This window comes from Streptomyces sp. O3 (genome assembly GCF_054788135.1).
On the sequence record NZ_JBTVYK010000058.1, the window covers coordinates 1 to 45,140 of the forward strand.

34 protein-coding genes, 2 tRNA genes and 1 pseudogene are annotated in these 45,140 nt (G+C 69.5%); 7 read left to right on the forward strand and 30 right to left on the reverse strand.

What is annotated here, in order from left to right; translation table 11 throughout:
* Window positions 1-91 precede the first annotated feature (91 nt).
* The 9 genes and pseudogenes from ACX6XY_RS24835 to ACX6XY_RS24875 all read right to left on the reverse strand — a co-directional run bounded on the left by ACX6XY_RS24835 (window position 92) and on the right by ACX6XY_RS24875 (window position 5,094).
* A tRNA-Ala gene (locus ACX6XY_RS24835) sits at window positions 92-164 on the reverse strand.
* Between the two features lie 106 nt (window positions 165-270).
* The gene (locus ACX6XY_RS24840; protein WP_460334934.1) at window positions 271-504 is read right to left on the reverse strand and encodes a hypothetical protein; all 234 of its coding nucleotides are present in this window, start codon (window positions 502-504) and stop codon (window positions 271-273) included.
* 3 nt (window positions 505-507) lie between these two features.
* The gene (locus ACX6XY_RS24845) at window positions 508-702 is read right to left on the reverse strand and encodes a hypothetical protein (RefSeq protein WP_460334936.1); all 195 of its coding nucleotides are present in this window, start codon (window positions 700-702) and stop codon (window positions 508-510) included.
* A 252-nt stretch (window positions 703-954) separates the two neighbouring features.
* A tRNA-Ala gene (locus ACX6XY_RS24850) sits at window positions 955-1,027 on the reverse strand.
* 117 nt (window positions 1,028-1,144) lie between these two features.
* Complete coding sequence (locus ACX6XY_RS24855) at window positions 1,145-1,834, reverse strand: histidine phosphatase family protein (RefSeq protein ID WP_460335024.1); 690 nt, start codon at window positions 1,832-1,834, stop codon at window positions 1,145-1,147.
* Window positions 1,828-2,265: a ribosome silencing factor gene (gene rsfS / locus ACX6XY_RS24860; RefSeq protein ID WP_460334939.1), complete on the reverse strand. Its 438-nt coding sequence runs from the start codon at window positions 2,263-2,265 to the stop codon at window positions 1,828-1,830. The genes ACX6XY_RS24855 and rsfS overlap by 7 nt, the downstream gene beginning before the upstream one ends.
* Before the next feature lie 209 nt (window positions 2,266-2,474).
* Window positions 2,475-4,260 (reverse strand): annotated as a pseudogene (locus ACX6XY_RS24865) (LCP family protein).
* A 16-nt stretch (window positions 4,261-4,276) separates the two neighbouring features.
* The gene (gene nadD, locus ACX6XY_RS24870; protein ID WP_460334942.1) at window positions 4,277-4,912 is read right to left on the reverse strand and encodes a nicotinate-nucleotide adenylyltransferase; all 636 of its coding nucleotides are present in this window, start codon (window positions 4,910-4,912) and stop codon (window positions 4,277-4,279) included.
* Window positions 4,913-4,944: 32 nt separating this feature from the next.
* Window positions 4,945-5,094: a hypothetical protein gene (locus tag ACX6XY_RS24875; RefSeq protein ID WP_460334945.1), complete on the reverse strand. Its 150-nt coding sequence runs from the start codon at window positions 5,092-5,094 to the stop codon at window positions 4,945-4,947.
* Window positions 5,095-5,319: 225 nt separating this feature from the next.
* Between ACX6XY_RS24875 and ACX6XY_RS24880 the strand changes: the two genes are divergently transcribed.
* Window positions 5,320-6,417: a M48 family metallopeptidase gene (locus tag ACX6XY_RS24880; protein WP_460334947.1), complete on the forward strand. Its 1,098-nt coding sequence runs from the start codon at window positions 5,320-5,322 to the stop codon at window positions 6,415-6,417.
* 27 nt (window positions 6,418-6,444) lie between these two features.
* On the opposite strand, the gene ACX6XY_RS24885 is transcribed toward ACX6XY_RS24880, so the two are convergent.
* The 5 genes from ACX6XY_RS24885 to proB form a co-directional block, all read right to left on the reverse strand.
* Window positions 6,445-7,572 (reverse strand): SCO2583 family membrane protein, encoded by a 1,128-nt coding sequence (locus ACX6XY_RS24885; RefSeq protein WP_460334950.1) that lies wholly within the window; start codon window positions 7,570-7,572, stop codon window positions 6,445-6,447.
* 66 nt (window positions 7,573-7,638) lie between these two features.
* Window positions 7,639-8,229: an SCO2584 family spore wall biosynthesis protein gene (locus ACX6XY_RS24890; RefSeq protein WP_460334953.1), complete on the reverse strand. Its 591-nt coding sequence runs from the start codon at window positions 8,227-8,229 to the stop codon at window positions 7,639-7,641.
* A gap of 79 nt (window positions 8,230-8,308) precedes the next feature.
* The gene (locus ACX6XY_RS24895) at window positions 8,309-9,601 is read right to left on the reverse strand and encodes a glutamate-5-semialdehyde dehydrogenase (protein ID WP_460334956.1); all 1,293 of its coding nucleotides are present in this window, start codon (window positions 9,599-9,601) and stop codon (window positions 8,309-8,311) included.
* 157 nt (window positions 9,602-9,758) lie between these two features.
* Window positions 9,759-10,304 (reverse strand): hypothetical protein, encoded by a 546-nt coding sequence (locus ACX6XY_RS24900; RefSeq protein WP_460334959.1) that lies wholly within the window; start codon window positions 10,302-10,304, stop codon window positions 9,759-9,761.
* Window positions 10,305-10,437: 133 nt separating this feature from the next.
* Window positions 10,438-11,544 carry a glutamate 5-kinase gene (gene proB / locus ACX6XY_RS24905; protein WP_460334962.1) on the reverse strand — a complete coding sequence of 369 codons (1,107 nt, stop codon included), beginning with the start codon at window positions 11,542-11,544 and terminating at the stop codon, window positions 10,438-10,440.
* 475 nt (window positions 11,545-12,019) lie between these two features.
* On the opposite strand from proB, the gene ACX6XY_RS24910 reads away from it, so the two are divergent.
* Window positions 12,020-14,161, forward strand: a complete 2,142-nt coding sequence (locus ACX6XY_RS24910) for a hypothetical protein (RefSeq protein WP_460335027.1) — start codon at window positions 12,020-12,022, stop codon at window positions 14,159-14,161.
* 88 nt (window positions 14,162-14,249) lie between these two features.
* Here ACX6XY_RS24910 and galE read toward each other — a convergent pair whose 3' ends face one another.
* Window positions 14,250-15,221, reverse strand: a complete 972-nt coding sequence (galE, locus tag ACX6XY_RS24915; protein ID WP_460334964.1) for a UDP-glucose 4-epimerase GalE — start codon at window positions 15,219-15,221, stop codon at window positions 14,250-14,252.
* 295 nt (window positions 15,222-15,516) lie between these two features.
* Between galE and ACX6XY_RS24920 the strand changes: the two genes are divergently transcribed.
* Both ACX6XY_RS24920 and ACX6XY_RS24925 read left to right on the forward strand, forming a co-directional pair.
* Complete coding sequence (locus ACX6XY_RS24920) at window positions 15,517-17,748, forward strand: bifunctional glycosyltransferase/CDP-glycerol:glycerophosphate glycerophosphotransferase (protein ID WP_460334967.1); 2,232 nt, start codon at window positions 15,517-15,519, stop codon at window positions 17,746-17,748.
* 22 nt (window positions 17,749-17,770) lie between these two features.
* Entirely contained in the window at window positions 17,771-21,373 is a 3,603-nt protein-coding gene (locus ACX6XY_RS24925) for a bifunctional glycosyltransferase/CDP-glycerol:glycerophosphate glycerophosphotransferase (protein ID WP_460334970.1), read from the forward strand.
* Between the two features lie 149 nt (window positions 21,374-21,522).
* Here the strand turns inward: ACX6XY_RS24925 and ACX6XY_RS24930 are convergent, their stop codons facing one another.
* Window positions 21,523-22,086, reverse strand: a complete 564-nt coding sequence (locus ACX6XY_RS24930; RefSeq protein WP_460334973.1) for a hypothetical protein — start codon at window positions 22,084-22,086, stop codon at window positions 21,523-21,525.
* A gap of 176 nt (window positions 22,087-22,262) precedes the next feature.
* On the opposite strand from ACX6XY_RS24930, the gene ACX6XY_RS24935 reads away from it, so the two are divergent.
* Together ACX6XY_RS24935 and ACX6XY_RS24940 are read left to right on the forward strand one after the other, a co-directional pair.
* Complete coding sequence (locus ACX6XY_RS24935) at window positions 22,263-23,618, forward strand: glycosyltransferase family protein (protein WP_460334976.1); 1,356 nt, start codon at window positions 22,263-22,265, stop codon at window positions 23,616-23,618.
* A gap of 259 nt (window positions 23,619-23,877) precedes the next feature.
* Window positions 23,878-24,846, forward strand: a complete 969-nt coding sequence (locus tag ACX6XY_RS24940; RefSeq protein ID WP_460335030.1) for a transposase — start codon at window positions 23,878-23,880, stop codon at window positions 24,844-24,846.
* Here ACX6XY_RS24940 and ACX6XY_RS24945 read toward each other — a convergent pair.
* From ACX6XY_RS24945 to ACX6XY_RS24965, 5 genes are all read right to left on the reverse strand, one after another.
* Entirely contained in the window at window positions 24,779-26,119 is a 1,341-nt protein-coding gene (locus tag ACX6XY_RS24945) for a hypothetical protein (RefSeq protein WP_460334979.1), read from the reverse strand. The two genes, ACX6XY_RS24940 and ACX6XY_RS24945, sit on opposite strands and share 68 nt — an antisense overlap.
* A 350-nt stretch (window positions 26,120-26,469) precedes the next feature.
* The gene (locus ACX6XY_RS24950; protein WP_460334981.1) at window positions 26,470-27,999 is read right to left on the reverse strand and encodes an FG-GAP-like repeat-containing protein; all 1,530 of its coding nucleotides are present in this window, start codon (window positions 27,997-27,999) and stop codon (window positions 26,470-26,472) included.
* Window positions 28,000-28,088: 89 nt separating this feature from the next.
* On the reverse strand, window positions 28,089-29,165 hold the full coding sequence (locus ACX6XY_RS24955) for an FG-GAP-like repeat-containing protein (RefSeq protein WP_460334984.1): 1,077 nt from the start codon (window positions 29,163-29,165) through the stop codon (window positions 28,089-28,091).
* Window positions 29,147-30,157, reverse strand: a complete 1,011-nt coding sequence (locus ACX6XY_RS24960; protein ID WP_460334987.1) for a trypsin-like serine protease — start codon at window positions 30,155-30,157, stop codon at window positions 29,147-29,149. Before ACX6XY_RS24960 ends, ACX6XY_RS24955 begins: the two co-directional genes overlap by 19 nt.
* A 160-nt stretch (window positions 30,158-30,317) precedes the next feature.
* The gene (locus ACX6XY_RS24965; protein ID WP_460334990.1) at window positions 30,318-30,854 is read right to left on the reverse strand and encodes a hypothetical protein; all 537 of its coding nucleotides are present in this window, start codon (window positions 30,852-30,854) and stop codon (window positions 30,318-30,320) included.
* A gap of 460 nt (window positions 30,855-31,314) precedes the next feature.
* Here ACX6XY_RS24965 and ACX6XY_RS24970 point away from each other — a divergent pair, with 460 nt between their 5' ends.
* A complete protein-coding gene (locus ACX6XY_RS24970; RefSeq protein WP_460334993.1) occupies window positions 31,315-35,109 on the forward strand; it encodes a polymorphic toxin-type HINT domain-containing protein in 3,795 nt (1,264 codons plus the stop codon).
* A gap of 607 nt (window positions 35,110-35,716) precedes the next feature.
* Here ACX6XY_RS24970 and ACX6XY_RS24975 read toward each other — a convergent pair.
* The 9 genes from ACX6XY_RS24975 to ACX6XY_RS25015 all read right to left on the reverse strand — a co-directional run bounded on the left by ACX6XY_RS24975 (window position 35,717) and on the right by ACX6XY_RS25015 (window position 45,105).
* Window positions 35,717-36,010, reverse strand: a complete 294-nt coding sequence (locus ACX6XY_RS24975) for a hypothetical protein (RefSeq protein WP_460334996.1) — start codon at window positions 36,008-36,010, stop codon at window positions 35,717-35,719.
* Complete coding sequence (locus ACX6XY_RS24980; RefSeq protein ID WP_460334999.1) at window positions 36,010-36,417, reverse strand: hypothetical protein; 408 nt, start codon at window positions 36,415-36,417, stop codon at window positions 36,010-36,012. Before ACX6XY_RS24980 ends, ACX6XY_RS24975 begins: the two co-directional genes overlap by 1 nt.
* Window positions 36,418-36,595: 178 nt before the next feature.
* Window positions 36,596-36,787 (reverse strand): DUF397 domain-containing protein, encoded by a 192-nt coding sequence (locus ACX6XY_RS24985; protein ID WP_460335002.1) that lies wholly within the window; start codon window positions 36,785-36,787, stop codon window positions 36,596-36,598.
* A gap of 11 nt (window positions 36,788-36,798) precedes the next feature.
* Window positions 36,799-37,659, reverse strand: coding sequence for a Scr1 family TA system antitoxin-like transcriptional regulator (locus tag ACX6XY_RS24990; protein ID WP_460335005.1), 861 nt, complete (start codon window positions 37,657-37,659; stop codon window positions 36,799-36,801).
* Window positions 37,660-37,795: 136 nt separating this feature from the next.
* Entirely contained in the window at window positions 37,796-38,284 is a 489-nt protein-coding gene (locus ACX6XY_RS24995) for a hypothetical protein (protein WP_460335008.1), read from the reverse strand.
* Between the two features lie 182 nt (window positions 38,285-38,466).
* Complete coding sequence (gene obgE / locus ACX6XY_RS25000; protein ID WP_460335011.1) at window positions 38,467-39,903, reverse strand: GTPase ObgE; 1,437 nt, start codon at window positions 39,901-39,903, stop codon at window positions 38,467-38,469.
* Window positions 39,904-40,041: 138 nt separating this feature from the next.
* Window positions 40,042-40,299 (reverse strand): 50S ribosomal protein L27, encoded by a 258-nt coding sequence (gene rpmA, locus ACX6XY_RS25005; protein WP_460335015.1) that lies wholly within the window; start codon window positions 40,297-40,299, stop codon window positions 40,042-40,044.
* Between the two features lie 14 nt (window positions 40,300-40,313).
* Window positions 40,314-40,634, reverse strand: a complete 321-nt coding sequence (rplU, locus tag ACX6XY_RS25010) for a 50S ribosomal protein L21 (protein WP_460335018.1) — start codon at window positions 40,632-40,634, stop codon at window positions 40,314-40,316.
* Between the two features lie 331 nt (window positions 40,635-40,965).
* Window positions 40,966-45,105 (reverse strand): Rne/Rng family ribonuclease, encoded by a 4,140-nt coding sequence (locus ACX6XY_RS25015; RefSeq protein ID WP_460335021.1) that lies wholly within the window; start codon window positions 45,103-45,105, stop codon window positions 40,966-40,968.
* Window positions 45,106-45,140: the final 35 nt, after the last annotated feature.

Below are 45,140 nucleotides of genomic sequence, written 5' to 3' on the forward strand. Positions count from 1 at the left end.
GGGGGGGGCGGGCGGGGGGGGGGGGGGGCCGCGGGGGCGGGGGGGGGGGGGGCCCCCGGGGGGGGGCCCCCCGCTCTCCTGTGATCTCTTGTGGAGCTAAGGAGAATTGAACTCCTGACCTCCTGCATGCCATGCAGGCGCTCTACCAACTGAGCTATAGCCCCTTGCGGTGTGTCGCTCCTGGAGGCTTCCCCTCGGCGACGTCGACAACATTAACGGTCCACCCGGCCATCCACCAAATCGGTTTCCCGACCGGGGTCCGCGCGTCCCTCACGCCGTGGCGAAGGAGTAGAAGCGCTTGAGGGTGCAGTGCTCGTCCAGGAGCCGTCCGTAGATCGGCTCACCCTCGAGCTCACGGTAGGTCTCGATCGGGTCGCCTTTTATGATCAGCGCCCGCGCGCATTCCTCGCACCAGTACTGGTACTCGGCGTTCACCGGCTCCATGTCGCGGACGATGGGCGTGCCGCTGCCGCACCAGTCGCAGGTCCTCCTGTGTGCACCCATCGATCAGCTCCAGCTGTGGCCGCAGGCCGTACACACATAGGAGATCCCGCCATTGTCGCCCAGCACTTGGGCGACGTGGGCGGAACCGCAGGACGGGCAGCTCAGGGCGGTCGGACGGTTTCCGGCCGTGGGGTCGTGGCCGTGCGCCTCGGCCGCGTCGAGCAGGTCGCCGACCTTCTCGAGGTTGCTCGCGGGCATCACGCCTCTCCCTCCCAACGGGCCAGTCCGTACAGCCGATTCCCCTCGCGACCGTACGATTCTGTCACGGTCACACGGATGGGTCAGCGGCGAACACGTACCAGTCCGGACACGGCGGCCGCCGGATCGCGGTCGCGAGCACGGCACTTGGCCCCGGCGGGCCCCTCCGCCGCACACACTGCCGCACACGCAGGAATCCCGCCCGATCGAGGTGATCGGACGGGATTCCTGAGGCCGGGTGTACCGGGATTGTGGAGCTAAGGAGAATTGAACTCCTGACCTCCTGCATGCCATGCAGGCGCTCTACCAACTGAGCTATAGCCCCGAGTGTTCTTCCCGCTCGGCGGGCGAACAAGAAGAACTCTAGCCCGTGACCTGCCGGAAAGTGAAATCCGGGGCCATGGGCGGCGCACCGGCCCCGACGACGGCGCGGCGGCGGCGCTCAGTCGTCGTCGCCGAGTACGGGCTCCGGGAGGGTGCCCGCGTTGTGCTCCAGAAGGCGCCAGCCGCGAGCACCCTCGCCGAGCACCGACCAGCAGCAGTTGGAGAGCCCGCCCAGGCTCTCCCAGGAGTGCGGCTCCAGGCCGAGCAGGCGGCCGATGGTGGTACGGATGGTGCCGCCGTGGCTGACGACCACCAGCGTCCCGTCGTCGGGCAGCTTGTCCGCGTGCCGCAGCACGACGGGCGCGGCCCGGTCGGCGACCTCGGTCTCCAGCTCGCCGCCGCCGCGGCGCACCGGCTCGCCGCGCTTCCACGCCGCGTACTGCTCGCCGAACCGCGCCATGATCTCGTCGTGCGTCAGGCCCTGCCACTCACCGGCGTAGGTCTCCCGCAGGTTGTCGTCGTAGGCGACGTCGAGCCCGGTGAGCGCGGCGAGCTCCCGCGCCGTCGCGGAGGCCCGTCGCAGGTCGGAGGCGACGATGGCGTCCGGGCGCAGCGAGGCGAGCAGCCGGGCGGCCCGGCGGGCCTGCCCGACGCCGTCCTCGGTCAGCTCGATGTCCGTGCTGCCCTGGAAGCGGCGCTCCAGGTTCCAGGAGGTCTGGCCGTGCCGCCACAGGATGACGCGGCGGCCGCTGCGGCGCGCGTCGCCGACGTCACCGCTGCCGCTGCCGGTGCCGCTACCGCTCACCAGAAGTCCCCGACCGGTTCGTCGGCGGCGGTCTCCTTGGCGTGCTGTTCGGCCTTGCCGCGGGTGGCCTGGGCGTCGGCCGGCAGCTCCAGCTCGGGGCAGTCCTTCCAGAGGCGCTCAAGGGCGTAGAAGACCCGCTCCTCGCTGTGCTGGACGTGCACCACGATGTCGACGTAGTCGAGCAGCACCCAGCGGGCCTCGCGGTCGCCCTCGCGGCGCACCGGCTTGGCGCCGAGCTCCTTGTTCAGGCGCTCCTCGATCTCGTCGACGATCGACTTGACCTGGCGGTCGTTGGGTGCGGATGCCAGCAGGAAGGCGTCCGTGATCGCCAGGACGTCGCTGACGTCGTAGGCGATGATGTCGTGCGCGAGCTTGTCGGCGGCCGCCTGCGCGGCAACGTTGATGAGCTCGGTGGAGCGGTCCGTCGCGGTCACTACGAGGCTTTCTTTAGACGGTCATTCGGGTGGGCGCGGGGGTGCGCGGCGTGGCCGCGCGTGATGCTGCCCCGCGTCAGCGGTACCTCAAGGGTCTCACGGACCGCCGACAGCACCCCAAACGTTTAAGCGATCCCGCCCGGCGCTTAAGCGATCCCGCCCGGACGCGGGTGCCGCGCCGGGCACCGCGCCCGTGCGCCACACGGCTACTACCCGGCCTCGTAGTCCGTGCCCAGGACCACCGTGATGTCCGCGTTCGCCGCGACCTCGCCCTTCTTGGCCGCGCTCGCCGAGAGCCCCAGCGTCTTGGCGACCTCGACCGCCTCCGCCTTCCGGGCGGCGTCCGCGTACCTGACCTGGGTGCTGCCCGGCGGCGAGGCGTCCGTGCCGCCGGAGACCACCGTGTAGCCGCCGTTGACCAGCGAGACGCGGGCGCTGGCGACCGCCTGCTTGTCGCCGGAGACGTCCACGCGGGGCGGCGTGCCCTGTTCAGGGGCGCTGACCGTGCCGCCCAGGACCTCCTTGACCACGGTTTCGGTGGCCTTGTCGGTCAGCGTGCCGTCGCCTCGGACCGGCAGCACTCGGGTGTCGTAGGCGCCTTCCTTGGCGTGCTCGGCGAGCTTGGCCAGCGATACGCCCAGGTCCTTCTCGTTCAGCGACGGGTCCAGGATCTGGGCGAGCGTCTTGACCGTGACGGTGGCGTCGTCGGGGTCGGTCGGCATCTTGCGCAGCACGCCCCGCAGGACCGCGCCGAACCGCTCCAGCTGCGCGGTCTCGGCCTCGCCCGGCGCGCGGTAGGTGGCGTACGCGACCGCCATCGGGCCGCTGAGTGTCTGCTGCTCGCCCTTGCTGACCAGCGGGGACGCGTCCTTCTCGGCGTCCTTGGCGTCCTTGGCGTCCTTCCCGGTCCCCTTGGGGTCCGGGACGTCGGTGTCCGTGTCGATCTCGATGTCGCCGACCAGCTCGACGAGGTTGTTCAGATACGGGGTGTCCAGTCGCCAGCTGCCCTCGATCCGGGTGCCCAACAGCGTGTCGATCGCCTCACGGGTCCCGGCCGTGCCGTCTTCGTCGACGGATTTGCCCAGCGTGGTCACGGCGGCGCCGTCGCCGCTGGTCACAGCGAGTGAGTTGGGCAGCAGCACGGTGGTGCCCTGCCCGGTGCTGGTGTTGTCGACGAGCAGCGCCGTGGAGGTGCCGCCCTGCTTGGTGTTGTGCAGGTGGACGACGATCACGTCGCGTTTCTGCGGGCCGCTCGTCGCGGCCGGTTCGCCGGAGGCGTCGGCCATGCCCGGCAGCTTGCCCGCGTACCAGAGGTAGCCGACGCCTCCGGTGAGCGCCAGCACGAGCACCACGACCAGCGCGACCGTGCGGTTGCGGCCACGGCGTCTGGCCTCCTCGCGGCGCTCGGTGCGGCTCTCGGTGAACTTCAGCCAGTCGATGACGTCCTCGGAGTCGTCGTCCGGCTCCTCAATGAAGGCGAACATCTCCGTGCGGTAGTCGCGGTCATGGTCACGGTCACCGTCGTGGTCCGGCGTGGGCTCGGGCTCGTAGCCGTGCTCCCGCTCCGGTCCGGGCTGGTGCTGCTGCGGGACCCAGGCCGCCTGCTGCTGGACCTGGGTCTGCTGAGTCTGGGGCTGGGGCTGGGGCTGCTGGGGGGGCGTACGGGTCATAGCCCTGGGCGGGCTGCTGCTGCCCGGTGTCGGTGGCGGCGGCGTAGGGGTCGTAGCCGTACCCCTGCTGCTGCGGGACCTGCTGCGAGCCGTAGTACGCCTGCGTGCCGTACGGGTCGTACTGCTCGGGCGCCTGGGCCTGCGGTGGGTACGAGTGCGGGTGCGAGTACGGGTGCGAGTGCGGCTGCTGCTGCCACGCGGCCTGCTGGTACACCGGTCGGCCGTACTCGTCGTACCCGACGATCTCGTACGGCTGCCCCTCCTGCCCGCCCTCGCGCGCGTCCGCGTACGGGTCGTACTGGGGGTCGTACTGTCGGTCGTTCACCGGTGCCCCTCTCGGCTCAGTCGCCGCGGTACAGCTCGCGCTTGTCGATGTAGCGCACCACACCGTCTGGCACCAAATACCAGACCGGCTCCCCCTTGGCGACCCTCGCACGGCAGTCCGTCGAGGAGATCGCCAGCGCCGGAACCTCCACCAGGGACACTCCGCCCTCCGGAAGTCCGGGGTCGGCGAGGTGGTGACCGGGGCGGGTCACCCCGATGAAGTGGGCGAGCGAGAAGGTCTCCGCCGCGTCCTGCCAGGTCAGGATCTGGCTCAGGGCGTCGGCTCCGGTGATGAAGAACAGGTCCGCGTCCGGATTCAGGGCCCGCAGTTCACGCAGCGTGTCCTTGGTGTAGGTGAGGCCGGGGCGGTCGATGTCGATGCGGCTGACCGAGAACTGGGGGTTCTCGGCGGTGGCGATGACCGTCATCAGATAGCGGTCCTCGGCCGGTGAGACCGTCTTGTGGGTCTTCTGCCACGGCTGCCCGGTCGGCACGAACACCACCTCGTCCAGGTGGAACTGGGCGGCCACCTCACTGGCGGCCACCAGGTGGCCGTGGTGGATCGGATCGAACGTTCCGCCCATGACGCCGAGGCGGCGCTTGTGCGCGCCGCTGTCGTCCACCGGGCCGGTAGGCATGTCCTGCTCTCCCATGCGTGGAGACCCTACCGGCCCGGCCGCACCGCTCAGCGGTCGCGGTTGAAGCGCGTGGTGATCCAGAGCAGCAGGAGCAGCGCGATGAACGCACCGCCTCCGGTCAGCAGGGGGTTGGGGCCTGAACCTCCCTCGGAGGCGAGGGGGGTCAGCTGAGCTGCGGTGCTGTGCAGGATGCTCATCGTCGGCAGGACCTATCCGGGTGGGTACGGGCTTGAGGCTTCCAGCCCATCGTATGCGGGGGCCTCCCGCGTCCTCACTCCGACTCAGGCGTACGGCGTCAGGCGTGCGCGCCGCGTACCGTCGCCCGATCCGGAACCCTGCCCGTAGGCTGGACGTTCCACCGGGGGGCGAGAACACTCGCACAGCGCGCAGACCCACGCGCGGAGACTTTGGGGGCGTCACACATGACCGAGAACACCGAAAGCCAGGACAACCTGCCGGGTCGCCGACGGCGCCGCTTCGAGGGGATCTCCTCGCGGGCGTACGAGCACCCGGCGGACCGCTCGGCCCTGGTGGCCCTGCGCAAGCTCACCGGCTTCGACACCGTCTTCAAGGCGCTCAGCGGGCTGCTGCCCGAGCGCAGCCTGCGACTGCTCTTCTTGTCGGACTCGGTGCGGGTGAGCGACGACCAGTTCGCGCATCTGAACGCGATGCTCAGGGACGCCTGTTACATCCTGGACCTGGAGAAGGTCCCGCCGATGTACGTCAACCAGGACCCGAACCCGAACGCGATGTGCATCGGCCTGGACGAGCCGATCATCGTCGTCACCACGGGCCTGGTCGAGCTTCTCGACGACGAGGAGATGCGCGCGGTCATCGGCCACGAGGTGGGGCACGCCCTCTCCGGCCACTCCGTGTACCGCACGATCCTGCTGTTCCTCACCAACCTCGCGCTCCGGGTCGCCTGGATCCCGCTGGGCAACATCGCGATCATGGCGATCGTGACCGCCCTGCGGGAGTGGTTCCGCAAGTCCGAGTTCTCCGCGGACCGCGCCGGGCTCCTGGTCGGCCAGGACCTCCAGGCGTCGATGCGCGGCCTGATGAAGCTCGCGGGCGGCAACCACCTCCACGAGATGAACGTGGACGCGTTCCTGAAGCAGGCCGAGGAGTACGAGGCCGGGGGCGACCTGCGCGACTCCGTACTCAAGATCCTGAACGTACTGCCGCGTACCCACCCCTTCGCCGCGGTGCGCGCGGCCGAGCTGAAGAAGTGGTCCGAGACTCGCGACTACCAGCGGATCATGGACGGTCACTACCCGCGGCGCGAGGAGGACCAGGAGGCCTCGGTCTCGGACTCCTTCCGGCAGTCCGCGAGCAACTACGCCGACGAGGTCCGCACCAGCAAGGACCCGCTGATGAAGCTGGTGTCGGACATCGCGGGCGGCGCCGGGGACCTGGGCGGCAAGCTCCGCGACAGCTTCCGGGGCGCCGGGAGCCGAGACGGCCAGGACGGCCAGGGCGGCGGCGACAGGCCGGGCAAGGACCGCGACACGGACAGCTGACGGCCGAAGGCCCGGCGGGGCCGGGCGTCAGGCGGATGACGAGGGCTGTGCGGACGCCGCGAGCACCCCGCACAGCACCGGCGTCCCGCCCGTCGCGTACGGATCGACGCCCGCCGGGCCCCCGGTCTCGGCCCGCTGGCCCGCGAGCAGCGGGCGCAGCCGCTCCGCGGCGTCGGCGGGGTCTTCGGGGCAGGCCATCGGCCCGGCTTGGAGGTCCGATGCCAGCAGCTCCGCCCTGCGCAGCCGCAGGTCGTCCTGGTCGAAGCGGAAGCGCAGTTCTCGCCGTACGGTGAACAGCGAGACGCGCGCGTCGCCACCGGCCGCGCCGACCGCACCGGCCGCGCCGGCCGCGCCGACCGGCTTCAGCGCGTAGACGAAGGTGTGCGCGGAGGTCACCTCGAGGGCGTCGGGCCCCGACTCGGCGATCCGCATTCTGCCCCGTACCCGTACCCGCGCGTCGGCCAGCGCGGTCCGCTCGGGGTCGAAGCGCACCAGCCAGCCGGTGGCCGCGTGCAGTCCGTCCGCGGCCGGGTGCCGCACGCTGCGGTCGAACTGGTCGAACTGGTCCGCGTCCAGCAGTATCCGCACCGGCCGCACCGCGCCGCCGGTGAGCACGGCCGGGTCGAGTGAGGACTGCACCAGGTAGTCCTTGGCGGTGGTCAGCGCCGTCATCACCTGCCCCTCGGAGAAGTGCTCGGTGCGCCGCGCCGCGGGCAGCCCGATCCCGGCCGCACCGGCCTTGAACTCCGCGGCGGGCGAGCGCGCGAAGAGCACGTCGGCCCGCGCGGCCCCCGGCACCTGACCCGTCGGGACCAGCGGGACGACCGTCATCCGCAGCGGTCCTACGGGGCGTGCGACCGCCCTCGGCTCCGACTGTCTGAGCCCCATGAAGAACGCGGCGGCGAAGGCGGCGGCGACCAGCACCGCGAGTATCAGGAACTGGACCCTCAGCAGCCCGCCGACGGTCCGGCCGGACCGCCCGGCGAGCCGCCGCACCGCGGGCGCGTGCTCGGTGAGCCGCTCCCGCGCCGAGAACTCCTGTAACCGGGCAGCGCGGACGAACGACTCGTCGAAGACAGTGGATCGGTACTCTTCCTCGCCACCACCGGGGACGCCTTCGGGTGTGCCCTCAGGTGGGTCTCCAGGCCCGGTCATACCTTCAGAGTAGGTCCGTGCGACTCCAGGTAAACTCCCCGGTGCGGGACAACTTCTGACGGACCGTCATGAGGTGCGCGGCTCCGCGGAGACCGGTGGCCGCCGGTAGTCGGAGGACGTCGAGGGCGCGTTCTCCGTCTCCGTGGTCGCGGGCGGCGGGGCCGGGTCCCGGTTCCCCGACGAGGCGCCCCGGTAGACGGCGGTGAACGCCAGCGCGACCATGCCGACACCCATCAGCACGGCGAGCACCCAGGCGACCGTCCGATGCCAGCGTGCCCCGCCCAGACGGCCTCGGCCGCCCTCCTCCAGGGCCTCCTCCGGGTCGGGGGCCTCGTAGAGCTCCGAGCCGTGGCCGTACCCGGTGTAGTGGTCGCCGTAGAAGTCCTCGCCGTACCCGCCGTGGCGGCGGCCGTCCGCGTCGTATCCCTCGTAGCCGTCATAGCTGTCGTGGCCGTCGTGGGACTCGTGTCCGTCGGCGCGCGCCTGGGCGGCGGCTACCAGCCGCTCCACGGCGGTGGGCTCATGCACCCGCGCCGACCGCACGAAGTCCTCGTCGAACACCACGGAGGCGAACTCTTCGTCCGCGCCTCCGCGGTCGTGACTGTCGTCGGGCTCGCCACCGTCGGGAAACGGCGTACCCCCCACGTCCTCCGGCACGTATCCAGAGTAGACCTGGGGGGTCGGTTTGGGCAGTCCGCAGGGGAATTCGCCCATGTTCGCCTCTGCGACGACCGTCTCAGCGGGTGTGCCCGTCGCCGGTGACGATGTACTTCGTCGAGGTCAGCTCGGGCAGCCCCATCGGGCCGCGCGCGTGCAGCTTCTGCGTGGAGATCCCGATCTCGGCGCCGAAGCCGAACTGCCCGCCGTCCGTGAAGCGCGTCGAGGCGTTCACGGCGACGGTCGTGGAGTCCACCAGCTGGGTGAACCGGCGGGCGGCCTGCTGCGAGCCGGTGACGATCGCCTCGGTGTGCCCCGAGGTCCACAGCCGGATGTGCTCGACGGCCGCGTCCAGCGAGTCGACGACGGCGGCCGCGATGTCGTACGAGAGGTACTCGGTCTCCCAGTCCTCGGTGGTCGCGGGCACCACGGTGGCCTTGGAGGCGTCCGCGTACGCGGCGATCCGCTCGTCCGCGTGCACGGTGACCCCGGCCTCGGCGAGGGCGTCCAGCGCCCGTGGCACGAAGGCGTCCGCGATGTCCCGGTGGACGAGCAGCGTCTCGGCCGCGTTGCACACACTGGGCCGCTGCGCCTTGGAGTTGACCAGGATCTCCACGGCCATGTCCAGGTCGGCCTGGGCGTCCACATACACATGACAGTTGCCGGTGCCGGTCTCGATGACCGGGACGGTGGACTCTTCGACGACGGTACGGATGAGCGAGGCGCCGCCACGCGGGATCAGCACGTCGACCAGGCCGCGGGCGCGCATCAGCTCCCGTACGGAGTCCCGGCTCTCGCCGGGCACCAGCTGGATCGCGTCGGCGGGCAGCCCGGCCCCGCCGACGGCGTCCCGCAGCACCCGCACCAGCGCGGTGTTGGAGTGGTACGCGGAGGACGAGCCGCGCAGCAGTACGGCGTTGCCCGACTTCAGGCAGAGCGCGGCGGCGTCCACGGTCACGTTGGGCCGGGCCTCGTAGATGATCCCGACGACGCCGAGCGGGACCCGGACCTGGCGCAGGTCGATGCCGTTGGGCAGGGTCGAGCCGCGGACGACCTCGCCGACCGGGTCGGGCAGCGCGACCACGTCGCGCACGTCGGACGCGATCGCCCTGACCCGCTCGGGGGTGAGGGTGAGCCGGTCGACGATCGACTCGCTGGTGCCCGCGGCCCTCGCCTTGGCGATGTCCTGCTCGTTCGCCTCCACGATCTCCTTGGTCCGCACCTCGAGCGCGTCGGCGATCGCCAGCAGGGCGTCGTCCTTGGCGGCGCGCGGCAGCGGCGCGATCTGGGCGGCGGCGCCGCGGGCGCGGTAGGCGGCCTGGGCGACGGCCGACATGTCGTCGTACGGGGAGAGCGAGGAGGGCACAGTCATGCCCGAAGAGTAGCCGGGGCGGCCTGACCATCCAGCGGCAATCCCGCACTCCGAGACACAGCCAGGGACCCACTCCCCCACACCCACACCGCAACCACCAATTGAGCAACCCCCACGGCGAGCAACCAGGTCCGCGAGAGCGGCGCCGGTTTAGGCGCTAAAAGGGATGGACGCCGACCGGAACAGCCGGGGGCGGGCCGTAGCCCTCCGCGACGCGCTGGTGGTAGGTGTCGCGGTCGATGACCTCAAGGCCCACGATCTCCCACGCGGGCAGCCGCGCGCTCTGCCGGTGCTCGCCCCACAGCCGCAGCGCGACCGCGGCGGCGTCGTGCAGGTCGCGGGCCTCCTCCCAGTAGCGGATCTCCGCGTGGTCCTCGGCGTACCGGCTGGTCAGCAGGAACGGGTGGTCGTGGGCGAGCTGCTCCAGGCCGCGCCGGATGTCCGGCAGCGGCGCGGGCGGTCCGGACGCGCTCAGCGTGACGTGCCAGAGCCGGGGCTGCCGCTCGCCGCCGGTCACGCCCGCGTCGCCGGGGCGTGCGGCCCTGTCTCCGTGCGCGGCCGCGCCCTCGCCGCCGGGGTCCGCGTCCGTGTCCGTGTTCGCGCCGTCCGCCGTGTGGTCCGCGTAGTCCGCTCCCGCCGCGACGCTCGTCAGTGCCCGCTCAGCGGAGCCTCGCCCCGCCGTCCCAGGGCGCACTCGTCTCACCAGCGGCCTCCAGATCTGCGTTCGTGGTGCCCGAACTCCCCGCTTCAAAGTTGACCAGCTAGGGCCGGTCCGCGTGACCGTTTTCCGGAAGGTCCCTCACTTAGTGCGGGCGAACCGCACCTTTTCGGCCTGGCTACGCGGGCAGCAGCACCAGGTCGTCCCGGTGCACGACCTCGCGCTCGTACGCGGGCCCCAGCTCCCTGGCCAGCTCCCGAGTCGAGCGTCCGATCAGCTGGGGGATCTCCTTGGCGTCGAAGTTGACGAGCCCGCGCGCCACCGCGCGCCCCGCCGCGTCCCGCAGCTCCACCGGGTCGCCCGCGGCGAACTCGCCCTCCACGGCCTGGATGCCCGCGGGCAGCAGCGAGCTGCGCCGCTGGACCACCGCGCGCACGGCCCCGTCGTCGAGGGTGAGCGCGCCCTGCGGCGTCGAGGCGTGCTGCAGCCACAGCAGCCGGTCGGCGGAGCGCCGTCCGGTGGCGTGGAAGTGGGTGCCGGTGGGCCGCCCGGCGAGTGCGTCGGCGGCGTGCACGGCCGAGGTGAGCACCACCGGGGTGCCCGCGGCGGCGGCGATCGAGGCCGCCTCGACCTTGGTGGCCATGCCGCCGGTGCCGACCCCGGCCTTGCCCGCGCTGCCGATCCGTACGTGCGCGATGTCGGCGGGCCCGCGCACCTCCTCGATCCGCGAGGCGTCGGACCCCGCCGGGTCGCCGTCGTAGAGGCCGTCCACGTCCGAGAGCAGGACCAGCAGGTCGGCGCGTACGAGATGGGCGACGAGCGCGGCCAGCCGGTCGTTGTCGCCGAACCTGATCTCGTCCGTCGCCACGGTGTCGTTCTCGTTGACGATCGGCAGCGCGCCCATGGCGAACAGCTGGTCCAGGGTCCGTGAGGCATTCCGGTGGTGGGCGCGGCGGGCCATGTCGTCGCTGGTCAGCAGCACCTGCCCGACGCGTACCCCATAGCGGGCGAAGGACGCGGTGTAGCGCGCGACCAGGAGCCCCTGCCCGACGCTCGCCGCGGCCTGCTGCCGGGCCAGGTCTCGGGGGCGGCGGCGCAGCCCGAGCGGCGCGAGCCCGGCGGCGATGGCGCCGGACGAGACCAGCACGATCTCCTTCTCGCCGCCGCTGCGCACCTTGGCCAGCACGTCCACCAGGGCGTCCACGCGGTCCGCGTCCAGGCCGCCGGCCGCGGTGGTCAGCGACGACGAGCCGACCTTGACCACGATCCGTCGGGCATCCGTCACACTCTGCCTCGCCACGCTCCGCCTCACGCCTGACACGTGCGACCCCTAGGGGTGGCCGCACTGGTTTGAGCTGCTGATCCCGCAAATCTACGCGAGGCGGGCGGGACGCGCCGCCGCGTTTCGCGGGCTGGGAACGCGGGTTCCACTCCGGCGCCCGGAAGCGCCCCGGATACCCCGATCGCGTGAAAACGCGGGCCGGGCCATGTCCGCGCCCGAGCTCCGGATGTTGCGCAGCAAGCCCCGAGTCCGTACGCGCGCGTGGATGCCACTGGACGCCACTGGAGGCCAGTGCAACGTTGGAAGCCAGTGAAAACCAACTGCCCCGGCGCACACCGAGCTGCTTGGAGTTCCGGCAGTGCCCACAGTCCGTCGTGTCCTGGCCCCTCGCCTCCTGATCCCTCGCCTCCTGATCCCCCGCCTCCCGGCCCCTCGTCTCCCGGCCCCTCGTCTTCCGACCTCTCGCCCCCTGGCCCCTCTGGCCCCTCGCGTCGCGCGCGTCGCCCGCCGGCTGCTGGCCCCGCTGGTGCTGACGGTCTCCTTCGCGGCCCAGGCGGTGGGCGCGCTGCTGCCCGATGTGCCGCTCCTGGTCGTCTCGACGGCCGTGGGCCTCGCGGCCGACGCCGCCCTCCACCGCTGGCAGCCGCGAATGGCGTCGGCCCTCGCCAGGATCCGCGCGGACATCGCCGTACGGCAGGTGCTGCGCGACCTGCTGCTGGTGGCCGGGCTGCTGAACCTCGACGCGGACGCCCGCACGACGCTCTACCTGCCGCTGGTCTACGGCCTGCTGCTCTTCTACGCGCTGCACTTCGCCTGCCAGGCGGCGGCGATCTGGGTCCGCCGCACCCGCACCCTGCCGGTGGTCACCCGGAACATCGACGCGTCAGCGCTGCGGCTGAGCCCCGCGCCGCCGGCCCTGCTGCTGCGCAGGCCGGGACGCCGTCTGCTGGCGTTCGGCTCGCCCGCGACCTGCGGGCTGCTGCTCACGGCCGCGACCGACGTACCGCGGTTCGCGGCGGGCGGCATCGCGGTGTCCGTCGCGCTGGCCGCGGTCGGGCTCGGGGAGCTGTCGCTGCGGCTGCTCCCGAGCCGCCGCCCCGCGTCGGAGTCCGAGGTGCTGGACTGGTTCGACGCCTGGCTGGCGGAGTACCGCCCCACCGTGGGCCTGTACTTCTCGGGCGGCCCCTCGTCCGCGTACCAGGCGAACATGTGGCTGGAGCCGCTCGCCCGCCTCGGCGGCCGTCCGCTGATCGTGCTGCGTGAGCGCTTCATGGTGCAGAAGATCGCGGCGACGGACATCCCCGTCGTCTGTCTCCCCAAGGTCGCCACGCTCATGCGTCTGGAGCGCTCCACTCTTGAGGTGATGCTCCACCCGGCGAACTCCGGCAAGACCTCGCAGATCCTGCGCATCCCGACGATCAAGCACGCCTTCGTCAATCACGGCGAGAGCGACAAGGCGTCCAGCTGCAATCCGTACGCGAAGGCGTACGACGAGGTGTGGGTCGCGGGGCCCGCCGCGCGTGAGCGGTACGCGCTCGCGGACGTCGGCGTCGAGGACCGCGACGTCGTCGAGATCGGCCGTCCTCAGCTGCGGCCGATCCAGCCGTACGGCGGCCCGCCCGCGGGCGCGTTCACCACGGTGCTCTACGCGCCCACGTGGGAGGGGTGGGACGGCGACCTTGGCAATACGTCGGTGATCCTGGCGGGCGAGAACATCGTGCGGGCGCTGCTGGCGGACGACGGCGTACGGCTGCTGTACAAACCGCATCCCATGACGGGGTCGGTCGACCCGCGCGCGCGGGCGGCGGACGCCCGCGTCCGGGAGCTGATCCGTACGGCGAACCACCGGCGCTCGGGGGACCGTCCGGGGCCGGAGCGGCAGGCCGAGCTCGCCCGGCGGGCGGCGGAGCTGGACCGGCTGACCTCCGTTTCCCCGCGGCGCGGGGCGGACAGTGCCGAACGGATGCTCCGCCAGGGCCGCCCGGAGCCCGGCCGGGCCGCGGCCGTCGCGGACGCGCAGGCCGCCTGGGAGGCGGCGTACTGGGCCTCGCTGCCCGAGTGGGAGCACCAGATCGTCACCGGCGCGCGGCCGCCGCTGTACGCGTGCTTCAACCAGGCGGACCTGCTGATCAGCGATGTGTCGAGCGTGGTCTCGGACTTCCTGGCCAGCGGCAAGCCGTACGCGGTGGCCAACACGGGCGACCTGTCCGAGCGGGAGTTCCGCGCGGCGTTCCCGACGGTGCGGGCGGCCACGATCCTCACCCCGGACGCGTGCGGGGTGCCGGAGCTGCTGGCCGCGGTGCGCGACCCGGACAAGGACGAACTGGCCGACGAGCGCGCCGCGTTGGCGCTGTATCTGCTGGGCCCGTCGGACCCGTCACCGCAGGCTCGCTTCCAGGAGGCGGAGCAGGCGCTGCGGAGGGCGGCGACTGTGCGGCGGGATCGGTGGGGCCAGGGGGGCCAGGGTCTCCGAGGAGACCAGGCAGAGCAGAGGGGCCAGGCAGAGCGGGGAGACCAGGGCGCCCCCCGTATCCCGGCGTCCCGGCGGGAGCCAGCCGCGGCGTGCGTCCCCGAGCGAGAGCCCACCCTCACAGCACCGCGCGAGAGCGAACAGAACTGACGCCCTCGACCACCGACCGCGAGCCCCCATGCGGGGAGGGCCGGGCAGCCCTCCCCGCACCGGGCGTCTCGCCTGGGCTCTGTCCGGCCTAGCCGTGGCGGTGGCGCCAGCCCTCCCAGGCCGACTCGATCATTTCCTCGACGCCGTGGCGGGCGCTCCAGCCCAGCTCGTCGCGGATCGCGTCGGCGGACGCGACCACGCGCGCCGGGTCGCCGGGCCGCCGGGCGGTCACCTCGGCCGTGAGCTCCTCCCGGCCGGTCACCTTGAGGATCCGCTCGACCATCTCCCGGACCGAGACACCCTCCCCGCGCCCGATGTTCAGCGTGAGGTTCGCACCGTCCGATACGTCCGCCAGCCTGCGCGCGGCGGCCAGGTGGGCGGAGGCGATGTCCTGGACGTGAATGTAGTCACGCACACAGGTGCCGTCGGGCGTGGCGTAGTCGTCGCCGAAGATCAACGGCGACACCCCGTCCTCAAGCCGCTCGAAGACCATCGGTACGAGATTGAAGACACCCGAGTCGGCGACTTCGGGGGCGGCCGCTCCCGCGACGTTGAAGTAGCGCAGCGACGCGCTGCGCAGCCCCCACGCCCGCCCGGCCGCGCGGATCAGCCACTCGCCCACGAGCTTCGTCTCGCCGTAGGGGCTCATCGGGGCGCACGGAGTGTCCTCCGTGACCAGATCCACGTCGGGCATGCCGTACACGGCGGCCGACGACGAGAAGACCAGCCGGTCGACCTGGGCGTCCGCCATCGCCTCCAGCAGCGTCTGCAGCCCGGTCACGTTCTCCCGGTAGTAGTACAGGGGCCGCTCCACCGACTCCCCGACCTGCTTCTTGGCCGCGATGTGCACCACACCCGTCACAGCGTGCTCGCGGATCGCCTGGTCCAGCCGCTGCCGGTCCAGCACGCTGCCGACGACCAGCGGCACATCCTCGGGCACCCGCTCGCGGTCGCCGGTCGACAGGTCGTCGTACACCACGACCGACTCGCCGCTCTCCCGCATCGCGCGCACCACGTGCGCCCCGATGTATCCGGCCCCGCCGGTCACCATCCACGCCATCGCTGCTTCTCCCTAGCTGAGGTTCTCCTGAACGGTGACCGCACACCCAGGGGAAATCAAATCAGGCAAATGTGAGATTCCCAACCTTCGTCGCTATTGCCGCAAGTCACCGCTTAGCATGTTGCAACCTCGTCCCAAGGTGAAGCGCGGGCAAACCGTGGGCAACAGGGGATGGTCCCGCATCATTTAGGCTGTTGCAACGCCGAGGCAGCCATCCGAACTGTGCGTCGAGGACGGCCCCCTCAGCCCACGAAGCCCACGAACCCCCGCGCACAGCCCCTTGGACTGGTGAAGGATGCCTCGACTTACCCTCGTTGTGCCTGCCTACAACGTGCAGAGCTACCTTCGGGAGTGCCTCGACTCCGTACTGCAGCAGGACTTCGCCGACTTCGAGGTCATCGCGGTGGACGACTGCTCGCCCGACGCCTCAGGGGCCATCTTCGACGAGTACGCCGCCCGCGACCCGCGGGTACGCGTGCTCCACCTGCCCAGCAACGTAGGTCTCGGCCGGGCGCGCAACGCCGGTCTCGCGGAGGCCGCCGGCGAGTACGTCCTCTTCCTCGACAGCGACGACACCCTGACGCCCGGCTCCCTCGGCGCGATCGCGGCGCGGCTGGACGCCACCGGCGACCCGGACGTCCTGGTCTACGACTACGCCCGGTCCTACTGGGACGGGAAGGTCAAGCGGAACACCCGCAGCGAGGTCCTGACCGAGCGGGGACCCGCGTCCTTCGCGCTGGCCGAGCGTCCCGAGCTGCTCGACCTGCTCCAGATCGTCTGGAACAAGGCCTACCGTCGGCAGTTCATCGTCCAGCACGGATTCGAGTTCCCCGAGGGATACTACGAGGACGCGCCCTGGACGTTCTGCTCGCTGATTTCAGCGAAGCGGATAGCCGTGCTGGACCGAATATGCGTGCACTATCGGCAGCGCCGCGAAGGCGGAAACATCCTTCGCACCGCCAGCCGCAAGCACTTCGACGTATTCGACCAGTATTCCCTGGTATTCGCGCACCTCGACTCGAATCCCGATCTGGACAAGTGGCGTCCGACCTTGTTCCGGAAAATGGTCGACCACTATCTGACCATCCTCGAGAAGTCGGGCCGACTTCCCCACGGATCCCGAGAAGAGTTCTTCCGGCTGGCCTCCGCCGATTTCCAAAAGCGCGAACCAGCGGATTTCCGGCGCCCCGCGGGACCCCGCGGCTACAAGTACGCCCTGCTGGCCCGCGGCTCGTACGCCGCGCTCAGGGGCCTGAAGGCGGCGGGCAAGGCCCGCATCGTGACCCGCCGCTACGGAGGCGAACAGGTTCGGCGCGCCAAACGTACCGCGATGGGTCTGCACTACCAGTCGCAGCTGCGGCTGCCCCTGGACGAGAATCTGGCCCTCTTCTCCGCGTACTGGAGCCGGGGATACGCCTGCAACCCCGCGGCGATCGACGCCGAACTGGCCCGCCAGGCGCCCCACGTCCGTCGCCTCTGGGCAGTCAAGGCCGAAGAGGCGCACAAGGTTCCCGACGGGGTCGACACCGTACTGGTGGGATCGCGCGACTACTGGACGGCGCTGGCCCGCGCCACCTACCTCGTCAACAACGTGAACTTCTCCGACCGCGTAGTGAAGCGCGAGGGGCAGATTCACCTGCAGACACATCACGGCACCCCGCTCAAGACCATGGGGCTCGACCAGCGGAAATTCCCCGCTTCGACGCAAATGGACTTCGAGGCGCTGCTGGAGCGCTGCGACCGCTGGGACTACAGCCTCACGTCGAACCAGTTCTCCACCACCGTCTGGGAACGGGTGTACCCCTGTTCCTATGTCTCACTCGAGACCGGATATCCCCGCAACGATGTACTGATCAATTCCGGGGCCGCGGACGTGGCACTGGCGCGGCGCGAACTCGGTCTCGCGGAGGGCGCCAAGGCGTTCCTCTATATGCCCACGCACCGCGAGTACCAGTCGGGCTTCACTCCGCGGCTCGACCTCGCGCGGCTCGCCGAGCAGCTGGGCGAGGACGTCACCCTGCTGGTGCGCGGCCACTACTTCTACAAGCCCTCGCCACGGCTGGCCGAACTCCAGGCGGCCGGCCGCATCGTGGACGTATCGGGACACCCGGACGTCGAGCGGCTGTACCTCGCCGCGGACTGCCTGATCACGGACTACTCGTCGGCGATGTTCGACTACGCCAACCTCGACCGTCCCATCGTGATCTTCGCCGACGACTGGGACACCTACTCCGCCGTCCGCGGCACGTACTTCAACCTCCTAGAGGAACCGCCGGGTGCCGTGGCGACCACCCAGGACGAACTGACCGAGCTCCTGCGCTCCGGCGGCTGGTGCGCCGCCGACGCCGGTGAGCTGCGGGCCGCCTTCCGTCGACGCTTCTGCGAGTTCGACGACGGGCGCGCGGCCGAGCGCGTCGTCCGCCGGGTGTTCCTCGGCCAAGACGGCCTGCTGCCCTTCGTCCCCTTCGAGCAACGCACCCACGCTCCGTCTCCCGCCCAGGCATCCCAGCTGGTCGAGCGGGTCTGAACCGAAAGGAAAAACGCGCCACATGACCCCTCGACTCAGTGTCGTCGTCCCCATCTACAACGTGGAGGTCTACCTCCCTGCCTGTCTGGATTCGCTGGCTGCGCAGACGTTCCGCGACCTCGAAGTGATCATGGTGGATGACGGATCACCCGACGATTCCGCGGCCATCGCCGCCGAATACGCGGAGCGGGACCCCCGGTTCAAGCTCGTTCGCAAGGAGAACGCAGGCCTCGGTGCGGCCCGCAACACCGGGTACGAGCACATGTCACCAGAGAGTGAGTACCTCGCGTTCGTCGACAGCGACGACCTGATTCCACCGGACGCGTACCGGCTCATGGTGTCCACCCTCGATGCCAGCGGTTCCGATTTCGTCACCGGTAACGTGCACCACATCAACGCCACTCGGGTCTGGCAGTCGCCGATGCACCGGATCCTGGCCCGAGGCGCGGTGCAGCGCACTCACGTCACCCATGACCGCCGGTTGCTCACTGACCGGATCGCATGTAACAAGGTCTTCCGCCGTACCTTCTGGGAAAAGCACCAGTTCGTCTTCCCTGAGGGAGTCCTGTACGAGGACACACCCGTCATCGTGCCCGCTCAGGTGCTGGCCGACGCCGTCGACGTGATCAGCGAACCGACGTACTACTGGCGACTGCGCGACGGCGAGGCCGCGCCTTCGATCACTCAGCAGCGTACGGAACCCAAGGCCGTCAGGGACCGAACCGCGGCCGTCGAGAGCGTGAGCCGCTTCCTGGCGGCTCAGCCCGGACCCGAGTGCGCGGAACTCAAGCGTGAGTACGACCGGACCGCGCTCACCGGCGACCTGCGGATCTTCCTCCGTGTCCTGCCGGACGGCGACGAGGAATACCGCGCCGAGTTCCTCAAGGTCGTCAACGGCTATCTCAATCAGGTCGATCCTCAGGTGGTTCTCAACCTCCCGGCCAGCCTGCGGGTGAAGTGGTTCCTCGTCCGCAAGCACGCCATGGGCGAGCTGGTAGAGATGCTCAACGGGGAGCGGCGCGGTGAACGCGTCCGCATCCAGGGACTGCGCCGTAAGCACGCGAAGTTCGCCGGTCTCGGGAAAGACGGGACGGCGGGTCTGCCTAAGACCGCCCGGCGGATCGATCCCGACCTGAAGCTCAGGGCCCCGTTGCAGGAGATCTCCTGGCAGGACGGCAAGCTCCACCTGCTCGGTCACGCCTGGATCGACCGTATCGACCAGTCCACCAAGCACAGCGCGGTCAAGGTTCTCCAGCTCAAGAAAGGCGGCACACGGCGCCGAGTGCTGCTGCCGTTGCGCAACGTCTACCGCCCTGAGTGCACCAGCTATCTGAAGCAGAAGTCGCACAACTACGACTGGGCCGGCTGGGAGACCACGATCGACCCGGCGAAGCTCCGGACGGGCAGCGAGTGGGAGGAGGGCACCTGGCACGTCGGACTCGGCCTGGCGTCGGCCGGAATGATACGCAAGCGGTCGGTACACGCGAGTGGGCCGCACCCCGCCAACCACCCTCCGTACCACTGGCTGAGCGAGGATTTCCGGATTCTGCCGTCCATCAGGAAGGGCTCCCTCAAGCTCCGCATCGAGAAGGTGCGCGCGCTGGTGACCGGCTATCGAGCTTCCGGCGACTTCGTGGAGATCGAGGGTGAGATCCGTGAGCGTCTGGCCTCGAACGAGGCTGTGGCACTGCGCGTCACCAATCGCAAAAGCGGCGAGCTGCTCTCCTACCCCGTGGTACTGGGCGTCTCCGTCGGCGGGCGTACGTCCTTCCAGGTCAGTGTCCCGCTCAAGGACATCGCGCTGCTTCCCGAGCACCAGGACATGACGGACGAGAAAGATCGCGGCGGCGATGCTGTCGATCCGGGCATGTCCTCGCGGCGCAACTGGAGCACGGCGCTCATCGCCACGGACGTCGCGGGCAACGAGCGAGAGTTCTCCACTGTCGTTCGAGAGGGGCTCGCCGACCTCCAGGTGAGGCTGCCCACATCACTGGGAGAGAACGCCGACCGCAACGAGCTCGCCCTGATCTCAGGCAACAACGGCTATCTCAAGTTCGCCGGCCGCCCGGTGCAAGCCAGACTCACCGAAGTCCGATGGAAGGACGGCGAGTACCTGATCTCCGGCGACACGCCGGCCGACCTGAGTGAGTCCGTCCTCGTCGTCAAAGCACGCGATTTCTTCAGCGAGAAGATCGTACCGCTGACAGTCCTGCCCAACGGCGCGTTCCAAGCCTCCTTTGATCCCGGCACGATGTCCGGCGCGAAGGGCAACCTCCCGCTGAAGACCGGACGTTGGAACTTCTTCCTGCGGTCAGCGCGGGGTGGCGTCGACACCCCCTTCGTCCTCGACCGGCTGACGATCGGGAAACTGCCGGTACGCGGGGAGAGCAACGGCCGTCAGTACTCCCTCGAAGGTCGTTGGCATGACTTCCCCCAGCTTCACTGCATCACGAACCTCTCCATCACGGAGTGGGGCCCGTACCGTCAGGACCAGCTTCGGAAGAACGTCTACGAAGCCGGGCGTAACAAACCTCTGCGTGATGCCGTCCTGTACATCAGCTACAACGGCAAGCAGTACTCGGACAGCCCTCGCGCCATCCACGAGGAGCTGCTGCGTCGTGGCACGCCCGTGGAGCACCTCTGGCTCGTCCGAGACGACCAGGTCGAGCTCCCGTCGACGGTGCGGAAGGTCACCTTCATGGCGAGCGACTGGTACGAGGCACTGGCCCGCTGCCGCTACATCGTGACGAACGCGCATCTGCCGCACTGGGTCGAGCGCCGGGAGGGCCAGGTGATCCTCCAGACCTGGCACGGCACCATGCTCAAGAAGATCGGCCTGGACATCGCTGCCCCGAAGTTCGACCCCGGTTATCACGAGCGGCTGCAAATCGAGGCCAAGAACTGGAGCATGCTGGTCTCTTCCAACCGCTTCAGCACTCCGATCCTCAAGCGCGCGATGGCCTTCGACGGCCCTATTGTCGAGACCGGGTACCCGCGTAACGACTACCTCTACACTTCCGACCGCGAGAAGCGGGCCGCAGAAATCAAAGAGAAGCTGGGGTTGCCCGCCGACAAGAAGGTCGTCCTTTACGCACCGACCTGGCGCGACGACCTGTCCCACCGCCGGGGTCAGTTCCGGTTCGACATGCGGCTCGATGTCGAGGACGCCCGCGAGCGCCTCGGGCACGACCACATCCTGCTGGTTCGCCGCCATTCGAACATCGTGGACGCCGTGCCTGGGGCGGGCAACGGTTTCGTCTTCGACGTCTCCGAGTATCCGGACATCGCCGATCTGTACCTGATCGCCGATACCATGATCACCGACTACTCGTCGGTCATGTTCGACTACGCTCACACACGGCGTCCCATGCTCTTCTTCACATACGACCTGGAGCACTATCGGGACAAGCTGCGTGGCTTCTATTTCGACTTCGAGCATGACGCACCTGGACCCTTGCTCCACACGTCATCGGACGTGATCGACGCGATCCTCGACATCGATGCCGTCTCCGCAGAACACGCGGATCGCTACGAGCGCTTCCACCATCTCTTCTGCGACCTCGACGACGGACACGCGTCCGCCCGAGTCGTCGACAAGATGCTGGAGCAGGCCCGCGAGCTCTGACGTACCCACACACGCGAACGCCGCGGTACACCGAGACCGGTGTACCGCGGCGTTCGCAGGAAGCCGGACCTGGCAGACAACACCGGGAGAGCCCTCGGCGGGCGGCTGTTTCCTCACACGAACGCCAACTCCCGCTGAAGGCCCTCGCGTTACGGCCAGAACTGGCCGCTCTGCCCCAGTCGGCGATCAACAGGGCCGGTCCAACGAGGCAGGTACCGCCCCAAGCCCGTCCGGGACAGCCAGCTTCTGTCGGACACCTTGCGCAGCTGGCCGCGGACCGGCTCGACCTTTACCGGGGTGTTCTCCCGACCCAGCGCGAGCGCGGCGTCCTTGACCATCACCGGCCCCGACCCCTTCGCGACGATCTCCATGATCCGCCGGTACTCCGGCGTGAGCACCTCCACCCCCATGCCTTCCCCGCGGTCCGGGATCAGCCGCATCCCACCCGCCCTGGGCGTCACCACCACCTGCTCCTGCTCCTGCTCCTGCTCCTGCTCCTGCTCCTGCTCCTGCTCCTGCTCCTGCTCCTGCTCCACGATGGCCGACGGCCGCCGCCCTCTGTCCGTCGCCTCGGCCCCCTGCCTGAACACCACCTCGGCCGCCTCCAGTCGGCCCGGCTCGGCGTCAATCTCCGCCAGCTCCTTGCGCAGCAGCTCGGCGCGCTCAGGCAGTCGCATCCGCCTCTCGATCGTCCACGTCAGCACGTCCACCATGCGCCTTCCTCCCGTTGCGGAACCTACGAGACGCCTCGCGCGAAGCGGCACCGCGATGGACTGCCGTATGATTGTCACTTTATTGACTGCGAACGTCGTCCTCATCGGCGCGCACCGCCGCCGGCCGCGACCCGGCGACCGGGCCCACCGGAGGGCACTCGGAAACGGGAGCGAGAATGACATCTGGAGCCGTCAAGGACGCCCACGCGTCGACGGAGGCCCTGCGGGCGGAGATAGCGCGCCTCGACCGCCGCGTGGCCGAGCTGGAGGCGGAGCGCCGCAGGTACGCGCACGGCTCCGGCGCCCTCACTCTCGATGAATTCCTCGAACCGGTCCGTCTCTCGCGCCGGGCCTGGGATCTGCGGCGGACGAGCGGGGAACCGCAGCACAAGACGATCAAGGTAGTCCGGCCGTCCGCGGTGACGCTGCCCCTCTCCTCCTCCTTCCGCCGGGAGCCGCCGCGCAAGCCGGAGGACCGGCAGCCCGAATACCTTGAGCAGTTCGACGACCGCACCCTCTTCTACGACGCCTTCCAGTACGGCGACGACGTGTGGCTGAGCGGCCCGCCGGTGAGCAACCTCAAGGCTCCGCTCAGCAACGGGGCCTGGCGCGTCGACGGTGCCGACGTCACGGACGCCCTCGATCTCCGCGACTGGGGCCGCACGCAGCGCTCGGTGATCGCGGGGGCCGGTGCGGGCCGCGAGCTGTCCTTCAGCCTGGGGAACGACAGGTTCAGCGCGGAGATCGCGCCGAACGAGTCGGACCTCTTCGCCGGGCAGCGCACGATCATCACGAAGTCCAAGGACAACGACCTCGTCTGGATCCAGGACTTCCTGCGCTACTACCACCTCGTGCACGGGGTGACCGGAATCGTCTTCTACGACAACAATTCCACGCGCTACACCCCGCAAGACGTCGCCGACGCCATCGCGGAGGTGGACGGAATCACCACGGCCGTCGTCGTGGACTGGCCGTTCCCCTTCGGCCCGCAGGGCGGCCCCAACAAGGTCTGGGACTCGGACTACTGTCAGTACGGGCTCCTGGAGCACGGCCGCTTCCGCTATCTGTCCCAGGCGGCCGGTGTGATCAGCGCGGACATCGACGAGCTGATGCTCGCCGATGACGGCCGGTCCGTCTTCGATCACGCCGCCGAGTCGGAGACCGGCGTCGTGATGTTCTCCGGCTACTGGATGGCCAAGGCGACGCGCACTCCGATGGCCTCCGACCGCCAGCGCCGCTTCACTGACTACCACCACCGTTCCAAGGGCACGACGACGGTGAAGTGGGCGGCCCTGCCGGGCGTCGTGGACGAGATGACCACGCAGTGGCGCGTGCACAGCGTCGCAGGCTCGGGAACCGTGAAGACCGACAAGATCCACCACCGACACTTCGCGGGTGTGAACAGCGGCTGGCGTTACAGCCGCTCCGAGGACGTCGCCCAGCCGGACGCCCACGTCTACGACCCACGCATGAGCCGCGTCCTCGACCTCGTCTTCGGCTCCAGCCCTGAAGAAGTCCGGGGCACCTGGTAGCCGCCCGCTTCACTCCGGCAGGTTCCTCCCCGCGCGCCCGGACGGCACGCAGGCCAGCGCGCACAGCGCGGCGGCGGTGCCCGCGCCGCCGGGGATCTCGCGCTGCACGAGGACCATGGGCAGGCTCGAACGTGGCCCCGGCAGGATTTTCGTGAAGCGGGGGTGTGCCTCCGTGCGCCGGTGGTGCTCCGTCACGGGTAGCGGCAGGGTCGGTGAGTGTGATGACCTCGTACGAGTTGTGTCGCCGCACTTGGATGCGGTGCAGGTGGAGCGGGTGTGGTCGGTGGGTGGCGTGGTCCGTATCGGTGCCCGTACCCGCTTGTTGACGGTGGCGTGTCCGGATTGCGGTCGCGGCTCGGCGCGGGTGCACCTGATGCGCATGCAGCTGCCGCCAACAGCCACGCCCCTGGGTACTGGGCGTGGACGACTTCGCGCTGTACGCCGACGTCTACGGCACCTTGCTGTCGATGCAGACACCCGGCTCCTGTTCACGCTCTGGGCGGGACGGGACGCCGAGCAACTGGCCACCTGGCTGCGGCAACATCCGGGCGTCGAGACCGTCTGCCGCGACGGCTCGCTTCAATACCGGCAGGGCATCAGCGACGGTGCACCCAACGCCACCCGGGTCAGCGACCGTTTTCATTTGTGGCAGGGGCTGTCGAAGCGGGTCTCGGACATCGCCGCCGCCCACCGCGGCTGCCTGTCCGCCGCAGTTCCTGAACCCGAACTGGCCTCACCGCCACCGTCGGCCGAACCGTCCGAAGAGGCCGATACTCCCGCGCGCCGACACGCTCAGCGGCTGTTCGAGGCGGTGCACACGGTCTCCGGTGCTGGCCGCTCGCTGAGCGCCATCGCCCGGGAGCTGGGCCTGAACCGGCACACCGTGGCCAAGTACGCACGCGCTGGCTCCTGGCAGGAGTGCGTACGGCGCACTCCGCCCGCCGGTCAACCCACCCCGTTCAACTCCGACGTCAACGAAGGCCGCATCACGGACCTGAAGCTCCAGAAAAGGATCATGGCCGGCCGGGCCGGGGTGCGCTGCTCCGCCAGCGCGTCATCCTCATGGCGCACCTCCGACGCCGCTACCCGTGACGGAGCGTCACCGGCGCACGGAGGCACACCCTCACTTCACGAAAATCTTGCCGGGCCGTCCAATCCCCCTAGCGCTGTGGTGTGGTGCCGGTTCGGAACGTCACGTGCGAGGTGTAGTAGAAGCCCCCGCCGCTGACCCGGTTGCCGGTGACCGCGACGTCGCTCACCGGTGAGACGAACCCGACCGTGTCCGCGTTCACGCGGACCGCGTTGCGCGAGGCCCCCGAAGCGCCCGCCGCCACCGTCACCCGGTTGTCGACGATGTCGACCCCGGAGACGGGATTCGGCCCTACCTGGACCGACGGACGGCCGAACCTCCGCGCCGACAGGGAACTGACGTAGACCCCGCCGACGCTGTTGTTGACCGTGTTGCCGCGGATGACGATGTCGGTGGTGTTCATCGCCCCGACGGCGTCCCACTTGGCGTCGTCCACGACGTTGCCCTCGATCAGCACGCGCGCGTGCACCTGGCCGACCTTCTCGCCGCCGGTATGCGATCCGACCAGCTTCGCCCAGGACGGCTGGGAGCCGGACGCACCCGCGTAGTTGCGCTGCACCTGCACATCCACGGTCGGGGTGCCGTCGCTGGCTCCGGCCCATGTGTTACCGGAGAGGGGCAGGTCGAGCTGGACGGCCTCACCATGCCACAGGCCCTGCGTCGGATTCTCGACCCAGCCCTTGAAGAAGCAGTCCCGGACCGCACCCCGGCGCACGGCGTTGAGTTCGACCGCGTGCCACCACTTGACGTTCCAGACCGTCACGCCCTCGACTTCCACATCCTGGGTGTGCGTGAAAGTCAGCGCGTTCATCGGCGGGGCGTCGTCCGCGCGCGCCCGCGCAGCCCCGGAGTCATTCCACACCCACGCGGAAATAGGGTCCCATTCGCCACCCTTGACCATGATGTTGCCCGGCGCCGAGTAGCCCGTCGTGGCAGACGAAGGGACATGGTTGATCAGCATGGTGGCCTTCGCGCCGCTGACCGCGGGCGCGCTGAACGACCCCTGGCTGTCCGTGACGTACTCAGGACTGGGCGAGTGCTGATTCCTCCGGTCCAGCGTGTACTTCCGCATGACCGTGCCGAACTTGGCGACGAACCGCGCACCGGTCGCGTCCAGGACCGTGTTGCCGCCGATGACCAAGGTGCTGAGCAGCGTGTAGGTGGGAACCCCCGCATACCCGGCCTTCACGATGATCCGGCCCTTGCCGTCGACCCCGTGCGAACCCACCACCCCCGCCGCCGCGTCGTCCAACGCCCTGCGCAGCGCCCGGACATGCGCCGCCTCACCCGAGACAGCCGGATTGATACGCGCGGTACCGGCCTGAGCCGCCGACGCCGCACCCCCCACGACCGTGACGGCCCCGACCACCACGCCCCCGCGCAGCAGCCCCCGTCGACTGATCCCTGTCATTCTCATACCTCGCCCCTCGGCCAGCGGCCAACCTGCTCGAACTGTCGTAGCTGAACTGCACAGTAGTCCGGCTCGTCCCGTCGACGCCGACGGTGCCCGCCCTCCTGCTGTTGCCGGGGATCCAGGGCCGCCTGCAGAGTTGCCAACCAGGCCCGATGAGCCTGCTGCGCATACGGAAGACGGAACACTCGTGCACACGCTCGTAGGCAGCGGCGGAAACCGCTGCCTACTGCGAGTGAACTCCCCGCTCCTAACCTGCCACGTCCCGCGCCTCGGCATACGCCTGCGTGTGTTCTTCGGCAGGTCAGAGAGGGACGTCCCTTCCTTCGACGCCTTATGGAGCCACAGCGTCAGAGCGTGATCATGAACTTGCCCTGGTCCCAGTAGGTTCCGCGGTTCGTACGGACCGCGACCTTCCCGTCCTTGGTGTGCACGAGCATGTCGGCCTTGCCGTCGCCGGTGGCGTCACCGAACCGGAGGAGGCCCCAGCCGGTGCCGTCGATGAAGTTGCCCCAGCCGCCGGACCAGTGCTTGCCCTGGTCGAAGTACGAACCGTGGTTCGTACGGACCGCGATCTTGCCGTCGTTCGTGTGCACAAGCAGGTCGGCCTTGCCGTCGCCGTTGACGTCGGCGAAGTACAGGCGGCCCAGGTCCTTCCAGGTCAGGAACCGGCCCCAACCGGCGGACCAGTGCTTGCCCTGGTCCCAGTAGGTTCCGCGGTTCGTACGGAGCTCGATGTTGCCGTCCTTGGTGTGCACGAGCATGTCGGCCTTGCCGTCGCCGTTGACGTCGGCGAAGTACAGGCGGCCCAGGTCGCTGCCGTCGATGAAGCGGCCCCAGCCACCGGACCAGTGCTTGCCCTGGTCGAAGTACGAACCGTGGTTGGTGCGGACCGCGATCTTGCCGTCGTTCGTGTGCACGAGAAGGTCGTCCCTGCCGTCGCCGTTGACGTCGGCGACGTACAGGCGGCCCAGGTCCTTCCAGGTCAGGAATCGGTCCCAGCCGCCGGACATGACCCGGCCCGGAGCGAAGGCGTCACCCTGGTTGCGGTAGACCACGATGTCGCCGTTCGTGCGGAGCATGACCAGGTCGTTCTTGCCGTCGCCGTCGATGTCGGCCGAGTACGTACGGTCGCGGTTGCGGACGTCGTTCACCCAGCCCGCCAGGCCGTCGACCCTGGCGTCCACCGCGCCGGTCCGGGTCTCCGTCTCTCCGAAGCACCCGCCCTGCCAGGAACGGCTGTGGACGGCGGTCAGCTCGACCTTGCCGTCCTTGCGGCGCAGGGCGGGGCCGCCGGTGTCGCCCTTGCAGACGGAGACGCCGTTCTGACCGGTCAGCGCCACGGTGGTGTCGGTCGCGGAGGCCACCCGGAACTCGCCGGTGTGCAGCTGGTTGGGGACCCACTCGGTTTTCGTCCGGCCGAACCCGGCGCCGAGCAGGGTCTCACCGGCCTCGGGGGCATCGGCGGCCAGTGCCACCGGCTTGACGGCGGTGACGGGCGCGGCGAGGCGGACCATGGCCACGTCCCGGTCATCGCGCGGCACCACCTCGACGACGTCGACGGTCTGCTTGCCTACGGTCGCCTTGGTCTTCAGCGCGGGCTTGCCCGGCTTGACCTCGGTGCCCGGAGTGGGAGCGAAGCAACTCGTGGCGGTCAGCAGCCACTGCTGGTGCACCAGCGCGGCGGAGCAGCCGCGCGTGGCGTCGCCCTCGCCGATGAGAAGCCGGGCGGTGAAGGCGTGCTCGTCTGCGGCCGCGGGTTCGCCGGAGACCGCCTGCGCGGTCGGCGTCGCGGTGAGCAGACCGGTGGCGACCGCCAGAGCCATGCCCGCGGTCAGGGCTCCGCGAGCCTTCCGGGTGCGTATTCCTGTGTTGCGCAACGTACTTCCTCTATGTCGAGCCCTGGGTGGGCCGACCGACAACAGAGGTATCGGTCGGCCCACCCAGGGACGTGCCTAGGGCGGTGTGTTCAGGCGGGGCTGTACCGCTCGATGACGTGCATGCGGTCGAAGGTCCAGTTCCCCGCAGGGGTCTTCCAGCTGTGCAGGGGCCCGTTGAGGGTGCCGTTGGTCTTGGCCGTCCAGGTGATGGTCTTGACGCGGCCGTCGGAGTAGCCGTAGACGGTGGCGAGGTCGTCGCGGCCGTCGCCGTTGAAGTCGCCGGTGGCGAGCTTCATGTTCTGGCGGTAGTAGTTCCCGGCCGGGACGGTCCACAGTTCGGTGCGGTTGCCGAACTTGCCGTCGGCCTGGCTGGGGTTGAAGCCGATCACGGAGTCGTGGCCGTCGCCGTAGTCGTACCAGGTGGCGATGTCGTCGCGGCCGTCGCCGTCGAAGTCGCCGGAGTGCACGCTGGCCCGGTCGAAGTTCCAGCCGCTGGACTGCCAGCCGTGGACGGGCTCGTTGAACCCGCCGTCGGGCTTGGCGGTGAAGGTGATCAGCTTCACGTCGCCGTTGGCGTAGCCGTAGAAGGCGGCGAGGTCGTCGCGGCCGTCGCCGTTGTAGTCGCCGGTGGCGAACTTCATGTGTGAGGCGGTCCAGCCGCCTGTGCGGCGGAAGGAGGAGAAGGGGGCGTTGAACCCGCCGTCGGGCTTGGCGAGGAAGGTGAACAGCTTGTCGCTGCCGTCGGCGTAGTCGTACCAGACGGAGACGTCGTCGCGGCCGTCGCCGTCGAAGTCACCGGCGTTGACGGTCATGGCGTCGAAGTTCCAGCCGTTGTTGGTCCGCCACGAGTGCAGGGGGCCATGGAACGTGCCGTCGCCCTTGCCCCGCCATGTGATCAGCCGGACCTCGCCGGTGGAGAAACCGTAGAGGGTCGCCACGTCGCCGATGCCGTCGCCGTTGAAGTCACCGGTGACGCGCTTCATGTTCTCGGCCCAGTAGTTTCCCGCGGCGGTCTTCCAGCTGTGGAGGGGAGCATTGAAGCCGCCGTCCGCCTTGGCGGACCAGGCGTGGATCTTGTCGCTGCCGTCGCCGTAGTCGTACCAGTCGGCCAGGTCGCTGCGGCCGTCGCCGTTGTAGTCGTGGCGGATCACGTGCCGGCGGCCCACTGCGACGTGCCCTCGGCGTCGTAGATGACGAAGTTGCCGCGGTTCTGGAGCACGGCCTTGCCGCCGGGGGCTGAGGTCTTGGACTCCCACAGGATGGTGGTTCCGTCGGCGGCGATCACGGCGAGGTTGCCGGTGGTGTCGAAGCGGGCGGTCGCGCCCGCCTGCCCTGCGGTGCCGGTGGACCACAGGGACTTTCCGGCGTTGGAGGAGATGACGAGGTTGCCGTCCGCCTGCATGGTGAGGCGGGCCGAGTTGGAGGTGAGCGTGTCACCGGGCAGCAGAGTGGTCCCGGCGGTGATCTCGTTGCCGCCGACGGTGTTGTCCAGCCGGGCGGCGATCGCGGCGTTGCTGTTCGTGTCCGAGCCGAAGCAGCCGCCTTCGTTGGTGCGGCTGGCGAGCGCGACCAGCTCAAGGGTTCCGTTGGTGTCCCGCAGGAGCGGGGCACCGGCGTCCCCCTTGCAGAGCGCGTCCGATGCGCTCTTGCCGCTGATCGCCAGGGTGTCGTCGGCGACGGAGTCCACCTGGAAGGCTGCCGTGTGCAGCTTGTTGGGTGCCCACTCGCTCTGAGTCCTGCCGAATCCGGCCGCCGTCAGCTCCTCGCCTGCCTGGGGAGCGGCAGCGGCGAAAGGTACCGGGGTGATGCCGGTGGTCGGCCGGTCGAGACGGGCCAAGACCACATCGCGGCCCTCACGCGGCACCAGTTCGACGACGTCACGGATCTGCCCGCCGGAAGCGGTCAGATCGCTGCGGCCGATGGTCGCCGTGGTCTTCCACTTCGGCTTGCCCGCGGGAGCGTGAGCGGTGGCGGGGTCGTCGGCGAAGCAACTGGCCGCGGTGGCGATCCACCGCGGCGATATCAGGGCCGCGGAGCAAGCACGCTTGCCAGCGCCGATGTCCAGGCGGGCGGTGAACGCGTAGTCGGTCTTGGCCGCCGGGGAGCCGTTCACGGCGCTGGCGGGCGTCGACGTCACCAGAACCGGCATTGCGAGCATTGCCGTAGTGAGGGCGGCCAGCGCGGACTTACCCACCGTGCGCCGGGGGTCGGCGCGAGATGGTCTTGCAGACATGTGCTTCCTTTGTCGGAGCTGGACACGCTGCCTGAGCAGTGGAGTGCTGCGGCCTGGGCAGCGTGACAGATGGGACGCTGGCAGGTCAGCTGTTGACGCGGAGCTCGACCAGAGCGGACTGTCGGCCACTGTTACCGGTCTCGCCGACGGTCGTCATTTTATTGGCGGCGGCATCGACAACGGTTTCCTTGCCGTCGGCGGTCAGCGTGGCCTCGACGGGCTGAGCGCCGGTCCAAATGTTGAAGGTCTTGGGAAGCTCCATGGTCAAGTAGCCAGTCTTGGCATTGGACTTGAAGCAGAAGAACCCGAGACGCGACTCCACGAAAATATTGGAGGGGTCAGAGGTGCACTGGTTGACCTCAGTGATGCCCGTGAGGACGATGTGACCATCACCACGCTTCAGGGCAATTCCTCGGTCCTCCAGGAGTTTGGCAGCGCCGGGGTAGTTGAAGTCCTCCACCGCGCTCGGCATCCCGTCGGCCTCCACAGCCAGGGGAGCCGAAGCAGGAGGCTGGGGGACTGCTTGCGCCGAGGTCAGACCTGTGACACTGAGACAAGCAGCGGCGGCCGCAAGGGAGGTGGCCCCGATGGTGAGTGCCCTGCGGACACGTGATATCGCCATGACTCTCTCTTTCCACGAGAAGCGAAAGGGGGTCTCATCCCCCGAGGTTCACGGAAGTAAACCATATGTAAGATCCACGCGAAGGCACTGCCAACCGCCGTAGAGCCTGAGGGGGGTGGCGGTGAGTCACACACGGATTAAGAAAGACGTCTGCGTTATCTAGCTGTGACGATTCACTTACAGGCAACCTGGATCGAAACGGACATGCGCGACTATTCCTCAGCTCGTGGTTGGTGTTGGCAGATTAAGACGTCACTTGGAAAGGGAGTATCAGGTGATACAGCGGACGCGCCTCAGACGGCTGTGGCCTAGCCACAGGGGTGGGCGCAGAGCCATAGATAGAAGGCCTGTGCCTCGCGGGGCGAGCGCGGTGGTGCTGTCCGCCGCTCTGCTTGCCGGCCTACTAGGAGCCACACCCGCCGCCTCTGCGGAGTCCAACCCGCCGTCAAATCGTGGATTGGTGGTTGCGTATTGGAAAAACGGCGGCGCTGGTGTGAGAGAGGCTGCCGAGCAGGCACTACTCGGCAGCGAGGAGGACCTCAGACAGTTCCTCAAGTCCGAGGAAGCGATCCGCCAGATCGACGACCGTGTCGACGTCAGTCGCATCCTGAACGCGGGCGGCCCCGCCGTACGTGAGGCTGCCAAGCAGGCCTTGCTAGGTACGCCGGAGGAACTGCGGACGTTTCTGCGAGACGGCTGGCAGGCACCGCACGAGCAGGATCAGCGTGTCCTGGCCGCACGGGTTGTCAACTTTGGCGGCTGGGGAGTGAAGGACGCGGGCGAAGCGGCCCTGCGAGGCACTCCACAGGACGTCACCAAGTTCCTGGAGGAAGGCCAGTACGCCGCCCGCCAGACGGACAACCGGGTCGAGGTCGCCAAGCTCCACAACAGCGGTGGCCCGAACATGAAGGCCGCCGCCGAGCTGGCCCTCCGTGGCACCCCCGACGACGTTGTCGAGTTCCTGGAGGTCGGCCAGTTCGTGGCGCGCAATCGCGACCAGGAACACGCCACCATCGCCCAGCTCACCGAGCAGGCCATCAAGGCCGGTAAGCGGGCCGAGAACGCGACCAAGTCCGCACAAGAGGCCTCGGCGAAGGCGATCGCGGCCTCGGAACTGGCAAAGAAGGCCGCCAAGAAGGCCGCCGAGGAGACGGAAGCCGCCAGGAAGGACTCCAAGCGCGCCGCAGTCAAGGCTAAGCAGGCCGCAGACGCTGCTCGCTCCGCCGCGTCCGCGGCGCAGACTGCGATCGGGGCGGCCAATGCCGCCAACCGCTCTGCCCGGATCGCTGCTCTGGCGGCCGCGCAGACCGCCAACGCCGCCGCGGCCGCAGCCGACGCCGCGACGCGCGCCTACAAGGCCGCCATCGCCGCAGGCAAGGACAAGGATCAGGCCGAGAACGCCAGGAAGCAGGCCAAGAACGCCCGCAAGGCTGCGAAGCTCGCCACGGAGTCGGCCAAGGCCGCAGATCAGGCAGGCAAGGCATCCCTGGCCGCCGCGACCGCGGTCAAGGCAGCCAAGAGCGCGAGCACCAACGCCAAGGCCGCTGCCGACTCGGCAGAAGAGGCGAACGCGCATGCTGTCGCCGCCGGGGTCTCGTCCAGCCAGGCCAAGGCCGCAGCCGCCGAAACCCGTCGGCACGCCCGCGAGGCCGACCGCGCGGCCAACGCCGCTGAGACGCTGGCCCGAAAGTCCGCCACCGCCGCCGCGGGAGCACGCGATGCGGCCAACTCGGCTGCCACGCATGCCAACAAGGCGGCCACGGCCGCTGAGTACGCCGCCGAACACGCTGGTGAAGCCAGTGACGCGGCAGCCGAGGCCACCAAGCAGGCCAACGCGGCCAAGATCGCCGCGAACAGCGCGACTGCGGCGGTCGCGACGGCCAAGAAGGCCTTCGCGGTCGCTCGCGAGACCGAGGCCGAGGACCTCGCCACCCGTACCGCCGCCGCCATCGAACGCGCCAAGTCCCACAAGGCAGCCGGTAACCGTTTCACCAAGGCCGTCTCCGGCATCGTGATCGAGGGCAAGGCGATCGCCGACGACGCCGACGCTCTGGCCGCCGAGGCGGCCAAGCCCGACGCCGACACCTCGGCGATCGCCGCCAAGGGCCGTGAGGTGGCCCTGCGGGCGATGAAGCACTTCGGCTCCTGGCGACAGCACGCCGCCGCACAGGCACTCTCCGGTACTGACGAAAACGTACTGGAGTACCTGCGCACCGGCTGGAAGCAGGCCGAACAGGACGAGATCCGACAGCAGGTCTCCGAGCTGGCCACCACCAGCCCCTACGATGCTGTTCGCACTGCGGCTGCCGAGGCTCTCAAGGGCACAGAGCAGCAGATCCGTGAGTTCTACACGACCGGTCAGCACAAGGCCGCGAACACGGACTACCGTGTCGAAGTTTCCAAGATCTACAACAGTGGCGGCCCCAGCGTCCAAGAGGCAGCCAAGAAGGCGCTGACCGACGGCAGCACCCAAGCACTGCTCGGCTTCCTCAACAGCGGCCAGTACACCGCGCTCAACACCGACGAACGGGTCATCGCCAGCAAGCTGTTCAACGACGGCGGCCCCGAAGTGAAGGCCGCAGCCAAGATCGCCCTGTACGAGTCGCCCGACCGCCTCCACGAGTTCGTCCTGGTCGGCCAGCACATGGCCGACCGCAAGGACCAGCTCGCCGCGACTCACGTCTCTCAGGTTGAGCGCCTGATCGCGGAAGGCTCCGTCGTCGCGGCCAAGGCCCAGCAGAACCGCTGGCTCGCCGCGAAGGCCGCAGCTGAAGCCAACCAGGCCTCCACCGAAGCCGACCAGGCCGCGACCGAAGCGAAGAACAGCGCTCGCCAGGCCGCCAAGCACGCATCCGAGGCCGACCAGGCCGCCGACAGCGCCGCAGCCAGCGCCACCAAGGCAGCCAAATCCGCCACCACCGCCCGCAATGCCGCCACCCGAGCGCAGAAGGAAGCGAACGCCGCAGAAGAATCCGCCGCCCAGGCCGAATTCACCGCGAACTACGCCCGCACCTCAGCCGCCAAGGCAGACGCGGCAGCCGACGACGCCCGCATCTCCGCTCTGGCCGCAGGCAAGAGTGCGAAGGAAGCGAAATCCGAGGCGTCCAAGGCGTGGAAGCAGGTAAAGACACTGCGCGAGGCCGAAGAAGCCGAAGCGCGCCGTCTTGCTGAGGAGCAGCGCAAGCAGGCAAGGGAAGCGGCGAAGAAGAAGCCTAAGGAAACCTGTTCACCCAACCCGTACGCCACTCGTCTGGATACACAGTTCCAGCGCTGCATAGCGAGGAACGGTCCAGACGCATTTGAGCCTCCCGAGATCGACCCAGGGCTCGCTCTGAAGCTAGGCAAGGTCGCAACGAACGTCCTTGGCATCGACGACGCCGTGGACTGCTTCAAGAACCCCACACTGGGCAAGTGCCTTGTCGCAGCCGTGTCTGTGTCGCCCGTCGGCAAGCTCAAGCTTCTCAAGCACCTCGACAAAGTCGACGACATCGCCAAGAGTTCCCGAGTCAACAAGGCAGCTAAGTGCTTCAAGTGCTTCCTCGCCGGCACCAAGGTACTGATGGCCGATGACTCGGCCAAGAACATCGAGGACATCAAGCTCGGAGACCGCGTCGTCGCCACCGATCCGATCAGCGGCGAGACCACCCCGCAACCGGTGACGAACCTCATTATCACCGAGCACGACAAGCGCTTCAACGAGCTCACTATCACCACCCACAAGGGTGAAGAGCAACTGACCGCCACATTTGAGCATCCATTCTGGTCACCATCCGAACAGGCGTGGATCGAAGCAGGTGACCTCCGCCGCGGGATGACCCTGCGCACCGTCGATGGCAGCGCAGTTAGCGTGAAGGGCAATCGCTCCTTCACTCAGAACGCCAAGACCTACAACCTCACCGTCGACGATCTGCACACGTATTATGTGCTTGCAGGAAAAACGCCCATCCTTGTCCACAACGCTGATTGGTGCACAGATGCGGAACGCGCCGAGGATGCTGGTGACATAGCTAGAGGCCACGCCGATGGAAAGCACGGATCGGAGTTCCCAGGAGTTTCGGCAGACGATCTAGAGAAGCTCGCACGGGACGTGATGGAGAATCCGTCTCGCTCCAAGAGTTTGGGCAGCGGACGAAAGGCCTTCTTGGGGAAGGATGGAACGACCTTGGTTATTCACAACCCGATGGACCCAGACGGCGGAAGTATCTACCGTTTGAGCCCCAGCACCCTGGAAGACTACTGGGAGAGGTTGAACTGATGTCAGGCCGTGAGGTAGCCGCGAGTGAACTGCTCACCGCGGAAGAGGTCGAACTGGTGCGGCGAGCTCTCCTGGAATGGGTTGGACCGGCCCGTTGCAGTGACCAGCTTGCCGCGGGTATAGGATTTGAGGATTCACAAGATCTCGTCAATCAGACTCGCAGGCTAGACAGGGCGCTCGGATCCGACATCCCGCTTTCTCCAGTTGACTGGGCTCGCGTACTTCTGGCCACGGAGATCGCTTTCGTCAGTGATCTCATGGGATCAGGGGTCGAGTGGCAGACGGCGACGGGACGCGACGACGTAGCAACCATCAGGATGTTGCGCTTGATCCAGCGGAAGTTGAACAAGACCGTGCGTCCTTACTACGGGAAGACCCCAAGTGCGTAGACGCGCCTCTTTCGGCAGACGGTAGCGCTCCCTGAAGAGGGGCACTCTTCTCAGCCTTTCCGGGCGGGACCGGCTCTGGGCGAAAGCTCCTGGTGGATGGGGCACGGCCGAGGCCGTCTGTCCGCCCCTGCGGTCCGCGCCCAGTTCTGTCTGGCCGGGTAAGGGGACGAGGTCCGGGGGGATGTCCCCCCCCCCGGACCTCGTCGGGTTGGGGCGGATCAGGGCCAGTGGACTCCGGCTGGGCCGTGTGCGGGTTTGCGGCAGTCCGGGGTTTCGGGGCCGGGTGGGATGGCGACGGGGTCGGTGTCCAGGGCGTAGCAGAGTTGTGCGTGGAGGGTTTCTGCTTCGGCGGGGGTGAGGCGGAGGGTGAGGTCGGTGTCGAATCTGCCGTCCTGCTGGAGCCAGAGGGGGATCGTGAGGCGGCCGTCCGCGTCGCGTTGTACGGGTTTGCCGGGTACGCGGCTGATGCGCGGGCCCTGTGCTGTGGTTCGGGCGGGTCGGGAGTCTGCCATCAGAATGCGACCCCCGGCCTGCCGGGGGCTCCGACGGGGTGCCCGTGGATGATCCACGGGCCGACGTCGATGCCGTCGAGCGCGAGTGCGAGGGCTGTGCGGCGCTCGTGTTGTTCGTGGGCGAGGAGGTAGGGGCGTACGAGGGGGCTGGGCCCGTCGAGGATCGGGCTGTCGAGGGTCGACTGTCCGGCTGGGGTGACGGGGGTGCCCGCCTGGCGGGGCGGGCTCGGCGGGATGATCCGGCGGACGAGCAGCCGCAGCCCGGTCGCGGTGCGCGGCGGCCTTGGGGTGACCGTGGCCAGGGCCATGGCCGTACGGCTTCTGCGGCGGCGTCCCTTGGCTGGGGCGAGGAGGGCGAGGAGGCGGGTGGCTGTTCGTTGCAGGGCGAGCCCGATACGGTGGTTCATGCTGACGCTCTCCTGGTCTTGGATCATGCGTTGGCCAGGCCCTGGGGTGGTAACGACACCGCCAGGGCTTTTCGCGTTCAACTCAGATGTGAGCCAACGAGGTTGACTCCAACGGTAGACCCAACATAGAGCGAGTTACAACAAGTTGTAACTTGGTCGAGTAACTGGCATATGCCCATCACTCGCGCCCGCTGAGCACCCCGCCCTTGACGCTCAACAACAGCGCCCGCAACCGATCCGGCTCCGTCGCGATGACCACCCCCGGCTCGTCGCTCTCCCGGACCAAGACACTGCCGCGCGTCAACGCGAGTTCTACGCACGCGCTTTCGGGCTGGTCCGAGAACGAGGACTTACGCCACGGAATATCCACCTTGCTTCCTTTCACAGCTGCCGGGCCAGCTCACGGATGAAGTCACATGACGGCTCGGGCGCAAGCGCTCTACGCTCCATGCGGTCCATCAACACGCGATAGTTCGCCAGCTGACTCTCCGCGTACAGGAACGAAACCCCCGCCGGGGCATCCGACTGCACCGTGTCCAACTGCGGCACCGGGCCTTGCACATACTGCGTCGAACCTGCCGCAGGCGGGAAGCCACCGGCCTCGAAGGGCACCACTCTGAGGGTCACGTTCGCCTTCTCGGACTGCTCAAGAAGATGGGCAAGCTGCGCTTTGACCACCTTCACGCCGCCGAACCTCATCCGCAGAGCGGCCTCATGGATGAGGAACGTGCACGGCAGCTCTCTTGGATCATCGATCACACGGCTCCGCCGCAGGCGAAAAGCAAGCTTCCGCTCGAAGTCCGCAGATGCGAGAGGGGGCACCGCTTCCTCGAAGACCGCGCGTACATAGTCCTCGTGCTGGAGCAGTCCGGGCATGGTCGTCACCTGCGCGGCCCGTACGGCCACGGCGTGGTGCTCTAGTTCCGCGATGTCCAGCAGGGTTGCGGGCAGGATGTCCCGGTACTCGTCCCACCAGTTGATGAGTCCCGTACGTCGCTCCCTCGCTATCTCCGCGAGCGCGTCGACGTAAGCCGAGTCCGGGCAGGCGTAGTTGGCGGCCCAGACCCGCACCCGGTCGGTACTGACCCCGAAGCGGCCGGTCTCGATGTTCGTCACCGTGGTGCGGTCCGTGCGGTGCAGTACGGCCGCGTCATTGATCGACATCCCTGCATGCTCGCGCATCGTGCGCAGCTCCGCGCCAAGTCGACGCTGCCTCTCCGTCGGAGGCTTCCTCGCCGCCATCCGCCATCCACCTCTCCTGCTCGCTGCCCTCCAGTGCGGAGCGAGCCTAGTAGCCACTGGGCAACAGGCCCGCCCGCCCCCATACGCAGACCGGGACGGCGGCAGCGCTCCCAGCAGACACCGCGGCCGCTGCTCGTCAGGTGAGGACGTGGGACCAGAAGCGGGCCTTGTAGTATCGCGCGCCGTTGCGGGACGAGTCGCCCCGGCCGGAGAAGCCGACCGTGTCGTTCCACCACTCTGACGCGTTCGGGGCGTCGACCCAGAACTCCGTCCCGTCCGGGAGTCGGCTGAAGGACTTCGTGAAATACCAGTCGTGAACCCTGGTCCTGGCAGCGAAGTACCACTCCCTTCTGCTGCTGTCCCACCTGAGATGGGTCTTCCAGATGCCGTGATCGGGGTTACGGGAGTCTCCTCCCACTGTGAAGAAGACGTCCGCGGAGGCGTAGTCGGGCTGGATGTCGTGCCCTGTTACCTGGAACGACAGCTTTGCTTCCAGGGAAAGTCCGGTGATGACGCCACTGCTGTTCGTGACCAGGCTGTAGGCGCGTAGGTCGTGGTAGCCGATCGCCAGGAGCAGTTCGTGGGTGTCGTCCCAGTGCACCCCGTGCGCACCGGGGAATCCCACACTGATGCTGTCCGCGAATGATGTTGGCGGCAGACCACCGCGAGTCTTGGGTGCGACACACGAAAGCGGGCGGTCCCGGTGCCTACGTCGGTTGGGCCCGGGCCCGCCCCCGCGGGGGGGGGGGCGGCGCCCCCCCCCCCCCCCCCCCCCCCCCCCCCCCGCTCGGGTGGGTCAGGCGTGGGTCAGAAGGGCTTGAAGTCGTCGTATTCCTGTTGGGCCTCGTCGCGTTCGGCCTGCTTGTCGCGGCGGCGCTGGGTCGCCGGGCGGGGGGCGTCCAGGCGGTGGTCCTCGCCGCGGCGGCCGAGCATCTCGGCGCCGGCCAGGACGGTGGGCTCCCAGTCGAAGACGACCGCGTTGTCCTCGGGGCCGATCGCCACGCCGTCGCCCGCGCGGGCCCCGGCCTTCATCAGCTCGTCCTCGACGCCGAGGCGGTTGAGGCGGTCGGCGAGGTAGCCGACGGCCTCGTCGTTGTTGAAGTCGGTCTGCCGCACCCAGCGTTCGGGCTTCTCGCCGCGTACGCGGTAGACGCCGTCCGCCTCGGCGGTGACCGTGAACCCGGAGTCGTCCACGGCCTTCGGGCGGATGACGATCCGGGTCGCCTCCTCCTTGGGCTTGGCGGCGCGGGCGGTGGCCACCAGTTCGGCCAGTGCGTAGGAGAGCTCCTTGAGGCCGGTGCGGGCCACCGCCGACACCTCGAAGACGCGGTAGCCGCGGGCCTCCAGGTCGGGGCGGACCATCTCCGCGAGGTCCTTCCCGTCCGGTACGTCGATCTTGTTGAGGACGACGATGCGGGGGCGGTCGTCGAGGCCGCCGTACTGCGCCAGCTCCGCCTCGATGATGTCCAGGTCGGACAGCGGGTCGCGTGCGGACTCCAGGGTCGCGGTGTCCAGTACGTGCACCAGGACGCTGCACCGCTCGACATGGCGCAGGAACTCCAGGCCCAGGCCCTTGCCCTGGCTGGCGCCCGGAATCAGGCCCGGCACGTCGGCGATGGTGTAGACGGTCGCACCGGCCGTCACCACGCCGAGGTTGGGCACCAGCGTGGTGAACGGGTAGTCGGCGATCTTCGGCTTGGCGGCGGACAGCACCGAGATCAGCGAGGACTTGCCCGCGCTCGGGTAGCCGACGAGCGCCACGTCGGCGACCGTCTTCAGTTCGAGGACGATGTCCCCGGCCTGTCCGGGAACGCCGAGCAGCGCGAAGCCGGGGGCCTTGCGGCGGGCCGAGGCGAGCGCGGCGTTGCCGAGGCCGCCGCGGCCGCCCTGCGCGGCGACGTATGAGGTGCCCTGGCCGACCAGGTCGGCCAGGACGTTGCCCTGCTTGTCGAGGACGACGGTGCCGTCCGGGACGGGCAGCACCAGGTCCTGGCCGTCCTTGCCGGAGCGGTGGTCGCCCGCGCCCGGCTGGCCGTTGGTGGCCTTGCGGTAGGGGCTGTGGTGGTAGTCGAGCAGCGTGGTGACGGCCTGGTCGACCACCAGGGTGACGTCGCCGCCGCGGCCGCCGTTGCCGCCGTCCGGGCCGCCGAGCGGCTTGAACTTCTCCCGGTGCACGGAGGCACAGCCGTGACCTCCGCTACCCGCGGCGATGTGCAGCTCGACGCGGTCCACGAAGGTGGTCATGGGGTGCCTCCAGAATTACGCACGGACTGTGCACGCGATGTGCACGGAATGTCTTACTCGTAACACGCGAAAGGCGGACCCGCTTCCCGCGAGGGAAGTGAGGTCCGCCTCCGCTGAATTCGCTCTACGGAACCGAGATTACTCGGCGGCCGGAACGATGTTCACGACCTTGCGGCCACGGTGGGTGCCGAACTCCACCGAGCCGGCGGCCAGCGCGAACAGCGTGTCGTCCTTGCCGCGGCCGACCGAGTTGCCCGGGTGGAAGTGGGTGCCGCGCTGGCGGACCAGGATCTCACCGGCGTTGACCAGCTGACCGCCGAAGCGCTTCACGCCGAGCCGCTGAGCGTTGGAATCGCGACCGTTCCGGGTGGACGATGCGCCCTTCTTGTGTGCCATCTCTCCTCAGTCCCTTACTTCGCAGCCGTGGGGATCTCAGTGACCTTGATCGCCGTGTACTGCTGGCGGTGGCCCTGACGACGGCGGTAGCCGGTCTTGTTCTTGTAGCGAAGGATGTCGATCTTCGCGCCCTTGTGGTGGTCCACGATCTCGGCCTGGACCTTGATCCCGGCCAGCACCCACGGGTCGCTGGTCACGGACTCGCCGTCAACGAGCAGCAGGGTAGAGAGCTCTACCGTGTCGCCAACCTGGGCGGTGGAAATCTTGTCAACCTCAACGATGTCGCCGACAGCAACCTTGTGCTGGCGGCCACCGCTGCGCACGATGGCGTACACGCGGATCTCTCTTTCGCTCGAAACGGACCCCTGATGCCAGCCGCCCACACGGGCCCCGAGGGGCGCCGATGATCCGGAGGGACGAGCGGCCTCTCCCGCGCGGGCGCGGGAGGGAGATGCTCAGAGGGTTGGCGTACTAACAGACGCCGAGGGTCAAGGTTACGGGGCCTGGCCTGAAAGGGTCAAACCAGCCCCCGTCTGTCCGGCCGTCTCCAGTCGCCTCCGGCCAGTCGGCTGTGACCGACTGGCCGTGGCTGACCGGCCGTGGCCGACTGGCCGTGGCCGACTGGCTCCGTCCCGGCCCGCGGGGCGGGACGGAGCCAGGCGGAGGTCAGGCCTCGTCGGCCGGTGCGGAGACGGAGGGCAGGGTCTGCTGCTCCGCCGCCGCGGTCTTCTTGGCGGCTGCCGTCTTCTTGGCCGTCGCCGTCTTCTTGGTGGCGGCCTTCTTGGCCGTCGTCTTCTTCGCCGCGGTCTTGGCCGCGGTCTTCTTGGCCGTCGTGGTCTTCTTCGTGGCGGCCTTCTTGGCGGTGGCCTTCTTCGCCGACTTGCGCGCGGCCTTCTTGGCCGGGGCCGCCTCTGCCTCGTCGGCCGTGGTCCCGTCGGTCGCGGGTGCCTCGGCGGTCGTCGGAGCTTCGGCCGTCGGAGCTTCGGCCGTCGGGGCTTCGGCGGTGTCACGCGCCGCTGCCGGAACCACCACCACGGCGGCCTCCGCCGACGCGGTCGGCGCCGCCGCCTTGCGGACGGCGCGCCTGCGGGGGCGCGGCGGGGCCGCGGCCTCGGGGGCCTCGGCGACCTGCGCGGCCGCGGGCTCCGCGACCGGCTCCGCGACGGGTGCGACGACGTCGGCCACGGCGGGGGCCTCGACCGGGGTCTCGGCCCGCGCCTCCGTCTGCGCCTCGATGACGGTGACCGGCTCGGCGGCCGCCTTGGGCGACCCGGTGGGCGCGGACGCCTTCCGGGCGACCCGGCGACGGCCACGGCCCTTGGGAGCCGCTTCCTCGACGGCCTCGACGGGCTCGGGGGCTTCGGCGACCGCTTCGGCCACGGGTTCCGCGACCGGCTCGGCGGCCCGCTCCGGGGCCTCCGTGACGGCCGCCGCCTCTTCGGCCGCCTTCGGCGCACCGGCGGGCGCGGACGCCTTCCGGGAAGCCCGGCGACGGGTGGCGCGCGGGGCCGCCTCAGCGGTCGCGCTCTCGGTCGCGCTCTCGGCGGCGGACGCGGCCAGGGCCGCATCCGCATCAGCCTTCGGCTCTTCCGCCGCCTCGGACAGCACGGGCGCGGACCGCTCGGCCGCCGCCCTGGCCGGACCGGCCGGAGCCGTCGCCTTGCGGCTCGCCCGTCGCCGGGAGCGGCCACGGCTCGCCGCGGCCTCCGCCTCGGCCGCGCTGCTGTACAGCTCCTCGTCCGGGACGAACTCAGGCTCGGGCAGCTTCGCGGGCGCCGCGGCCTCGGCCGCCACCTCCGCCGCGGTCTCGCTCACGGTCTCGGCCTCCGGCTGCGCGGGGGCCGCCTCGGGCTGCTCGTGCGGGTGCTCTACGGCGCCGCGGCCGCGCTTCTTGGACCGCTTGCCACCGCCGCCGCCGACCGCGGTCGGCTGCTCCATGTGCACGATGACGCCACGCCCGTTGCAGTGCACGCAAGTCTCGGAGAAGGACTCAAGGAGTCCCTGCCCGACCCGCTTCCGGGTCATCTGCACCAGGCCGAGCGAGGTGACCTCGGCGACCTGGTGCTTCGTACGGTCCCGGCCCAGGCACTCCAGCAGGCGGCGCATCACCAGGTCCCGGTTGGACTCCAGGACCATGTCGATGAAGTCGATGACGACGATGCCGCCCAGGTCGCGCAGCCGCAGCTGGCGCACGATCTCCTCGGCCGCCTCCAGGTTGTTCCTGGTGACGGTCTCCTCGAGGTTGCCGCCCTGGCCGGTGAACTTGCCGGTGTTGACGTCGACCACGACCATCGCCTCGGTCTTGTCGATCACCAGCGAGCCGCCGCTGGGCAGCCAGACCTTGCGGTCCAGCGCCTTCATCAGCTGCTCGTCGATGCGGTACGTCGCGAAGACGTCGACCTCGCTGGTCCACTTGGACAGCCGGTCCACCAGGTCGGGGGCGACGTGGTCGACGTAGCCGTGGATGGTGTCCCAGGCCTCGGCGCCGCTGACGATGACCTTGGAGAAGTCCTCGTTGAAGATGTCGCGGACCACCCGGACGGTCATGTCCGGCTCGCCGTAGAGCAGGCTCGGGGAGCTCGTGGAGACCTGCTTCGACTTCTTCTGGATGTCCTCCCACTGCGCCTGCAGCCGCTCGACGTCGCGGCGCAGCTCGTCCTCGCTGGCGCCCTCGGCGGCGGTGCGCACGATGACGCCCGCGTCCTCGGGGACGATCTTCTTGAGGATGGTCTTCAGCCGGGCCCGCTCGGTGTCCGGGAGCTTGCGGCTGATGCCGGTCATCGAGCCCTCGGGCACGTACACCAGGTAGCGTCCTGGCAGCGAGACCTGACTGGTCAGGCGGGCGCCCTTGTGGCCGATCGGGTCCTTGGTGACCTGGACGAGCACGGACTGGCCGGACTTCAGCGCGGACTCGATACGGCGCGGCCCGTTGGCCATGCCGAGCGCCTCGAAGTTGACCTCGCCCGCGTACAGGACGGCGTTGCGGCCCTTGCCGATGTCGATGAAGGCGGCCTCCATCGACGGCAGGACGTTCTGCACCTTGCCCAGGTAGACGTTGCCGACGTACGACGTCGACTGCTCCTTGTTGACGTAGTGCTCGACGAGGACGTCGTCCTCCAGGACGCCGATCTGGGTGCGCTCGCCGCTCTGCCGGACGACCATCACGCGCTCGACGGCCTCGCGGCGGGCGAGGAACTCCGCCTCGGTGATGATCGGCACCCGGCGGCGGCCCTGCTCGCGGCCCTCGCGGCGGCGCTGCTTCTTGGCCTCCAGGCGGGTCGAGCCCTTGATGGACTGGACCTCGTCGGACGGCGCTTCCCGCTCATCCTTCTTACGCGGCTCGCGGACCTTGACGACGGTACGCTCCGGGTCGCCTTCGCCCGGCGTCGCGTCAGCGGGCGTGTCGCCCGCGCGACGGCGGCGACGGCGGCGGCGACGGCTGCTGCTGGAGCCGCCGGGCTCCGCGCGCTCGGCGCGCTCGTCCTCAGCGTCTTCGGCCGCCTGCTCGGCGGTGTCCTCGGCGTCCTGTTCGGCCTGCTCGGCGGCGGCGGTCCGCTCGGTCTCGGCGTACTCGGCGGCCTCGCCCTCGGCGGACTCGCCGCGGCGGCGACGACGGCCACCACGGCGACGGCGGCGGCCCGGACGCTCGCCCTGCGCCTCGGCGTCCTCGGCTTCGGCGGCCTCCTCGGCCTCTTCCTCGGCTTCGGCCTCGGCGGTCTCCTGCGGGGCCTCGGTCACGGGAGCCTCGGCCACCGGCTCGGCGGCCTGCTCGCCGCGACGGCGGCGGCGACGGCCGCGGGGCGCGGGCTGCTCAGGGGCGGCTTCCTCGTCCTCGGCGGCCGCGGGCTCGACGACCTCCGCGGCAGCGGCGGCCGCGGCGGTCTCCGGCGTCTGGAAGGTCGGCTCGGTGAACACTGGCGCCTGGAACATGGCGACGGCGGGGCGCTGCGGGCGGCGGCGCGAGCGCGCGCCCTTCTCCTCAGCCTCCGGCTCGGCCTCCTGGTCCTGGTCCTGGTCCGGGCCCGACTCCGGCTCGGTGAAGATCTCGGCGGCCTTCCGGGTCGCCCGGCGCCGGGTACGCCCACGGGGCGCGGCCTCCTCCTCAGCCTCGGGCTCAGTCACACTGGCCTCGGCGTCGGCCTCAGCTGACGCGGGTGCACCGGCGGGCGCGGTCGCCTTACGGGTCGCACGACGCCGCGAACGCACACGCGGCGCGGCCTCATCAGCGGGAACCTCCGGCGCGGCGGCCTCGACGGCGGCCGACTCATCCTCAGCGGCAGCCACAACAGGCTCCTCAGTCCAGGTCTCAGCTGACATGGGCGCACCGGCGGGGGCGGTCGCCTTACGGGTCGCACGACGCCGGGTACGCGCGGGCGGCGCGGCCTCGGCAGCGGCGGCCGGGGCTTCATCGGCGACCGGCTCGGCGACCGCCTCGGCCACCGGCTCAGCGGCCGGGGCGACCTGCCCCGGAGTACCCGCCGGAGCGGTCACCTTGCGCGTCGCACGACGCCGGGTACGTGCGGGCGGCGCGGCCTCGGCAGCGGCGGCCGGGGCTTCATCGGCCACCGGCTCAGCGGCCGCCTCGGCCACCGGCTCAGCGGCCGGGGCGACCTGCCCCGGAGTACCCGCCGGAGCGGTCACCTTCCGCGTCGCACGACGACGCGGAGCCGCCACGGGCGCGGCTACGACGCCGCTCTCATCAGTTTCGGCGGCCTCGTCGGGTGCGACGACGGCGTAGGCGGTCACAGAAATCGGAGCGTCGGCGGCCCCCGGCGCACCGGCGGGCGCGGACGCACGGCGCGCCACGCGACGCCGCGAACGCGGCGCGGCCTCGGCAGCGG

Coding starts and splice junctions, on each gene's coding strand:
- ACX6XY_RS24990 (WP_460335005.1), bottom strand. CDS start 37,659: ATGGCGGCGAGGAAGCCTCCGACGGAGAGGCAGCGTCGACTTGGCGCG.
- ACX6XY_RS24925 (WP_460334970.1), top strand. CDS start 17,771: ATGACCCCTCGACTCAGTGTCGTCGTCCCCATCTACAACGTGGAGGTC.
- ACX6XY_RS24930 (WP_460334973.1), bottom strand. CDS start 22,086: ATGGTGGACGTGCTGACGTGGACGATCGAGAGGCGGATGCGACTGCCT.
- ACX6XY_RS24840 (WP_460334934.1), bottom strand. CDS start 504: ATGGGTGCACACAGGAGGACCTGCGACTGGTGCGGCAGCGGCACGCCC.
- obgE (WP_460335011.1), bottom strand. CDS start 39,903: ATGACCACCTTCGTGGACCGCGTCGAGCTGCACATCGCCGCGGGTAGC.
- ACX6XY_RS24980 (WP_460334999.1), bottom strand. CDS start 36,417: ATGAACCACCGTATCGGGCTCGCCCTGCAACGAACAGCCACCCGCCTC.
- ACX6XY_RS24975 (WP_460334996.1), bottom strand. CDS start 36,010: ATGGCAGACTCCCGACCCGCCCGAACCACAGCACAGGGCCCGCGCATC.
- nadD (WP_460334942.1), bottom strand. CDS start 4,912: ATGGGAGAGCAGGACATGCCTACCGGCCCGGTGGACGACAGCGGCGCG.
- ACX6XY_RS24935 (WP_460334976.1), top strand. CDS start 22,263: ATGACATCTGGAGCCGTCAAGGACGCCCACGCGTCGACGGAGGCCCTG.
- ACX6XY_RS24920 (WP_460334967.1), top strand. CDS start 15,517: ATGCCTCGACTTACCCTCGTTGTGCCTGCCTACAACGTGCAGAGCTAC.
- ACX6XY_RS24875 (WP_460334945.1), bottom strand. CDS start 5,094: ATGAGCATCCTGCACAGCACCGCAGCTCAGCTGACCCCCCTCGCCTCC.
- ACX6XY_RS24845 (WP_460334936.1), bottom strand. CDS start 702: ATGCCCGCGAGCAACCTCGAGAAGGTCGGCGACCTGCTCGACGCGGCC.
- ACX6XY_RS24945 (WP_460334979.1), bottom strand. CDS start 26,119: ATGACAGGGATCAGTCGACGGGGGCTGCTGCGCGGGGGCGTGGTGGTC.
- galE (WP_460334964.1), bottom strand. CDS start 15,221: ATGGCGTGGATGGTGACCGGCGGGGCCGGATACATCGGGGCGCACGTG.
- ACX6XY_RS24895 (WP_460334956.1), bottom strand. CDS start 9,601: ATGACTGTGCCCTCCTCGCTCTCCCCGTACGACGACATGTCGGCCGTC.
- ACX6XY_RS24880 (WP_460334947.1), top strand. CDS start 5,320: ATGACCGAGAACACCGAAAGCCAGGACAACCTGCCGGGTCGCCGACGG.
- ACX6XY_RS24885 (WP_460334950.1), bottom strand. CDS start 7,572: ATGACCGGGCCTGGAGACCCACCTGAGGGCACACCCGAAGGCGTCCCC.
- ACX6XY_RS24965 (WP_460334990.1), bottom strand. CDS start 30,854: ATGGCGATATCACGTGTCCGCAGGGCACTCACCATCGGGGCCACCTCC.
- ACX6XY_RS24960 (WP_460334987.1), bottom strand. CDS start 30,157: ATGCTCGCAATGCCGGTTCTGGTGACGTCGACGCCCGCCAGCGCCGTG.
- rpmA (WP_460335015.1), bottom strand. CDS start 40,299: ATGGCACACAAGAAGGGCGCATCGTCCACCCGGAACGGTCGCGATTCC.